The organism is Streptomyces sp. NPDC045956, from assembly GCF_056430705.1.
This window is the reverse complement of sequence record NZ_JBWKKZ010000004.1, coordinates 54852-108568: the sequence shown is the minus strand read 5'-3', so window position 1 is coordinate 108568 and position 53717 is coordinate 54852. Positions and strand designations below refer to the sequence as shown.

The window sequence follows — 53717 nt, the reverse complement described above, 5'->3', positions numbered from 1 at the left end:
GCCCTGTCGGCGGCGGTGGGCGACGGCTGCGACGTCCTGGTGGACACGGTGGCCTTCGGGGAGGCGCACGCGCGGCAGCTGGTCTCGCTCGCCGGGCGGGTCGGCTCCGCCGTGGTGATCTCCAGTGTGTCGGTCTACGAGGACGACGAGGGCCGCAACTTCGACACCCAGGGTGAGCCCGACGGCTTCCCCGCGTACCCGGTGCCCCTCACCGAGGAGCAGCGCACGATCCGGCCGGGCGACACCACGTACAGCACCCGCAAGGCGGCGCTGGAGCGTGAACTGCTCGCGGCCGGAGACCGGTTGCCGGTCACGCTGCTGCGCGCGGGCGCGGTCCACGGGCCGCACTGCCGTACCCCGCGCGAGCTGTACTTCGTCAAGCGCAACCTCGACGGCCGGCGCCGGCGCTTCCTCGCCCACCGCGGTGCGAGCCGCTTCCACCCGGCGAGCGTGCACAACATCGCCGAGCTGATCCGGCTGGCCGCTCCCCGTCCGGGCGCGGGCGTGCTGAACGCGGTCGATCCCGAGGCACCGACGGTCGCGAAGATCGCGGCGGCGATCGACGCGGTGATGGGGGCGGAGACCGAGGACGTGCTGATGGACGGCCCGCCCACCGCCGACGGCGTGGGCGGCACGCCCTGGTCGGTACCCCTGCCGGTGGTGTGCGACATGAGCGCGGCCGAGCGCCGGCTGGGCTACCGCCCGGTGGTCCGCTACGCCGAGACCCTGCCGGACACGGTGGCCTGGATCGAGGGGCGACTGGCCGCCCAGGACTGGCGGGAGGCGTACCCGAAGATGGTCCGGGCCTACGGCGACCTCTTCGACTACGCCGCGGAGGACGCCTGGCCGACGGCTCGGCGGGCGTGAGGACGGCGGAGGGGCGGCCGGTCGTTCCGGCCGCCCCTCCCCCGCGCCTTCGGGTCGTTACGGCTTGGGCGTGGCGTGGGGCGCGCAGGTCACGTCCGAGGCGTCCACCTTGCCGGTGAGCAGGTAGGTGTCGACCCGGTCGTTGACGCACGGGTTGACCAGGCCGGTGACCCCGTGCGATCCGGCGTCCCGCTCGGTGATCAGGCGCGATCCCTTGAACCGCTGGTGCAGTTCGACGGCGCCTCCGTACGGGGTCGCCGCGTCCCGCTCGGCCTGCACGATCAGCACGGGCGGCAGGCCCTTGCCGGTCTTCACGTCCACCGGGGTGTGCTGCTTGACGGGCCAGGTGGCACACGGCAGGTTCATCCAGGCGTTGGCCCAGGTCATGAACGGGTGGTCGCGGTGGAGACGGGTGTTGTCCCGGTCCCAGGTCTGCCAGTCGGTGGGCCACTGGGCGTCGGCGCACTCGACGGCGGTGTAGACGGCGTTGCCGTTCTCCGCGGAGGCGTTGCCCGCGGTGTCGCCGAGGTCGGGGGCGGCGGCATCCACGAGGGCCTGGGTGTCACCGGCGACGTACTTGCCGAAGACCGTGGCGACCGGCACCCACGCGGAGTCGTAGTACGGGGCGCTCTGGAAGAAGGAGATCAGCTCGGCCGGGCCGACGACCCCGCCGAGCGGCTCCTTCGCCGCGGTGGCGCGCAGTTCGAGCCACTGCTCCTGGACCTCGGCGCGGGTGTCCCCGAGGTGGAAGGTGGCGTCGTTCCGCGCGACCCAGTCCTGCCAGTCCTTCCAGCGCTGCTCGAAGGCGACGTCCTGGTCCAGGTTGGCCTGGTACCAGATCTTGTCGCGGGACGGGTTGACGACGCTGTCGACGACCATCCGGCGGACGTGGTCCGGGAAGAGGGTGCCGTAGACGGCGCCGAGGTAGGTGCCGTAGGAGACGCCGAGGAAGTTGAGCTTCCGCTCGCCCAGCGCGGCGCGGACGACGTCGAGGTCGCGTGCGGTGTTCGGCGTGGTCATGTGCGGGAGCATCTCGCCGCTGCGCTCGCCGCAGCCCTCGGCGTACGCGCGGGCCAGCTTGCGCTGCGCGAGCTTGTCGGCCTCGGAGCCGGGCACCGGGTCCATCTTGGGCGCCTTCACGAACTCCTGCGGGTCGACGCAGGAGATGGGCGCGGACTTGCCGACACCGCGCGGGTCGAAGCCCACGAAGTCGTAGGCCTCGGCCGCGTCGGCCCAGACCGCGCTCTTGCTCGTGACGCGGGCCGGGAAGCGCAGCCCGGAACCGCCGGGACCGCCGGGGTTGTAGAGGAGCGCGCCCTGCCGCTCGGCCTTGGTGCCGGTGTTGCCGATGCGGTCGACGGCGATCTCGATCTGCTTGCCGAAGGGCTTGGCGTAGTCGAGCGGCACCGTGACGTAGCCGCACTGGATCGGCTTGGGCAGGTTCCAGTCGGCGGGGCAGTCCTGCCAGTCGATGCCGGCCTTCGCCGCGCGGGCGGCGGCGATCGCGGCCCCGCGGGCCTCGCGGTCCCAGCCCTTCGCGTGGCCGCCGGCGGGTTCGGCGCTCGCGGTGGGAGCCGCGACCGCCCCGGCTATCAGCGTGGCGGTGACGAGCGCTCCGGCCGTGCCGAACGCCGCCGCCCTCCGCCCCAGTCCGCTCTTCCTCACGTGGCCCTCCCCGTACGTGTTCGCGACAAGTACGGGGATCTTCGCGGTTGTGCGTTCCCTGAGGACAGAGGCGGTGCTACTTCTTTGCCAATCCGATAAACGGAGAAAGGCGTTCGGTCAAAGGGCTCCGGTCGACGGACCCCGGTCCAGCGAGTCCAGCGCCTCGTCCAGCAGCCGTCTCAGCCGCAGCGCGTCCGAGGCCACCGCCGTCACCAGCGCGCACGGCCCGGCGAGCGGCATGACGGCCGCACCCGGGCCGAGGACACGGGCCGCCGGTGGTGCGCTCGCGAACTCCGGGCGGGCGACGATCAGCTGGCCGACCGCACGGTACCCCGCCAGGCCCGCGGGGCCGTCCCAGCCGCCCGGGGCGCCGGGCCCGCAGGCCAGCTCCTGGTCGAGGACGCTCCGGCCGGCGATCCGCACGGTGAGACGGCTGGTGAGCCGCCCCGGTTCCTCCCCGGACCGCCCGAGCACCTGCTCCTCGCGCAGCAGGAGCCGGGCCGTGGCGGCGAGGTCGACGCGTGTGGTGACGTGCAGGTCGCTGCCGCCCGCGGAGATCAACTGCTCGGGCAGCCAGCGCAGTTCCGCGTCGTCGCCGACGGTGAGCCGGACGTCGTAGCGGGCACCCGCCTCGGTCTGCCCCGGCAGGGCCAGGGTGGCGGCGGCCGACCCGACCCGCAGGCGGGCACCCCGGGCCGCCTCGGCGGTCACCGTGAAGTGGTCCCCGCCGAGCGGGCCGCTCATCGCACCGACCAGCAGGACCCGGGCCTCGGCGCCGCTCCCCCGGGTGCGCCGCACCGTCAGCGGCCCCTCGCCCTCCAGCACAGGCAGGGCGGTGCCGCCGCGCCCGTCGTCGCGGGCGAGGACGCGCGCCCTGGCCCGCACGCCGGCCGGGGCCGTCATGCCGTCCATGCGGTGATCCGGGCCCGCACCCAGTCGGCCACGTCCCGGACGCCGTCCTCACCGCGCAGCGACTGGAGGACGACCGGCAGTTCACCGCGCTGCGCCTTCGCGTCGGCGGCCATCCGCGCCAGGTCCGAGCCGACGTACGGCGCGAGGTCGGTCTTGTTGACGATCAGCAGGTCGGCGGTGGTGACGCCCGGCCCGCCCTTGCGCGGGATGTCGTCACCACCGGCGACGTCGATCACGAAGATCTGGGCGTCGACGAGCCCCCTGGAGAAGGTGGCGGTGAGGTTGTCGCCGCCGGACTCCACCAGGACGAGGTCCAGCGGACCCACCTCGTCCTCCAGGTCCTCCACCGCTTCGAGGTTGGCCGAGATGTCGTCCCGGATGGCGGTGTGCGGGCAGGCTCCGGTCTCCACGGCGCTGATCCGCTCCGGTGGGAGTACCGCCTCGCGGAGCAGGAACTCGGCGTCCTCGCGCGTGTAGATGTCGTTGGTGACGACGGCGAGGGACAACTCCTCGCGCAGGGCCCGGCAGAGCGCGGCGACGGTGGCGGTCTTCCCCGAGCCGACGGGTCCGCCGAGCCCGATCCGCAGGGCGCGGCGGCTTCCGTCGGGCCGCCTGGCGTCGGCGGAGACGGCGGGCGTCTCGTGGTGGTGGTCGAGGTGCATGCTGCGACTCCTGCACGGGGGCGGAACCCCCTGTAGAGCCCCCGGCACGGGGACGGAAAGGGAAGGAAGGGACGGCGGGCGCGAGGGCCGCCCGGTCGGAGCGCCACGACGCTACGAGGCGAACAACCGCACGGCCCAGGCGGCGTGCGCCTCCGCGCCGATCTCCAGCACCGGCGAGGACCGCGCGGGCAGCGCGTCGACCCCGTCGGTCACGGCGGCGTGGGCCGCCTCGACGGCGTCCTGTGCCACCCGGTCCAGCTCGGGCGCGAGCCGCGCCAGTACGCCCGTCGCGTCGAACGGGTCGAGGCCGAGCAGCCGCACCACGGCCGTGGCCGGTCCGCTCACCGACTCGTAGAGGGAGCAGTACGCCGCGTCCAGGGGCCCGAGTCCGGCCGCTCGGGCGGTCAGGCCGAGGACGACGGGCTGGTGCGCGCCCTTGGGGAACCGGCCCGCCAGCGCATCGAGTCCGGGGTGCGGCCAGGTCGCCCGCGCGGCCCGCATCAGCTGCCGCCCCAGGCGGCGCGCCACCCCGCGCAGGGCGGGTGAAGGGGTGCGGGCGTCCGCGGCCCGGTCGAGGGCGACGGGGTCCACACCGAGGGCCGCGGCCGCCGCGAGGCAGGCCGCGACGCTTCCGCCGGTGTGCAGCCGCCCCCGGCAGAACTCCTCCAGGCTCGCGGCGTCGGTGATGTGGCCCGCCCGGACGGCGGCCTCCGCCCCGCCGGAGTGGGCGTGCCCTCCGGCGGGGAAGCGGCCGTCCGCGAGGACGAGCAGCGCGGCGCGGCTCATGTCGGCGCTCAGAACAGGAAGTACCGCTGCGCGAGCGGCAGTTCGGCGGCGGGTGCGGGTTCGACGAGCTCACCGTCGATGGTCACCGCGAAGGAGTCCGCGGCCACCTCCACGCGCGGCAGCGCGTCGTTCTCCCGCATGTCGGCCTTGGTGAGGCCACGGGTGGACCTGATGGGCACCAGCTCCCGGCCGAGTCCGAGGCGTTCGGCCAGCCCGTCCGCGAGGGCGGCTTCGGCCACGAAGCCGACCGAGCCCGCGGCCGGAGCCGTCCCGTGGGCCCCGAACATCGGCCGCGCCAGGACCGGTTGCGGGGTGGGGATGGAGGCGTTGGCGTCACCCATCTGCGCGTACGCGATCTGTCCGCCCTTGAGGACGAGCTGCGGCTTCACACCGAAGAACCGGGGGTCCCACAGCACCAGGTCGGCGAGTTTGCCGGTCTCCACCGAGCCGACCTCGTGCTCGATGCCCTGGGCCACGGCGGGGTTGACGGTGTACTTGGCGACGTAGCGGCGGACGCGCCTGTTGTCGGCCCGGGTGTCACCGGGCAGGAGGCCGCGGCGCCGCTTCATCACGTGCGCGGTCTGCCAGGTCCGCAGGATCACCTCCCCGATGCGGCCCATGGCCTGGGCGTCCGACGCCATGATGGAGATGGCTCCCATGTCGTGCAGGATGTCCTCGGCCGCGATGGTGCTGGGCCGGATGCGGGACTCCGCGAAGGCCAGGTCCTCGGGGACGGCCGGGTTCAGGTGGTGGCAGACCATCAGCATGTCGAGGTGCTCCTCGACGGTGTTGACGGTGTGCGGCCGGGTCGGGTTGGTGGACGCCGGCAGGATGTGGGGCAGCGAGACCGCCGTGATCATGTCGGGGGCGTGGCCTCCGCCGGCTCCCTCGACGTGGAAGGCGTGCAGGGTGCGTCCCGCGATCGCGTCGAAGGTGTCGCCGATGAACCCGGCCTCGTTCAGGGTGTCGGTGTGGACGGCGAGCTGGACGCCGGACTCCTCGCAGACGTCCAGGCAGGCGGAGATGACGGCGGGGGTCGCGCCCCAGTCCTCGTGGATCTTGAAGCCCAGGATGCCCGCGCGCAGTTGGTCGCGCATGGACTCCTTGGACATCGTGCTGCCCTTGCCGAGGAAGCCGATGTTGACGGGGCTGGACTCCAGGGCCGCGAACATCCGCGCGAGGTGCCAGGAGCCGGGGGTGACCGTGGTGGCCTTGCTGCCCTCGGCGGGGCCGGTGCCGCCGCCGATGAGGGTGGTCACACCGGAGGCGAGGGCCTCGTCGACGGCGGCCGGGGCGATGAAGTGGACGTGCGTGTCGATGCCCCCGGCGGTGAGGATCTTGCCGTTGCCGGCGATGACCTCCGTCTCGGGGCCGATGACGAGGTCCGGGTGGACGCCGTCCATGGTGTCCGGGTTGCCGGACTTGCCGATGCCGGTGATGCGGCCGTCGCGGATGCCGATGTCGGCCTTGACCACGCCCCAGTGGTCGATGACCACGGCTCCGGTGATCACCGTGTCGGGGGCGCCCTCGGCGCGGGTGACGCGCGACTGGCCCATGGACTCGCGCAGGACCTTGCCGCCGCCGAAGACGGCCTCGTCACCCGAGCGGCCGGGCCCGCCGGAGCGGTCCTCCTCGATCTCGACGAGAAGGTCGGTGTCGGCGAGGCGGATGCGGTCACCGGTGGTGGGGCCGAACAGGTCCGCGTAGGCGGGGCGGGTCAGTTCAGGCATCGAGGGCACCTCCGGTCGTGCCGCGCAGCCCCGTGACGACGCGGGCCCCTGCCAGGGGGACGAGCTCCACGTCGACGGGGATGCCGGGCTCGAACCGGACGGCGGTGCCTGCGGCGATGTTGAGCCGCTTGCCGTGGGCCGCGGCGCGGTCGAGGTCGAGGCCGGGGTTCGCCTCGGCGAAGTGGTAATGGGACCCGACCTGGACGGGTCGGTCGGCGGTGTTGAGCACGGTCAGGCGGGTGATCTCGCACCCCTCGTTGCAGACGACCGGCTCGTCGGCGAAGAGGATCTCTCCGGGGATCATGGCTGCCGCCCCGTCAGATGATCGGATCGTGGACGGTGACCAGCTTGGTGCCGTCGGGGAAGGTGGCCTCGACCTGCACGTCGTGGATCATCTCCGGGACGCCCTCCATGACCTCGTCGCGCCGGAGCAGCGTGCGGCCTGAGGCCATGAGTTCACTGACCGTGCGACCGTCCCGGGCGCCTTCGAGGATGTGCGCGGTGATCAGCGCGACGACCTCGGGATGGTTGAGCTTCACGCCTCGCGCGCGGCGCTTGTCCGCCACATCCGCGGCCACATGGATGAGCAGTCTCTCCTGCTCGTGCGGGGTCAGCTGCACGTACCACCTCACAGGGCTTCACGCCGGGACGCACGGCCCGACTGCCGCGGCCACCGCGACGGTTCCAGATGTAACACACAAGGATGCGCGGGAAAGCGGACGCCGGTGCCCACGAAACCGCAGGTGGATCGGGGTGCAGAGTAGGCTCGCAGTGTTTCCGCCACGTCACCCGGATTTGACCGACTGATTACCGGTGCCGTCGGCGGCCTCCCGCATGCCCACCAGCGCCCGCACGCCCGCACGGAGCGCCTCGGGAGCGAAGCTGCCGAAGAGCACGTGCTGGACCCCGAAGCCCTGCACCGTGGCCATCAGCGTCCGGGCCACGGCCCGGGGATCGACGTCGGCGGACATCATGCCGCTCTCCTGGTAGCGGACCACCACCTTCACCCAGGCGGCCGTCACGGCGTCGAAGCCCTCCCCCAGCAGGGCCGACAGCTCGTCGTTGCGCTGCGTCTCCATCCAGGCGTGGATCATGAGCCGCGGGAACAGCCACTCCCCGTCGTCCGTGAGCGCCGGCCGCTCCCGCTGCATGTGCGCCACGGTCTGGGCGATCAGCTCGTCGGGCATCGGCGGCGGGCTCTCCAGCGCGGCCCGCTCGTACACGTCGCGGAGGACGCCCATCACGTCGGTGACGATGGCCTCGATCAGCTGGTCCTTGCCGCTGAAGTAGCGGTAGACGGCCCCCGCGGACAGGTCGACCTCCTTCAGCACGTCCTGCATCGACGTGGCATGGAACCCGTTGCGGGCGAAGCAGAGGGCGGCGCCGTCGAGGATCTGCCGGCGGCGGGCGTCGAGGTGTTCCTGGGATACGCGGGCCATGGTGTCCACGCTAAAACGAACGTTCCTTCTTGACAAGAGACCGCGCCGGGCGCACGGTGGGCACAGAAGTAAAACGAACGATCCTTCTTTTTCAGGAGTCCTCATGGACAGCCGCCGCCGCGTGATCGCCGTGATCGCCCTGGTGCCCGTACTGGTCGCCCTGACCCTGTGGGCCTTCGCCTGGCCCGCCGCCCGTACGGCCCCCCACGACCTGCCGCTCGGTGTGGCGGGGCCGCCCGGGGCGGTCACGCAGGTGGAGCAGCGGCTCGCCGGGCAGGAGGGGGCCTTCGAGATCCACCGCTACGACGACGAGGCGGCGGCCCGGGCCGCCATCGAGGACCGGACCGTGTACGGCGCGGTGGTCGCCGACGACCGCGGCGGCAAGCTGCTCACGGCATCGGCGGCGAGCCCTCTCGTCGCCCAGTTGCTCCAGCAGGCGGTGGCCGCGCGGGGGACGGCGGAGAAGGCCCCGGCCCAGGTGGTCGACGTCGTACCCGCACCCGAGGCGGACCCGCGCGGCGCCGCCCTGGGCGCGAGCGTGCTGCCGCTGGCACTGGCCGGGATCGCGGCGGGCGCCGTCACCACCCTGCTGGGCCTGCGCGGCATCCGTACGGTCGTCGCGCTGGTCGGCGCCTCCGCGGTGGCGGGTCTGGTCGCCGCGGCCCTCGCGCACAGCTGGCTCGGGGCGGTCGTCGGTGACTGGTGGGCCGTGGCCGGCGTCTTCGGGCTGTCGGTCCTCGCGGTGGGGGCGAGCGTGGCGGGGCTGGCGGCTCTGATGGGACAAGCGGGGATCGGTCTGGGCGCGGCCGTGATGATGCTCCTGGGCAATCCCTTCTCGGGTGCCTCCTCGGCACCGGAGATGCTGCCGCAGCCGGCCGGTGCGATCGGCCAGTGGCTCCCGCCGGGCGCGGGCGCCTCACTGCTGCGCTCGGTGTCCTTCTTCGACGGAGCCGCGGCCACCGGTCACGCGCTCACCCTCGCGTGGTGGGCCGCGCTCGGCCTCGGCGCGGTCGTGCTCGGCAACGCCCTGCGGCAGGGCAAGGGCGGCGACTCGCCGGCCCCCGACCGGGCCCCGGCTCCCGCACCGGTCGCCTGAGCACCGGTGCGGAGTGCGCCGCCGCGAAGGGCCGAGGCCCGCGGCGGCTGCTCGCCGCGACGGGTTCGGCTCCGCCCGGACACCCCTACGACGGGTTCGGCCCCCGGTGCTCCGCCGCGATGCCGAAGCGGTGGTGCTCGCGGGGCGTGGGGGCGGCGGCGTCCCGGACCCGGGCGAGCGCACCGACCACCTGCTCCCCCGCCGGTTCCCTCAGTCCCTCCAGGCGTTCGAGGTCGGCGGCGGAGACCAGGGCGACCAGCGGCTTGCCGTGCCGCGTCACGACGACCCGTTCACCGCCGTACACGACCCGGTTGATCAGATCGGCGAGCTCAGCCCTGGCTTGCGTCACCGGAATCTCATAGGCCATGGCCCCAGCTTACGGTTCGGCTCGCGGCCACCGGCTGCGGTGCCGCCCGCCGGGGAGGACGATGGAGCCGGGGGAGAGCACGGCCACCGGCCCACAGGAGGTCCCCCATGGCAGGCGAACCGTCGTTCTTCGAACTCGGCGTGGCCGACCCCGAACGCGGGCGCGCCTTCTACGGCACCCTCTTCGGCTGGACCCTCGAACCCGGACCCACGGGCGGCGGATTCACCGTCGGGACCGATGGCCTTCCGGGCGGCCTGCACGGAGGGGACGCACAGGCGTCCCCGTACCTCTTCTTCCGGGTCTCGGACCTGGACGAGGCCATCGTCCGGGTCCGCGAGCTGGGCGGGTCGGTCGGGGACCTCGGCGCGGAGGACGCGCAGTCGGCCGCGCGGTTCGGCCGGTTCGCCCTCTGCCGCGACGACCAGGGCTCCCCGTTCGGCCTGCACGAACCTCCGAAGGGGCGGTGAGGCACCCCTCCGCCACCGGACCGCGGTCCTCGTCGCGACTCCCTCCTCCCCCGGGTGTACGTCCTGTACATTTTTTTCGGAGACAGTGCCGCCCTCAACGGCGCTGCCACGAGGAGGGGTTCGTCATGGTCCGGTCGTCCGCCCGCCACGTACCACCCGGGTTCACCGAGCGCGCCGGCACCGGCGACCGGGCCGTGGACCCGTACGCGAAGCCGCTGGAGGAGCGCGTCGTCCTCCTCGGGGCACCGATCGACGAGACCGCCGCGCACGGCGCGAGGTGAGCCGACGATGCCGTCGCCGGAGCCGCCTCCCCTGCCCGCCCTCACCCGCGCCGAGGCCGAGCTGATCGACTGCTACCTGGACGTCGTCGATCTCCTGGGCCGCATCAACCCGGCGCAGGACGGCGACACCTACCGCGGTCTGCGGGCCGCCCAGGCACTGGTCGGCAAGGCGACCGCCCTGCGCGACGCGCTGGCCCTGATGCATCGACGGGGCGAGACGGAACTGCACGCGGCCACCCTGGCCCGGGCGCTGCGCGTCCTGGACGGGGAGCGGCGGACGGCACGCGTCAGTCTGCCGCCGCCTTCCGACAGTTGACGCCCACACACCCGAAACGCACCAAACGGCTTACCCCCTTTCGGCGTAGGAACACCGGCAATTTCCGGCTCCCCGCAGTTGCGGAACGCGGCTGCCCGAGCGGCGGAACGAGCCACTCCGCCGCTGGTCCCGGCCCCGCCGTCGCAACCCCGCGCGACTCGAACGCGCTGCGTCCACCCGAACGGGTGAGTGGTGAGTAACAACACAAAAGCCACGTTCCGTTGGGATTTTCCCACGGGGCGAGACAAGATCCGTGACTGACGACAAGCCCCCGCCGCAGCGGCGGGGCGGTCCGGGCGGACGCCGAATCCTGCCGCCGCCCGGACGACCGGTCGACAGGAGTGGATCGGCAGGAGTGGAGGACCCGAGCACGACGGGTCGCCGGAACGGTCGCCTGCGCGAATCAGGCACCGGACCGAGCAGCCCTTGGGGTGAAGCCGCACCCGTGCGGCCGGGCAACTTCGCCAGCCCGAATCCGACAGGTCATCCTTCACAGGCGGCTGACGAAGGGTTGCGCATGTCTGCGCTCAATCGTGTCCCGTCACTGATGGCCCGTGCCGGTACGGCCTCGGCTCTCACCCTCGCCGCCGTCGGCGGTTCCGTGGTGGTCCCCGGCGTCGCCTCCGAGGCCGCCGCGGCGAGCCACGCGACGAAGGCCCTCAAGATCGCGGCCTCGAAGAAAGGTGCGCCCTACAAATACGGCGCCGTGGGACCGGGCAGGTTCGACTGCTCCGGCCTGACGCTGTACTCGTTCAAGAAGGTCGGCAAGAAGCTTCCGCGCACCGCGGCCCAGCAGTACAACAAGACCCGGCACATCTCCTCGAAGAGCCGCAGGGCCGGGGATCTGGTGTTCTTCCACTCGGGCCGCAGCGTCTACCACGTCGGCATCTACGCCGGGAAGAACAAGATCTGGCACGCTCCGAAGACCGGTGACGTGGTGCGCCTGCAGAAGATCTGGACGAGCAGCGTCTGGTACGGCCGGGTCAAGTAGGCCGCCCGCGCGGGGTGACGGCGCCTGTTCCGCCGTCACCCCGCCGGGTTGCGCGGCACCGGCGTCGTGCGCACCGGAGGCGGCTCAGCGCGAGCGCTCCGGCTCTCCCGGCGTCCGCCCGACCACCGCGGCCGGTTCGGTGGCCACCGGGCGGCCCGGCGGCGTCCAGGGCAACTCGATGGAGACGGTCTTGCCGCCCTCGCGGGTGGGCCGCACCCTCAGCCTGCCCCCGCCCTCCGCCGTGAGCCAGCGGATGATCACCATGCCCCGGCCGTTGTCCTGCTGCACCGCGGCGGGCAGGCGCTTGGGGAAGCGCGGATGGCTGTCGGTGACGCCGATGCGCAGCCGCTCGTCGCGGTCGAGCGCGAGGTCCACCGTGAAGGTGGGCGACTGTCCGAACGTGTGCTGGACCGCGTTGGTCGCCAGTTCGGAGACGATGAGCCGGACGGTGTCGGAGAGATCCGCGTCCGTCGGCAGGCCCCACTCGGTCAGGGTCCCGACCACATAGGTACGCGCGGCGGCCACCGAGGCGGGATCGCTCGGCAGAGTGACGGAGGCTTCCAGATGGTCTGCCATGGCGACGTCGTCCCTTTCCCACGGGACCGCAACCGGACACGGAGCGGACGGTTCGAGTACGGTCCCGGACTGGTGCTTCGCCGCCAGACTGCCACCACCAGGCCCGTGAAGGGCGGCGATCCACCAAGATATGCATATATCTGTCGCTCGAAGCGGTGAACTCTGCGACGGCAGAGCGGATTTGGGCGGCCCGTAAGGAGTAAGGGGGAGTGGCCCATGCAACACGGTCCCGTGGTGCGCCGTCGGAAGCTGGGCGCCGAACTGCGCGCCCTGCGCACGTCGGCGGGGATCACCAGCGGTGAGGCGGCCCGGTTGGTGGGCTGGCACCAGTCGAAGGTCAGCCGCATCGAGACCGGGACCAGCGGGGCGAAACCGGCCGACGTGCGGTTACTCCTCGACGCCTACGGTGTCGACGACTCCCGGCTCCGGGAGCTGCTGGAGGTCCTGGCGGGCTCCGACGACGCGGGCGGCCGGCACCACTGGTGGCACGCCTACCGCGGGGTGCTGCCACCGGCCTACCGCGACTTCATCAGCCTGGAGTCCCAGGCCAGCGCGATGCGCACCCTGGAGACCACGGTGGTGCCGGGGCTGCTCCAGACACCCGAGTACGCCCGCGCGGTGACACGCGCCGCGGCGGACGGGCTGCCCCAGGAACGGCTGGACACGCTGGTGAAGGTCCGGCTGGCCCGACAGGACGTGCTGCGGAGCCAGCCGCCGCTGGAGCTGAGCGCGGTCCTGGACGAGGCGGTGCTCCGCCGGGAGGTGGGCGGCCCCGGGGTCATGGAACGGCAACTGGCACGCCTGGTCGAGGCCGCGCGCCTCCCCCATGTCCGGCTCCGGGTCCTGCCGTTCGCCGCCGGGGCGCACATCGGTGTCACCGGCCCTTTCGTAATCTTCTCTTTTTCGAGCACTTCTGATCTGGACGTGGTTGTTCTCGACCACTTGACGAGTAGCCTGCATCTCGAACGGAAAGAAGACCTGGAGGCCTACACCGAGGCCTTCAACGCCCTTCTGCTCCATGCCCTTTCGCCCCAGGAATCGTTGGACTTCATCGCCGCGACCGCGGCAGGCGCGTAAGGAGGCACCATGCCAGGCACCCCGTCCCCACTCCGCCGGAGCATCCCGGCCGGAACCCATCTGCCCGACCTGCCGTGGCTGCGCAGCAGCTACAGCACCGGAGCGAACAACTGCGTGGAGACGGCACGGCCGTCGGCCGGCCCATGGGCCGGACTGCTCGCCGTGCGCGACTCCAAGGACCCGGCCGGACCCGCGCTGCTCTTCTCCCCCGAGAGCTGGGCGTCGTTCACGGGCGCGGTCCACCACCGCTGAACCCGGGTCGCATCGTGCGGAGCACGGCCGTGCCACGCCGACTCATGGCCGCGTTGCGCCGATCACCCGTACCGCCCGCTCCACCTGTTCCGCGGAGAGGTCCGCCCGAGCGGTCAGCCTGAGCCGTGAGATGCCGTCGGGTACGGAAGGAGGCCGGAAGCACCCCACGGACAGGCCGGCCGAACGGCAGTCGGCCGCCCACCGGACGGCTCCCTCCGGGGAGGGCGCGCGCACCGACACGACCGCGGCGTCCGGACGCACCGCGGACAGGCCCATGGCGGTCAGGCGAGCGTGCAGTTCGCCCGCCACCGCCCGTGCGCGCGCCGCCCGTTCGGGTTCGCGCCGCAGCAGTTCGAGGGCCGCGAGGGCCCCGCCCGCCGCCGCGGGGGCGAGGCCGGTGTCGAAGATGAAGGTCCGGGCCGCGTTGACCAGGTGCTCGATCACCGGGGCGGGTCCGAGCACGGCGCCGCCCTGGCTGCCCAGCGACTTGGACAGCGTCACCGTCACGACGACGTCGTCCGCGCCCGCGAGGCCCGCCTCGTACGCGGCTCCCCGGCCGCCCTCGCCGAGGACGCCGAGGCCGTGGGCGTCGTCGACGACCAGCCCGGCGCCGTGCTCCCGGCACGCCTGCGCGAGCCCGGCCAGCGGCGCGGCGTCGCCGTCGACCGAGAAGACGGTGTCGGACACGGCGAGGGCGGGGCCCTCGTGGGTCGCCAGCGCCTTGCGCACGGCGTCCGGGTCGGCGTGCGCCGTCACCTGGGTCGCGCCGCGGGCCAGCCGGCAGCCGTCGATCAGCGAGGCGTGGTTGCCCGCGTCGGAGACGACGAGGGAGCCGTGCGGTGCCAGCGCGGTGACCGCGGCGAGGTTGGCCGCGTAGCCGGAGGAGAAGACGAGCGCCGCCTCGAAACCGCAGAAGGCGGCCAGTTCGTGTTCCAGCTCGGCGTGCAGCTCGGTCGTGCCGGTCACCAGGCGCGAGCCGGTGGCGCCGGCGCCCCACGTCCGCGCGGCCCGGGCCGCCCCCTCGGTGACCTCCGGGTGCCGGGCCAGTCCGAGGTAGTCGTTGCTCGCCAGGTCCAGCGCTGCCGGGTCGGCCGGGCGGGGGCGCAGAATGCGTACCAGACCCGCCTCGCGACGCGCCCGGGCCTGCTCGTCGATCCAGCCGAACGCCATGGATCGGTCCTCCAGAGGATTTGTAGGCAGTGGACAGACGATAGCGGCACCGCCACCCCCGCGAGGTGTGGCAATACCCACACGTCGAACTGGCAGTGTTGTGCGAAGTCTCCTTGGCCCCGGACGGCCCCTTAGGACAGGATCGGCTCTCATGGACCTGCTGAACACGCTGGTGGACAAGGGGCTTCGGCGCGAGACGCCGACCCGCGAGGAGGCGCTCGCCGTCCTCGCCACTTCCGACGACGACCTGCTCGATGTGGTGGCCGCGGCCGGCAAGGTGCGCCGTCACTGGTTCGGCCGACGGGTGAAGCTCAACTACCTCGTCAACCTCAAGTCGGGCCTGTGCCCCGAGGACTGCTCCTACTGCTCGCAGCGGCTCGGCTCCAAGGCCGAGATCCTCAAGTACACGTGGCTCAAGCCCGACCAGGCCTCCCGCGCCGCGGCGGCGGGCCTGGCCGGCGGCGCCAAGCGGGTGTGCCTGGTGGCCAGCGGACGCGGCCCGACCGACCGGGACGTGGACCGGGTCTCGGACACCATCAAGGCCATCAAGGAGCAGAACGAGGCCGTCGAGGTGTGCGCCTGTCTGGGTCTGCTCTCGGACGGCCAGGCGGAGCGGCTGCGCGAGGCGGGCGCCGACGCCTACAACCACAACCTCAACACCTCCGAGGCGACGTACGGGGACATCACGACCACGCACACGTACGCCGACCGGGTGGACACGGTGCGCAAGGCGCACGCGGCGGGACTCTCCGCCTGCTCGGGACTGATCGCGGGCATGGGCGAGAGCGACGAGGACCTGGTCGACGTGGTCTTCTCGCTGCGTGAGCTGGACCCGGACTCGGTGCCCGTCAACTTCCTCATCCCGATGGAGGGCACGCCGCTGGCGAAGGAGTGGCACCTCACCCCGCAGCGGTGCCTGCGCATCCTCGCGATGACGCGGTTCGTCTGCCCGGACGTCGAGGTGCGCATCGCGGGCGGCCGCGAGGTCCATCTGCGCACGATGCAGCCGCTCGCCCTGCACCTGGCCAACTCCATCTTCCTGGGCGACTACCTCACCAGTGAGGGGCAGGCGGGCCGGACCGACCTGGAGATGATCTCGGACGCCGGGTTCGAGGTGGAGGGCGCGGGCGAGGTGACCCTGCCCGAGCACCGGGCCACGGCGGGCGGCGGGTGCGGGTCGCACGAGGGTGGCGGCGGGTGCGGATCCCACGAAGGCGACGGCTGCGGCCCCCACGAGGGGGGCGGTGTCTGCGGCTCCGTACCGGCCGGGGCGGACCACGGCTCGGCCGTGCCCGCCGGAGGGGCGGGGGCCGGTGAGATCCGTACCGACCTGGTCGCCGTACGCCGCCGTGGTGCCGGAACGGACCTCGCGCCCAATGCCTGAGCCCGAGCTGACCGTGGACGAGTTGCTGACGCTCGACCGTCGGCACGTCTGGCACCCGTACGGCCCCATGCCCGGCCGGCAGGACCCGCTCGTCGTGGAGTCGGCGAGCGGGGTGCGGCTGCGGCCGGCCGACGGCTCGGCCGAACTGGTCGACGGGATGTCGTCCTGGTGGTCGGCGATCCACGGGTACAACCACCCGGTGCTGAACGAGGCCGCGCGCGAGCAACTGGGGCGGATGAGCCATGTGATGTTCGGCGGGCTCACCCACGAGCCCGCCGTGCGACTGGCGAAGCTCCTTGTCGACATGTCGCCGGAGGGGCTGGAGCACGTCTTCCTCGCCGACTCCGGGTCGGTCTCGGTCGAGGTCGCGGTCAAGATGTGCCTTCAGTACTGGCGCTCGCTGGGCCGCCCCGCCAAGCGCCGCCTGCTGACCTGGCGCGGCGGCTACCACGGCGACACCTGGCAGCCCATGTCGGTGTGCGACCCCGAGGGCGGGATGCACGACCTGTGGACGGGGGTGTTGCAGCGTCAGGTCTTCGCGGACGCGCCCCCGGTGGAGTACGAGGAGACGTACGCCGATCACCTGCGGTCCGTGATCGAGCGGCACGCCGACGAGCTGGCCGCGGTGATCGTGGAGCCGGTGGTGCAGGGCGCGGGCGGGATGCGGTTCCACTCCCCCGCCTATCTGCGCGTGCTGCGGGAGGCGTGCGACGCGTACGGCGTGCTGCTGGTGTTCGACGAGATCGCGACCGGGTTCGGGCGCACGGGCGCGTTGTTCGCGGCGGAGCACGCGGCGGTGGTGCCGGACGTGATGTGCGTCGGCAAGGCGCTGACCGGCGGCTACCTGACGATGGCGGCGACGCTGTGCACGGCGCGGGTGGCCGAGGGCATCTCCCGGGGCGAGGTGCCGGTGCTGGCCCACGGGCCGACGTTCATGGGCAATCCGCTGGCGGCGGCCGTGGCGTGCGCGTCGATCGGGCTGCTGCTCGGCCAGGACTGGCTCGGGGAGGTCAAGCGGATCGAGGCCGGCCTGCGGGAGGGTCTCGCGCCCGCCGCCGGTCTGCCGGGCGTGCGCGACGTGCGGGTGCTCGGCGCGATCGGCGTGGTGCAGCTGGACCACGACGTCGACATGGCGGCGGCGACGCGGGCCGCCGTGCGGGAGGGCGTGTGGCTGCGCCCGTTCCGCGACCTGGTCTACACGATGCCGCCGTACGTCACGGGCGACGCGGACGTGGCACGGATCGCCCGCGCGGTGTGTGCGGCGGCGCGGGAGGGATGACATGCCGGTACTGGTGATCACGGGCACGGGCACGGAGGTCGGCAAGACGGTCGTGACCGCCGCCGTGGCCGCGGCGTCGGTGGCGGCCGGCCGCTCGGTGGCCGTGCTGAAGGCCGCGCAGACCGGCGTCCGGCCGGACGAACCCGGGGACGCCCAGGAGGTGGCGCGGCTCGCGGGCGAGGTGACGACGGCCGAAGTCGCCCGCTTCCCCGACCCGCTGGCGCCGGGTACGGCCGCGCGCCGGGCGGGCCGGGCGCCGGTGCGTCCGGCGGAGGTGGCGGAGGCGGCGGCCAAGCTGGCCACCGAGCACGACCTGGTGCTGGTGGAGGGCGCGGGCGGACTGCTCGTACGCTTCGACGCCGCGGGCGGGACGCTGGCCGACGTCGCCGCGCTGCTGGGGGCGCCCGTGCTGCTGGTGGCGTCGGCGGGCCTGGGCACGCTCAACACCACGGAGCTGACGGCACGTGAGCTGCGGACCCGGGGGCTGGAGCTGCCCGGCGTGGTGATCGGCAGCTGGCCCGGTGCCCCGGACCTCGCCTCGCGCTGCAACCTCGCGGATCTGCCCGACGTGGCCGGCGCCCCCCTGCTCGGTGCCGTGCCCTCCGGGGCGGCGTCCCTCCCACCGGGCGACTTCCGGTCGTCGGCGCCCCGCTGGCTGGCGCCCCGGCTGGAAGGGACGTGGGACGCGGACGCGTTCCGGGCACGGCAGGCGCCCTGACCGCGGCGGCGGCGCGCGGCACGGTCCGACGGCCGGGGGGGGGCGGGGTGGCCCGGACGGGCCGGGACGGGCCGGACGGGGTGGCCCGGACGGCGTCCGCTCGCCCCGCCCGTGCCGTCGCACGCGGATGCGCCGGCGTACCCCTCCGGCGCCCCGCGGACGGTGCCCCGGGCGGAACGCGCCGCCGGCGCGGTGGGTACGCGGAGGCCGTGAGGGGGAGAATCGGGGTGAGGCACCACCTCGTGAAGGAGGTCCCATGCCGCTGCGATCCGCCCGTCCCCGCGGGGTGCCGCGGGACTCCGTGCACCACCCGCTGTTCGCCCGCTGCTACGCCAGGTGCAGTGTGGGTGCCGAGAGCCGGATGGGCATGGGGCGCGTGCGCGAGCGGCTGCTCGCCGGACTGTCCGGCCGGGTGATCGAGATCGGCGCGGGCAACGGACTGAACTTCTCCCACTACCCGGGCACCGTCTCGGAGGTCGTCGCCATCGAACCGGAGCGCCGGCTGCGACAGCTGGCCGTGGAGGCCGCGCTGCGCTCGCAGGTGCCGGTCGACGTGGCGCCGGGCGCGGCCGAGGCGCTGCCGGTGAAGAGCGAGGCCTTCGACGCGGCCGTCGTCTCGCTGGTGCTGTGCAGCGTCCGCGACGTGCCCCGGGCCCTCGCGGAACTGGGGCGGGTCCTGCGTCCGGGCGGTGAGCTGCGCTTCTTCGAACACGGCCGGGGTGGCGGCCGGGTGATGACGCTCACCCAGCGGGCACTGGACCGGACGCTGTGGCCACCGCTGAGCGGCGGCTGCCACCTGTCCCGTGAGCCGGTCGCCGCCCTGCGCGAGGCCGGCTTCGCGCTGGGCCCGTACCGGCGGGTGATGATGCCGGAGAACGGGCCGGCCCTGCCGACCTCGTACTGCGTGCTGGGCACGGCCTGGCGGCCGCCCGGGGCCGGGACGTAGTCACCCGCCCCACCCGCGCAGCTCTCCCGCGATCTCGTCGACGGACGCCTCACCGCTCTTGACCAGCAGGGCGAGGTCCCGCACCCGTTCGGGGGTGGTGACGACCTCGATCCCGCTGGCGACCAGGTAGGCGTAGGCCACCGCGGAGGCGAACAGGGCGTTGGAACGCTCCAGTGCGGGGACGTGGATCAGCAACTGGAGCAGCGCGGCGGCACGGGCGTGCGGGCCGTCGTAGACGGGGGTGTCGAATATCTCGGCCCGGTGGCGGGCGACGGCCGCGACCAGTGCTCCCCAGTCGGTGACCCGGGGGTCTCCCGGGGTGCGCTGTTCGGCGAGCATCAGCAGCCAGGCGAGGTCGATCCTGAGGTCGTCCATCGAAGTCGCGCGACGGCTCAGCCGCGCGCCTGCCCCTCGCCGACCTCTTCGGCGAACACCGTCTCGTACCGCCGCATGAAGTCGGCGGCCGCGTCCACGAAGGCGCGGCCCGCCTCGCCGGTGTCCTGCCGGACCAGGTCCTCGATGTAGCGGTTGACGCTCACTCCCCGGGCCAGCGCGCGTTCGCGGGCCGCACGGGCGGTGCCCTCGTCCACCCGCACGTTCAGCTGGGCCTTCCGGGTCTTCGCCATACCTCGAAGCTGGCGCCGAAGCGCTAGCAGGGGCAAGAGCGGACTCCGCTCGACGTCCGGGTGGCCGTCCCACCCGGACGTCCGACTCTCCATGGCATCGAGACCACTGTCCCTGAGCCGAGTTGATGTCCGACGGTCCGCATGCCGGAATTCCCGCGACACCGCCCGACACGCGTGGTGGGATCTGATCATGAGCGATCTGCGGATGCGGGCCGCCGGGCCCGGGGACCTGGACGTCGTGCTGGCCTTCTGGAAGATCGCCGCCGAGGGGACGAGCATCAGCGACGACCGGGAGGGCGTGGAACGGCTGGTCGCCCGCGACCCCGAGGCCCTGATCCTGGCCGAGCGCGGCGGTGAGCTGGTGGGCACGGTGATCGCGGGCTTCGACGGCTGGCGCTGCCATCTGTACCGGTTGGCGGTCCACCCGGACCACCGGCGCCGGGGCATCGGCTCCGCGCTGCTGACGGCCGCGGAGGAGCGCTTCGTACGGCTCGGCGGGCGACGCGGCGACGCGATGGTGCTGCGGCGCAACGAGCGGGCCCAGCATGCCTGGCGGGCGGCCGGGTACGCGCCCGAGGAGCAGTGGCGACGCTGGGTGAAGCCCCTGACCGACTGAAAGGCTGTGACCACCGGCGCATGAGCGAGTCCTCTTCGGCGAGTTCCCCGGCGCCTGCCCAGGCGTCCCACCCGGCACCTCCGCCGGCGGCCCACGCGGCTCCCCCGCCGGCGCCTGCCCAGGTGTCCCGCCCGGCTTCTCCCCCGGCGCCTCCTCCGGTCCGTCCTTCGGTGCCTCCACCGGCGCACGACATCGCGCACACCGGCACGTCCTGGCCGATCATGGGTGCGAGGTGACCCGATGACCGAAGTGCTCCTGCTGCTGGTGGCGATCCTGCTCTCGCTGGCCTGCGGCGCCTTCGTCGCGGCGGAGTTCTCGCTGACCACGGTCGAGCGCGGCGAACTGGAGCGGGCCGCGGAGCGCGGGGAGCGGGGTGCCGCGAGCGCGCTGAAGGCCGTGCGGAACCTGACCTTCCAGCTCTCCGGGGCCCAGCTCGGCATCACCGTCACCAACCTCGTGGTGGGCATGCTCGCCGAGCCCTCCGTGGCCGCGCTGATCTCCGGCCCGCTGGAGAGCGCGGGCATGTCGGGCTCCGCGGCCTCGTCACTGGCGCTGGTACTGGGCACCGCGCTGTCGACGCTCGTCCTGATGATCGTCGGCGAGCTGGTGCCGAAGAACTGGGCGATCTCCTCACCGCTGGCCGTCGCCAGGCGGGTGGGAGGCCCGCAGCGCTGGTTCAGCGCGGCCTTCCGGCCCTTCATCACGCATCTGAACAACACCGCCAACCGGATCGTCCGCCGCTTCGGCGTGGAGCCCGCCGAGGAGCTGGCGTCCGCGCGCGGCCCCCAGGAGCTGGCGGCGCTCGCCCGGCACTCGGCCAAGGCGGGGGCACTGGAGGCGGACACCGCCGAACTGTTCGTGCGCACGCTGAACCTGGCCGACCTGACGGCGGGGAACGTGATGACCCCGCGTGTGCAGGTCATCGCCCTCGACTCCCGCGCGACCTGCGAGGACGTGGCGAACGCGACGCGGGCGACGGGGCTGTCCCGGTTCCCCGTCTACCGGGAGACCCTCGACGCCGTGGTGGGGACCGCCCACGTCAAGGACGTCCTCGCCGTGCCCGCCGAGCAGCGGCCCGCCATCCCGGTCGCCGACCTCATGCGCGAGCCGCTGCTCGTCCCCGAGTCGCTGACGGTCGACCGGCTGCTGGACCGGCTCTCGGGCCGGCGCACGATGGCCGTGGTGATCGACGAGTACGGCGGGACCGCGGGCGTGGCCACGCTGGAGGACATCGTCGAGGAGGTCGTCGGCGAGGTGCGCGACGAGCACGATCCGCACGAGACGCCCGAACTGGACCCGGCCGGTACCGACGAGCGTGGTCACGCCCTGTACTGGGCCGACGGCGCGGCGCGCGTCGACCGGCTGGCGCGTCTGGGGCTCCGGGTGCCCGACGGGCCGTACGAGACGGTCGCCGGGCTGGTCGCGGCCGAGCTGGGACGCATCCCCGCCGTGGGGGACGCGGTGGAGGTCGCCGGCTGGGGACTGGAGGTCGTGGACGCCACGGGACGCCGGGCCGCCCGGGTGCTGCTGCACGCGCCGCTCGACACGGCATCCGCGACCGGCGAGGACGGGGAGGCCGCACGATGACCGCCGTACAACTGCTGATCGGTCTGGCGACGCTCGTCGTCAACGCGTTCTTCGTGGGCGCCGAGTTCGCGTTGATCTCGGTGCGGCGCAGCCAGGTGGAGCCCTACGCCGAGGAGGGGGACCGGCGGGCGAAGAGCGTGCTGTGGGGGCTGGAGCACGTGTCGGCGCTGATGGCGGCGGCCCAGCTCGGCATCACCCTGTGCACGCTGGTCCTCGGCGTCGTCGCGGAACCGGCGATCGCGCACCTGCTGGAGCCGCTGTTCCACGCCGTGGGCCTGCCGTCGGGCGTGGGGCACGCGGTCTCCTTCGCGATCGCCCTGTCGCTGGCGACGTACCTGCACATGCTGCTCGGCGAGATGGTGCCCAAGAACATCGCCCTGGCCGAACCGGTGCGCAGCGCGCTGCTGCTCGGACCGCCCCTGGTGGCGCTGTCCCGGGCGCTGCGTCCGGTGATCTTCACCGTCAACGCCTTCGCGAACGCCCTGCTCAAACTGCTCAGGGTCGAGGCCAAGGACGAGGTGTCGGCGACCTTCACGGACGCGGAACTGGCCGAGATCGTGAAGGACGCCAGTGAGGCCGGGCTGATCGACGACCGGGCCCAGGAGCGGCTGCACGACGCTCTGGAGCTGGGCCGGCGGCCGGTGCGGGACGTGGTGCTGCCCCTGGAGAAGGTCGTCCACGCGCGCGTGGGCATCACCCCGGAGCAGTTGGAGCGGCTGTCGGCCCGGTCCGGCTTCTCCCGGTTCCCGGTGGTGGACGACGGGCGGCGGATCGTCGGCTACCTGCACGTGAAGGACGCCCTGGACGCCTCGCCGCGGGACCTGCCCTTCCGGCTGCCGGAGATGCGGCCCATCGCACGGGTGCGGGAGAGCACGCCGCTGGACGACGTGCTCACCGCCATGCGGCGCAGCCGGACGCACCTGGCCGCGGTGCTCGGGTCCGACGGACGGCTGGCCGGGTTGGTGACCATGGAGGACGTGCTGCGGGAACTGTTCGGGCAGCGGACCTGAACGGAAGGGCGACAGCACGGAGGCCGACCGACCGGCGGGTATGTGCAGGGGCTACCATTTCTGTCGCCATGCAGACGAACCCCACCCACACCAGCCTCGTCGCCGTCGGCGACTCCTTCACCGAGGGCATGTCGGACCTGCTGCCGGACGGCTCCTACCGGGGCTGGGCCGACATCCTCGCGGCGCGGATGGCCGCCCGCTCCCCCGGTTTCCGGTACGCGAACCTCGCGGTGCGCGGGAAGCTGATCGGACAGATCGTCGACGAGCAGGTCGACGTCGCGGCGGCCATGGGCGCCGACGTGATCACGCTGGTCGGCGGGCTCAACGACACCCTGCGGCCCAAGTGCGACATGGCCCGGGTGCGGGACCTGCTGACGCAGGCCGTGGAAGGGCTGGCCCCGCACTGCAAGCAGCTGGTGCTGATGCGCAGCCCGGGTCGGCAGGGGCCGGTGCTGGACCGGTTCCGGCCGCGCATGGAGGCGCTGTTCGCGATCATCGACGACCTGGCCGCGGAGCACGACGCCGTCGTCGTCGACCTGTACGGGGCCCGGTCGCTGGCCGACCCGCGGCTGTGGGACGTGGACCGGCTGCACCTGACCGCCGACGGGCACCGCCGGGTGGCGGAGGCGGTGTGGCAGTCCCTCGGCTACGAGCCGGAGGACCCCGACTGGCACGCGCCGGTGCCCGAGACGCCGCCGCCGGGCTGGATCATGCGGCGGACGGCGGACGTGCGGTTCGCCCGGCAGCACCTGCTGCCCTGGATAGGCCGCAGGCTGACCGGCCGGTCCTCCGGCGACGGCCTGCCGGCCAAGCGCCCGGAGCTGCTGCCCTACGAGGACCTGGCATGACCCCGCGCGGGCCCGCTCCGCACCCGCCCGGACGGCCTTCGTAGCTTCCGACGAACAACCCCGCGGCGCTGGCCTGCACGAATCGCCAGTAGAATCCGTACACGTGACTTCCGCTCCCGCCAAGCCCCGCATCCCGAACGTCCTCGCCGGACGCTACGCCTCCGCCGAGCTCGCCACGCTCTGGTCGCCCGAGCAGAAGGTGAAGCTCGAGCGGCAGCTCTGGCTCGCCGTGCTGCGGGCCCAGAAGGACCTCGGCATCGAGGTGCCGGACGCCGCGCTCGCCGACTACGAACGCGTCCTCGACCAGGTGGACCTCGCCTCGATCGCCGAGCGCGAGAAGGTCACGCGGCACGACGTGAAGGCGCGGATCGAGGAGTTCAACGACCTCGCCGGGCACGAGCACGTGCACAAGGGCATGACCTCCCGCGACCTGACGGAGAACGTCGAGCAGCTCCAGATCCGGCTCTCGCTGGAGCTGATCCGCGACCGCTCGGTGGCCGTCCTGGCCCGGCTGGGCAAGCTGTCCGGCGAGTACGCCGAGCTGGTCATGGCCGGCCGCTCCCACAACGTCGCCGCGCAGGCCACGACGCTGGGCAAGCGTTTCGCCACCGCCGCCGACGAGCTGCTCGTGGCGTACGGCCGGGTGGAGGAGCTGCTCGGCCGGTACCCGCTGCGCGGCATCAAGGGCCCGGTGGGCACCGCCCAGGACATGCTGGACCTGCTCGGCGGCGACGCGGGCAAGCTCGCCGATCTGGAGCAGCGGATCGCGACGCACCTCGGTTTCTCCCAGGCCTTCACCTCGGTCGGTCAGGTCTACCCGCGTTCGCTGGACTACGAGGTCGTCACCACGCTGGTCCAGCTGGCCGCGGCGCCCTCCTCGCTGGCGAAGACCGTGCGGCTGATGGCCGGGCACGAGCTGGTCACCGAGGGTTTCAAGCCCGGCCAGGTCGGCTCCTCGGCGATGCCGCACAAGATGAACACCCGCTCCTGCGAGCGCGTCAACGGCCTGATGGTGATCCTGCGCGGCTACGCCTCGATGACCGGCGAGCTGGCCGGCGACCAGTGGAACGAGGGCGACGTGTCCTGCTCGGTGGTGCGCCGGGTGGCGCTCCCCGACGCGTTCTTCGCGCTGGACGGACTGCTGGAGACCTTCCTGACCGTGCTCGACGAGTTCGGTGCCTTCCCGGCCGTCGTCGCCCGGGAGCTGGACCGCTACCTGCCCTTCCTGGCCACCACCAAGGTCCTGATGGGCGCGGTGCGGGCCGGTGTCGGCCGCGAGGTCGCGCACGAGGCGATCAAGGAGAACGCCGTCGCCTCCGCCCTGGCCATGCGCGAGCAGGGCGCGGAGCGCAACGAGCTGCTCGACAAGCTGGCCGCCGACGAGCGCATCCCGCTGGACCGCGCCGCGCTGGACGCGCTGATGGCCGACAAGCTCTCCTTCACCGGCGCCGCGGCCGACCAGGTCGGCGTCGTCGTCGGCCGCATCGAGGAGATCGTCAAGCAGCACCCGGCCGCCGCGGGCTACACCCCCGGAGCGATCCTCTGACGCGCTTCACCCGCGCCGAACTGGAGGCCGCCCGCGACCGTCTCGTACCGGACGTCGTCGCGGACGGCCTCCGCGTGCTGTTCTGCGGGATCAACCCCGGTCTGATGACGGCCGTCACGGGCCACCACTTCGCCCGCCCCGGCAACCGCTTCTGGCCGGTGCTGCATCTGTCCGGGTTCACACCCCGGCTGCTGAAGCCGTCGGAGCAGGGCCTGCTGCCGTCGTACGGGCTCGGCATCACGAACGTCGTCGCGCGGGCCAGCGCGCGGGCGGACGAGCTGACGGCCGAGGAGTACCGGGAGGGCGGTCGGCTGCTGGCGCTGAAGGTGGCGCGGTTGCGGCCGCGCTGGCTGGCCGTCGTCGGAGTGACCGCCTACCGCGCGGCCTTCGACGACCGCAAGGCGCAGGTGGGCCCGCAGACCAGGACCTTCGGGGACACCCGGGTATGGGTGCTGCCCAATCCCAGCGGGCTCAACGCGCACTGGACGGCCCAGACGATGGCAGAGGAGTTCGCGCGGCTGCGGGTCGTGGCGGAGGCGGAGGAGTAGTCCGGGATCACGGGGGTGCCTCCCGCGTGACGACGGCCAGCAGCCGCACCTCGTCCGCCTCGTCCCGGTCGGCGACGGCGACCGCGACCCAGCGCCCGGTGCCCGCCACCTCCCAGAGGTGGGCGACGCGGGCGAGGGCGCTCAGCTCCGCCCACGGCTCGGGTATCTCCTCGCGCTCGCTCCGCAGCAGGACCGTCAGCAGGTTCCAGGGGTCCGTCTCCCCCCAACGGAGGCTGAGGCGCTCGTACAGCGCGTCCCGGTCCTTCTCGAACTGCTCCACCGTCACCGCCCGCTCCGCCGGGTCGCCGTCGGGCAGGCCGTGGCTGCTCTCCAGCACCGCCGTGAAGTGGCCGGGCCCCGCCGTGCCCCCGTCCGACCGGCCGTGCTCCGCCGGGAAGGGCCGGAAGCACAGCTCGTCGACGAGGGCGATGTGCCGGGCGATGTCCATGCCGTCCAGTAAACCGGCCGCCACTGACAATTGGCGGGGCGTCAGTCACGGGCGGCGTCAGGCGTCCCGGCCGCGCAGCCGCCAGGCTCCCGCGAGGAGGGCCGCCGCGGTCCACAGCGCCGTCACCGCGAGTCCCGCCCAGGGGCCCGGAGTTCCGTCGTGCGTCTCGTACAGGACGACCTGGCCGGCCTTGTCCGGCAGGAAGTCGGTGACACCGCCCGCGGCGTCCCCGATCACGAAGGAGACGATCAGGATGAACGGGATCAGGGTGGACAGGGTGGCCACGCCGCTGCGGAACAGGGCGGTGAGGCCGGCCGCGAGCAGGGCCATCAGCATGAGGTAGACACCGCAGCCCACCACTCCGCGCGCCTGTTCGCCCGCGGTGAGCCCGTCCGCCGCCGGACCGAGCCCCACCCGGGCCGCGACGAGGGCGGCGAACGCGGTGAGCAGCCCCACCGCGAGGACCGGTACGGCGACGACGACGAGCTTCGCCGCGAACCACCGCCCGCGCCGCGGCACCGCCGCCAGGGAGAGCCGGATCCCGTTGCGCTGGTACTCGGAGGAGACGGCCATGGCGCCGAAGGCGACGGCGGCGATCTGGCCGGGCATGACCCCGGACAGGGCCGTGAACAGCGGGTCGAACTCCGGGTCCGAGGTCTCGGAGACCCCCGCCAGCGCGGAGAAGGCGGTGGTGCAGGCGAACACGGCCAGCAGCGTGCCGCACAACGAGCGCAGGGTGCGCACCTTGAGCGCCTCGGAGCGGAGTACGGGTACGAAGTGCACGGTCAGGCCTCCTGGGGCTGTGCGGTGAACTCGGTCTCGGTGGCCGTCAGGTCGAGGTAGGCCTGTTCCAAGGTGCCTTCCGCCGGGCTCAGTTCGAGGATCGGGATGCCGGCGGCGGACATGACGCGGCCGATGTCGTCCACGCGTGCGTGCGGCACGGTCCAGTACCCGTCGGGGCCTGCCGACGCCTCGTGCCCGTGCCGGGCGAGGGCGGCGTGGAGCGCGGTGGCGTCCGAGGTCCGGACCCGGACGCCGGGCTGCACACGCGCGTCGATGAACTCCCGCATCGGGGTGTCGGCGAGCAGTCGGCCCCGCCCGAGGACGACCAGGTGGTCGGCGAAGGACGCGGTCTCGTTCATCAGGTGACTGGAGACCAGGACCGTACGCCCCTCGCCCGCGAGGCGGCGCAGCAGCTCGCGGATCCAGATGATGCCCTCCGGGTCCAGACCGTTCGAGGGTTCGTCCAGCATCACCACCCCGGGATCGCCCAGCAGCGCGGCGGCGATGCCGAGCCGCTGGCGCATCCCCAGGGAGTACGTCTTCACCCGGCGGCGGGCCACCGAGGCGATGCCGGTCTCCTCCAGCACCTCGTCGACCCGGCGCACGGGAAGGCGGTTGCTCGCCGCGAGGACCCGCAGGTGGTCCCGGCCGGTGCGGGAGCCGTGGGCGGCGTCCGCGTCGAGGAGGGCGCCCACGTGCCGCAGCGGCTCGTCGAGAGCGGCGTAGGGGCGTCCGCCGACGGTCGCGGTGCCGGAGGCCGGGCGGTCGAGGCCGAGGACCAGGCGCATGGTGGTGGACTTCCCGGCGCCGTTGGGGCCGAGGAAGCCGGTGACGCGGCCGGGGCGGACGGTGAAGGTGAGGTCGTCGACGGCTCGTCGGGTGCCGTACTCCTTGGTGAGGTTCTGGACGTGGATGCTGGTCATGGCATCAGCGTGCCGGTCAGCGCGGGGGCGGGTCCTCCCCCGGTGGTGGAGTCCGTCTCCCCCGTGCGGGGGAGCCGGGTGTCAGTGGCGGCTGGCACGATGAGGGAATGGTCCGCTTTCTGCACCCGCTGGTCCGGGGGGCTACTTACACACGGCTCGTGTACCTGTGGGTGCCGATGCTGGTCGTGAGCGTGTGGGCGCTCATCGACGACACCGCCATGTGGGTGCCGGCGGCCCTGTTGCTTCCGGTGGGTCTCGTTCCGGCGGTGCGCACCGGCGAAGGCGTGCAGGCCCGGTGGCTCCTCACCCCCGGACAGGACGACGAGGGCTTCTCGGTGGCCCCTTCGGCGACCTGGCGTGACCGGCTGCGGACGGTGGTGTGGCTGGAAGGGCGCCTGCTCCTGGGTCTGTTGACCGCGGGCGCCTGCGTCTGGCTGCCGATCCTCACCGTGGAACTGGTCCGGCTCGCCGCGGGGCACCGCGTCGACGACATCCCGGTGCTGCGGGACGCCGCGTCGCACTGGGCCTACGCCCTCCTCGCGCCGCTCCCCCTCCTCGCCCTGTACGGCGCCGTGGTCGGCCTCGGCCTCCTGGCGACGGCGGGGGCCCGCGCGCTGCTCGGTCCCTCCGCCACCGAGCGCCTGGCCGCCCTGGAGGAACGCACCGACCAGCTCCTGGAGCGCACCCGCATCGCCCGCGAGCTGCACGACTCCATAGGCCACGCCCTGACCGTCGCCGTCGTGCAGGCGGGGGCCGCCCGCACGGCGAACCGTCCCGAGTTCACCGACCGGGCCCTGACCGCGATCGAGGAGACCGGCCGGGCCGCGCTGGAGGATCTGGAGCGGGTGCTCGGCGTGCTGCGGGAGACGGAGCGGCCGCTGAGCGCCAGACCGACGCTCGCCGACGCCGACCGTCTGCTGGAGTCCGCCCGCGCCTCCGGGGCGACGATCGACTCCCAGGTCACGGGGCCGGTGGAGACCCTGCCGGGTCCCGTCTCCCGGGAGGGCTACCGCATCCTCCAGGAGGCGCTGACCAATGTGCTGCGGCACGCGGGCGCGGTGCCGGCGCGGGTCAGTGTGGCGGTGACGGGCGGGGCCCTGACGCTGGAGGTGCGCAATCCCCTGCCGGACGACAGGGCCGCGTCCCCGCGCGGCAGCGGGCTGCGCGGTATCGGCGAGCGGGCCGCGCTGCTGGGCGGGCACGCGCACACGGGACCGGACGGCGACGGCGACTGGCGGGTGCGGGTCGAGCTGCCGACCGGCTGATCTACGCTGGGCGAATGCCGGTCAGAGTGCTCCTCGTCGACGACGAACCCCTCGTACGCGCGGGTCTGCGGGCCGTGCTGGAGGCGCAGCCGGACATCGAGGTGGTCGGGGAGGCGGCCGACGGGGCGGCGGTCATCCCGCTGGTGCGGCAGGTGCGGCCGGACGTGGTGGCCATGGACGTCCGGATGCCGCTGCTGGACGGTATCGGGGCCACCCGCGCGCTGCTGCGGACGGTGGCCGACCCGCCGAAGATCCTCGTGGTGACGACCTTCGAGAACGACGAGTACGTCTACGAGGCGCTGCGCGCCGGCGCCGACGGGTTCCTGCTGAAGCGGGCCCGGCCCGCCGAGATCGTGCACGCGGTACGACTGATCGCCGAGGGCGAGTCGCTGCTGTTCCCGGCCTCGGTGCGGCAGCTCGCCGCCGAGTACGGCGACGCCGGCGGCGACCGCGCTGCCCGCGCGGAGCTGACGCGCGCTCAGCTCACCGAGCGGGAGGGCGAGGTGCTGCGGCTGATGGCGCGCGGGTTGTCGAACGCGGAGATCGCCGCCCGGCTGGTCGTCGGCACGGAGACGGTGAAGTCGCACGTGAGCGCGGTACTGGCCAAGCTGGGTGCGCGGGACCGCACCCAGGCGGTGATCACGGCGTACGAGTCGGGGTTCGTCGCGCCCGGCTGAGGCAACCCGCCCGTGATGACCTCACGGACCGGCACTCGCCGGGGTGGACCGGGCCGAGTACGATCCGGCCAACACGCGCACGAGCTGGGAGGACGGACGTTGGGAGGGCTGACCGGCGGGGATCCGTCGCTGCTGCGGAGGATCAACTCCGCTGTGGTGCTGCACGCGTTGCGTGCCACGGACTGCGCGACGCTGACCGAGATCACCCGGGTGACGGGCCTGTCCCGGCCGACCGTCGAGGGTGTCGTCGAAGGGCTGATCGAGGCCGGTCTCGTCGTCGAGGCGGCCGCCGACGAGGGCACGGCCCGGCGGCAGGGCCGTCCGGCCCGGCGCTTCCGGTTCCGGGCGGAGGCCGGGCACCTGCTCGGTCTGGAGATCGGGCCGCACCGCGTCGCCGCGCTCCTGTCCGGTCTGGACGGCCGGGTGATCGGCGCGCAGGCCAAGGAAGTCGACGAGACGGCTTCGGCGGACGAGCGGCTGGAGCGGCTGCGCACGGCGGTCGCCGAGCTGTTGCGCCGGGCCGGGGTCGCCCGCGGTTCGCTGCGGGCCGTGGGCGCCGCCACGCCGGGGATCGTCGAGGCGGACGGCACGGTGCGGCTGAGCACCGCGCTCCCCGAGTGGACGGGGCTGCGCCTGGGCGAGCGGCTGAGCCGTTCCTTCAAGTGTCCGGTGCTGGTCGAGAACGACGCGAACGCGGCGGCCGTCGCCGAGCACTGGAAGGGCGTGGCCACCGAGTCCGACGACGTCGTGTTCGTGCTGGCCGGGCTGAGTCCGGGGGCCGGGGCGCTGATCGGCGGGCGGCTGCACCGGGGGTACGGCGGGGCGGCCGGTGAGATCGGCGCGCTGCACCTGCTGGGTCGCGGGGTGACGCCGGAGACGCTGCTGTCCACGACGGACCAGCCGCTGCATCCGCTGGACGAGCAGGCGGTCGCGAGGGTGTTCGCCGAGGCGCGTGAGGGCGACGCGCGGGCCCGCGCGGCCGTCGAGCGTTTCCTCCAGCGGCTGGTGCACGACGTGGCGGCGCTGGTGCTGGCGCTCGACCCCGAGCTGGTCGTCATCGGCGGCTGGGCGGCCGGCCTCGACGGCGTGCTGGAGCCGCTGCGGCAGGAGCTGGCACGTTATTGCCTGCGCCCGCCGAAGGTGGCCCTCTCGCTGCTCGGAGAGGCAGCCGTGGCCACGGGTTCGCTGCGGCTGGCGCTCGACCACGTGGAGGAGCAGCTGTTCGCCGTCGAGGGCGCGACGGCCCGCCGCTGACCCGGGCCGGTGCGCCGGCGAGGGCACCGGCCGGGCCGGACCCGATCGGCGGCGGATCGACCCGGACCGGCGTCAGCAGGCCTGGGTCTGCGGGCCGTGGTGTATCTCGACGTCGCCGGAGTCCCCGAAGGTCAGCCGGCAGGTGTCCGCGCGGTAGGTGGCGACGGAGAGCGCGGCGGTGCGGCCCTCGGTGAGATAGCGGGTGGTGACCACGAGGACGGGCGCTCCCGGCAGCCGGTCCAGCTCCTTGGCGTCGTCGGCGCCGGCCGATCCCAGTTCCACGGCGCTCTCCTGCCCGTCCAGTTCGCCGCGCTGCAACTCGCGCAGCACGGCACGGGCGCGTGCGGCGCCGGAGGGCGCGTCGATGGCGGTGAGGTCGGGCACCGAGGACGGCGCGATGTAGAGCAGCTCGGCCGCGACGGGCAGGCCGTGCGTCCCGCGGGAACGGCGCACGGTGTGCACCGGCTCGTCCCGTCCGGTGCCCAGGGCGTCGGCGACGGCCGCGGGCGGTGCGGCGAGGACGCAGTCGGCGGGCTGCCAGACGTCGTCGGCCGCTCCGGGCCAGTCGTGCCGCCGGGTGCCGACGGCCACGCCGACGCGCGGCGGGGCGACGGTCGTGCCGACGCCGCGTCGACGCTGGAGCCTGCCCTCCAGTTCGAGTTGCTCCAGGGCCTGGCGGAGCGTGGCGCGGGCCACGCCGAAGCGGGCGGCGAGGTCGCGCTCGTTGGGCAGCACCTCGCCCACCGAGAACTCCGTGTCCAGGGCCTGGCCGAGCAGGTTCCTGAGATGCCAGTACTTCGGCTCCGGTACCGGTTCCAACTGCGTGGTCCCCACCCTGTCCTCCGCAATCGCCGTGGTCCGGCGGCGTTTTGACGCCCTTGTTTATTAAAGGTTGTTGCAGTTCTCTGCGACCATAAAACGGCCCACACCCTTGGTCAAGACCAATCCGGTGAACAGCACGACGGAGCCCCCGCCGCGGGACGGGGGCTCGGGCGGGGCAGGAGGCGGCTAACCCAGGGCGGCCAGGGAGCGCAGCTTGTCGGGGTTTCGGATGATGTAGACCGACTGGATGCGGCCGTCCGCCACGTCCAACTGGAAGACGCAGTCGGGTTCGCTCCCGGACAGCACCAGCAGCGCCGGGCCTCCGTTGAGTTCCAGGAAGTGGAACGAGACGTCCGGGACTCCCTTCCGCGCGGCCCCGAGCAGGAAGCGGGCCACCTTGCCGGAGGTCTCCACGACGCGCAGCGGTGCCCTGGCCCTGCCGCCGCTGTCGCCCACCAGCCGCACGTCCGGCGCGAGCAGCGTCATCAGCCCGTCGAGATCACCCTCGGTCGCCGCCGCGAGGAAGCGCTCGGTGAGGTCCCGACGCTGCGCGGGGTCGACCTCGTAGCGGGGCCGCCGTTCGTCCACGTGCCTGCGGGCCCGCCCGGCCAGCTGGCGCACGGCCGCCTCGCCGCGCTCCAGCATGGCGGCGATCTCGGCGTACGGGTAGCCGAACGCCTCCCTCAGGACGAACACCGCCCGCTCCAGCGGCGACAGCGACTCCAGGACCACGAGGACGGCGAGGGACACGGAGTCGGCGAGCACGGCCCGCTCCTCGGTGTCCGCGACGACGTCCCCGAAGTCGGTGACACAGGGCTCGGGCAGCCAGGGCCCGACGTACGTCTCGCCCCGCGACTTGATCTGCCGCAGCCGGTCGATGGCGACCCGGGTGGTGATCCGCACCAGGTAGCCGCGCGGCTCGCGGACACCGGACCGGTCGGCACCGGACCAGCGCAGCCAGGCCTCCTGGACCACGTCCTCGGCGTCCGCCAGCCGACCCAGCATGCGGTAGGCGACCCCCAGGAGGACCGGGCGGTGCGCTTCGAAGACATCGGTGGCGGTGTCGGCGGTCACCGCTCCATCCCAGCGGACGCGCCTCGCCGTGTCCAGGCGGAACCGCCCGCCGCAGGAGAGGTTCCGGGCGGTTCCGGGCGAAGGGGCGACACTGAGGGCTACCCGTCGGTAGCCACTACTGACAGTCTGTCTACGCAACCGGTCCGTCCATGCAACGCCGCCATCGCCCACGCGGTCCCGCAGACGCGTGATCCCGACAAGGAGCCCCATGTCCGCAACGCTCTCCTTCACGGCCCCCACCGAGCACGGCCCCCAGGACGTCACCCTGTCCTACACGCGCGCGGGCGCCGGCGAGCCGCTGCTCCTCCTGCACGGCATCGGCCACCACCGGCAGGCCTGGGACCCGGTGGTCGACATCCTCGCGACCGAGCGCGACGTGATCGCCGTGGACCTGCCGGGATTCGGCCAGTCCTCCGCGCTGCCGCAGGGGCTCCCGCACGACCTGCCGACGACGACCGCGGTGCTCGGCGCGTTCTGCACGGCGCTGGGCGTGGACCGGCCGCACGTGGCGGGCAACTCCCTGGGCGGTCTGCTGGCCTTGGAACTGGGCCGGGAGAACCTGGTGCGGTCGGTGACGACCCTCTCCCCGGCCGGCTTCTGGACGCAGACCGAACGGCGCTACGCCTTCGGCGTGCTGACGGGCATGCGCCGGGCCGCTCGCGCCCTGCCGCTCCCCCTCGTCGAGCGGTTGTCCCGGACGGCGGCCGGCCGCACCGCCCTGACCAGCACGATCTATGCCCGTCCGGCGCGCCGCTCGCCCGAGGCCGTGGTCGCCGAGACGCTCGCCCTCGCCCGGGCCGAAGGCTTCGCCGAGACGCTCCGGGCGGGGCGCACCGTGCTCTTCGCCGACGACGTCCCCGGCGTCCCCGTCACCGTGGCATGGGGTGCCCGGGACCGGTTGCTGCTGCCCCGGCAGGGTCTCCGCGCCAAGCGGGTCATCCCGCGGGCTCGGCTGGTGCGCCTGCCCGGCTGCGGTCACGTACCGATGAACGACGACCCGGCACTGGTCGCCCGCGTCCTGCTGGACGGCAGCCGCAGCCGGCCGGCCGGGACCGTGGGCACCTCGCTGCGCGCGGTCTCCTCGTAGCGCGTCCGCAGGCGGGCGGCCGCGGCCGCCCGCGGCGATGCCCCTCCGGCGGGGACAGGCATTCCGGTTTGCCACTCCAGACGCTCGGGTAGGAAAGGGCCCTGGCCGACCACGGGAAAGTCGGCCTGGGTTTCCCTTGCTTCACCGAGAGACGACGGGCCGCAATCCGACATGACGCACCATTCCCTCTTCCCCTCGCCCGCTGAATCACCCTGGGAAGAAATCCTCCAGCATCGAGAACGCCTCATGCGCCTGGTCCGGCGAAGACTGCCGAGCCTTCAGGACGCCGAGGACTGCGTTCAGGAGACCATCGTCCGCACGGCCGCCCACGCCGCGCTGGACCGGAATCGACTCGGCGCCTTCCTGACCTCCGTGGCGCTCCGCCTCTGCATCGACTTCCATCGTGACCTGGAACGTCGCCGCAGACTCCTCCGCCGTGCGGCGCTCGCCGACACCCCCGGCCCGGGCGAGGAGGACGTCTGCGACGAGGACTTCGGCAGATGGCTGCTCGGCCAGGTCCGGCATCTTCGGGGGCGGGAGCAGGAAATCATACTCGCCCGCGCCACAGGCATATCCACCGCGGAATTCGCCCGTCTGCACAATATTTCGCTGAAGGCGGCAGAGGCCGCGTTCACCAGGGGGCGTGCACGACTGAGAAAAGCGTGCTCGAAGACTTTGGGAGAAAGCCCCCGATAGCATTCGTCAGCACATTCGGGATATCTGCGCCCCGCTCGGCCCGGTCGGCCCGGTGATTGCCGCCTCGGCGATATCCGGTGCCGACGGGCCCCACTCCTCGTAGGGTGAGGGTGATCGGGCGCGGATGATTCTCGGGGGACTGCTTTCATGACGCCAGCGCCGACCGGCCCGGGCGGCCGACCGGATTTCACCCACGGCAGCACGACCAAGGCCGGTGGCACGACCGGGGCCGGTGACACGACCGGGACCGGTGGCGAGACCGGGACCGCCGCCTGGGAGTTGCTGCTGCCCGCCGCCTCGGCGCCGGCCCGGGCGCGCGGCCGCGCGCTCCAGGCCGCGTTGCGGGACGCGGTCCGCTCGGGGCGGCTCACGCCCGGCACCCGCCTGCCGTCGAGCCGGGACCTCGCGGCCGACCTCGGGGTGTCGCGAGGACTGGTGACCGAGGCGTACGAACAACTCACCGCCGAGGGCTACCTGCGCAGCGGGCGCGGCGCGGGGACCTGGGTGGGCGACGCCGTACGGGCCGCCCGGCCCCGGGCGCGGGACCTCGCCCCGCGCGCGCCGGGCGACCACACCGACTTCGTGCCGGGGACGCCGGATCTGTCGCTCTTCCCCCGTGCGGCCTGGGCCGCCGCACAGCGGGGCGTGCTGGCGGAGCTGCCGCACGAGAACCTCGGCTACCCCGACCCGCGCGGACTGCCGCGGCTGCGGACCGCGCTGGCCGAACTGCTCTCGCGGCGCCGGGGCGTGGTGGCCGACCCGGAGCGGATCATGGTCGTCTCCGGGGTGGCGCAGGCGACGGCCCTGCTCGCGAGCGTGTTGCGGGCGCGCGGGACGCGTACCGCCGGCGTCGAGGACCCCGGCAGTCCTCAGCACGACGCCCTGTACGCGTCGGCGGGTGTGCGCACCGTGCCGCTGCCCCTGGACGGCGAGGGGCTCGCCGTCGGCCCGCTGCGCGCTTCGGGCGTGCGCTGCGTCGTGACGACTCCGGCCCACCAGTTCCCGACCGGGATCGCCTACTCCGCGAGGCGGCGCGCCGAACTGCTGGACTGGGCGCGGTCCGTGGACGGCCTCGTCGTGGAGGACGACTACGACGGTGACTTCCGCTACGACCGCGCTCCCGTGGGTGCCCTCCAGGGGCTCGACCCGGAACGCGTCGCCTACACGGGCTCGGTCAGCAAGTCCCTGGCGCCGGGGCTGCGGCTGGGCTGGCTGCTGGTTCCCGAGTGGCTCGCGGAGGACGCCGTCCAGCGCAAACGCACCACCGACCTCGGACATCCGGCCCTCGACCAGGCCGTCTTCGCCCGCTTCGTGGAACGCGGCGACTACGACCGTCAACTGCGGTCGTGCCAGCGCGCCTACCGCGAGCGGCGCGACGCCCTGGTCGCCGCGCTGGGCGAGCACTTCCCCGGCTCGCGGGTCTCCGGCATCGCCGCCGGCCTGCACGCCATCGCCGCGCTCCCCGAGCGCTACGGCCCCGAGGAGCGCTTCCTCGCGCGGGCGAGGGAGGCCGGGATCGCGGTGCGTGCGCTGACGGAGTACGGACACGGGGCGGGCGGCGACGAGGCGGCGGAGAAGGAGGTGCGGCTGGTGCTGGGGTACGCGCACCTGACGCCGGGGCGCGTCCGGGCGGGGGTGGAACGGATGGCGCGGGCCGTGTGAGACGGGCCGCGTCCCGACGAGTACCGCGCGGGGCGCGGCCGGGCGATCCCGCGTGGGCGGGCGGCTGTTCACCCGGAATTTCCGTGGTCGCCGCGCCGCACCAGTAGGTCTGGCTCTGCACACCGGCCGCAGCGCCGGCCGGTTCCCGTCCCTGGAGGCGTATCCATGTCACACCGTCCGTCGCCCGGTCGCCGCAGCGTGCTGCGCGGCTCCCTCGCCGCGTCCGCGGCCCTCACCCTGCCCACGGCCCTCGGGTCCGCGCCGGCGTTCGCCCGTTCCGGCCGGCCGGCGGCGGGGTGGGGCGTGCAGACCGGGGACGTGACCTCCCACTCCGGTCTCGTGTGGGTGCGGTCCGACCGGCCGGCCCGGATGATCGTGGAGACGTCCGCGACCGAGTCGTTCCGCAACCCGCGCAGATGGCGCGGCCCGCTGCTCGGGGCCGGCACCGACTTCACCGGCACGACCAGCCTGACCGGTCTGCCGCCCGGCGAGCAGATCCACTACCGCGTGCTCCTCGCCGACCCGGACGACCCGCGCCGCACCGGCGAGCCGGTCCCCGGCACCTTCCGCACGGTGCCGGTGCGCCGGCGCAGGGGAACGCGGTTCGTGTGGTCGGGCGACCTGGCCGGCCAGGGCTGGGGCATCAACCCCGACCTCGGCGGCTACCGCATCTTCGACGCGATGGGCGCCCTGGACCCGGACTTCTTCCTGTGCAGCGGCGACACCATCTACGCCGACGGCCCCATCGCCCAGGCGGCCGCGCTGCCCGACGGCGGTACCTGGCGGAACATCACCACCGAGGAGAAGTCGAAGGTCGCCGAGACCCTCGCGGAGTTCCGCGGCAACTTCCGCTACAACCTGCTCGACGAGAACCTGCGGCGCTTCAACGCCCGGGTCCCCTCCGTCATCCAGTGGGACGACCACGAGGTGCGCAACAACTGGTACCCGGGACAGGTGATCGCGGACACGGACGCCCGCTACACCGAGAAGAGCGTCGACGTCCTGGCCGCCCGGGCCCGGCGCGCGTTCGGTGAGTACTTCCCGATCTCCACCCTCCGCCCCGGCGCCCGGGAGGGACGCGTGCACCGGGTGCTGCGCCAGGGGCCGCTGCTGGACGTGTTCGTGCTGGACATGCGGACCTACCGCAACGCCAACTCCCCCGGCGATCAGAGCGTCGACCCGCAGGGCATCCTGGGCCGCGAGCAGTTGGAGTGGCTCAAGCGTGAGCTGTCCCGCTCGCGGGCGGTGTGGAAGGTGATCGCCGCCGACATGCCGATCGGCCTGATCGTGCCCGACACCTCCGAGGGCGGCGCGAACGTCGAGGCGGTGGCGCAGGGCGACCCGGGCGCGCCGCTGGGCCGCGAGTTGCAGATCGCCGAACTGCTCCGGTTCGTCAAGCACCGGCGGATCACCGGCACGGTGTGGCTGACGGCGGACGTGCACCACACGTCGGCGCAGCACTACCAGCCCTCACGGGCCGCCTTCACCGACTTCGAGCCGTTCTGGGAGTTCGTGTCCGGACCGCTCAACGCGGGTGCCTTCCCGGCCAGCGCCCTCGACGGCACCTTCGGCCCCGAGAGGGTCTTCGTGAAGGCGCCGACCGCGTCGAACGTCTCACCCGCGGGCGGCTACCAGTTCTTCGGAGAGGTCGACATCGACGGCGACACCGCCGAGATGACGGTCCGGCTGCGCGAGCAGGACGGCACGGTGCTGTTCACGAAGGTGCTCCGGCCGGGCCGGGTCGGCCAGTAGCCCCGCAGGTCGCGCAGGTCCCGTAACCTGTCAGGTGTGCCGCGCATCGGCGTCATCCCCCGGTGCGCGGCCGGGAGTTGCCGTCCGGCACGGGGAGAGCCGCGGCTCCGCCCTCCTCGTAAAAGTGCAACAAATGCCCCAGAGGCACTCTTTACCCGTCTGTCACGGGGCGTTCGCGATCACGCAACACCCCTCCTCCACAGTGGCTGCATGAGTCGATACCTGTCCGACCTGACGACGACCGCCGCACCCCTGATGGAGCACGGCCCCGCGGTGCCCGCCCTGCTCGTGGCCTCGGTGGCGGCCCTGGCCGCCACGGCGGGCGTCCGCACCTGGCGGTCAAGGCGCCCCGGACACGCCCCGCCGCCGGACGATACCGGCGCCCGGCCGCCGTCCGCGGCACGGCCGGCCGGGTCGCCGGAGGCCGGGACGACGTCCCTCCCCGGCCCCGACTCCGGTGGCCGGGCCACGGACAGCGCGCTGTGGCGGATGCGGACGACGGTGCGGGACGCCCCCGGGTCGCTGGCCCGGTTGTGCGCGGCCCTCGCCGGCCGGCGGATCGACATCCTCAGCCTCCAGACGCACCCGCTGGCCGACGGCACGGTGGACGAGTTCCTGCTCCGCGCCCCGGGCGAGCTGACCGGCTCGGAGCTGTCCGACCTGGTGTCGGCGGCCGGCGGAACCGAGACCTGGACCGAACGGGCGGACGCGCACGACCTGGTGGACGCGCCCGCCCGGATACTGGGGCTGGCCACCCGCACCGCCCTGGACACCGCGGAACTCCCCCTCGCGCTGCGGCAGTTGCTGGGCCGCTGCACCATCCGGTCGCTGCCCGCGCCGCTCGGGGGGCGCCCGTCGGAGGCGGTGCCTCCGGAGGGCGTACTGGAGGACACCGTGCTGCGGCTGCGCGCGCCGGAGGGCGGGACGATCAGCGTGGAGCGGCCGTACCTGCCGTTCACGCCCGCCGAGTTCGCCCGGGCCCGGGCACTGGTGGAGCTGGACGCCCGGCTCGGTCCGCGGGTCCCGCGCGGCCGGGACGTACTGACGCTGCCCGAGGGGAGCGACATCACGGTCCGCCGCGCCCACCCGCGTGACCTGGCGGCGGCGAAGGCGATGCACGAGCGGTGCTCGTCCACGACCGTCGGGATGCGGTACCACGGCCCGGTCGCTGACGCCGACCGCTATCTGGCCCACCTGCTCAGCCCGCGCTTCGGCCGGACGCTCGCCGTGCAGACCGCCTCGGGGCGGATCGTCGCGCTGGGGCACCTGCTGTGGGACGGGGACGAGACGGAGGTCGCGCTGCTCGTGGAGGACGCGTGGCAGCGCAGGGGCATCGGCGGTGAGCTGCTCCGCAGGCTCGTGGGGATGGCCGCGGAGACCGGCTGCGAGAGTGTGTACGCCGTGACGCAGGCGTCCAACACCGGCATGGTCGCCGCCATGCGGGGCCTGGGCCTCCCCCTCGACTACCAGATCGAGGAGGGGACCCTCGTCGTCACGGCCCGCCTGGACGCCGCGGCCCGGGCGGCGGCGCGGCTGCCGCACGGCGAGCGCATCGGCCGGGAGTGAGCGGGCGGGAGTGAGTGGGCGGGCGGGCGGCGGCCCGCCCCCGTGGTCACTCGGCAGGTGCCAGCGCCTCCCGCAGGGGGATCGCCCCCGCCACCCGCTCCCCCAGCGCGTGGTCCAGGTCGGCCCACAGGTCGTCCACGTCCTCCAGGCCGACCGACAGCCGCAGCAGCCGGTCCCCCACCCCGGCGTCCCGGCGGTCGTCGGCGTCGACGATGCGGTGGCTGATGGACGCCGGGTGCTGGATCAGCGTGTCGACGCTGCCGAGGCTCACCGCCGGGGTGATCAGGCGGACCCGGGCGATGACCTCGTGCGGGTCGCCGTGGATCTCGAAGGAGACCATCGCGCCGCCGATCCGCGGGTAGTGGACGCGGGCCACGCGCGGGTCGGCGGCGAGCCGCTCGACCAGTACCGCCGCGTTGGCGGAGGCGGCCCGCACCCGCACGGGCAGGGTGGACAGCCCGCGCAGCAGGAGGTATCCGGCCAGCGGGTGCAGAACGCCCCCCGTGGCGAACCGCACCTGCCGCAGCCGGCCGGCGAACTCCTCGTCGCAGGCCACGACACCGGCCAGCACGTCCCCGTGCCCGCCGAGGTACTTGGTGGCGCTGTGCAGCACCAGCCGGGCGCCCTGCTCGGCGGGGCGCTGGAGCACGGGCGTGGCGAAGGTGTTGTCCACCAGCAGCGGAACTGTCCCGCAGGCGTGGGCGACGGCCCGCAGGTCCACCTCGGCCAGGGTGGGATTGGCGGGCGACTCCACGAGCACCAGACCGGTGTCCGGACGCAGCGCGTCGGCGATGCCCGCCGGGTCGGTCCAGGTGACCTCCGAGCCCAGCAGGCCGGCGGTCAGCAGGTGGTCGCTGCACCCGTACAGGGGCCGTACGGCCACTACGTGCCGCAGTCCCATCGAGGCGCGGACCAGCAGGACCGCGGTCAGCGCGGCCATCCCGCTGGCGAAGGCGACGGCGGCCTCGGTGCCCTCCAGCCGGGCCAGCGCCGTCTCGAAACGGGCGACGGTGGGGTTGCCGAGACGGCCGTAGACCGGCGGGCCCTCAGGATCGGCGCCGGTGGTGGCGAAGGCGTCGATGCGGGCCGCCTCACCGCGGCTGTCGTACGACGGGTAGGTCGTGGACAGGTCGATGGGCGGGGCGTGCAGTCCCCGGCCCGCGAGGTCGTCGCGGCCGGCGTGCACCGCCTCGGTGGCCAGTGCCCTGCCCGGGTGCGGGGCGGTGCGTACGTCGTGGGGTGATGACGTGGGCGTGCGAGCGGAGTCCATGGGCGCAAGGGTGAACACCGAACGGGTCGGCAGGGGCAGTGACCGTGCTACGTTCGGCCCATGACCGAGTCCGTCGAACTGGATCCGGTGGATCTCCAGCTGCTGCGGCTGTTGCAGAACGACGCCCGGACCACCTACCGCGACCTCGCCGCCCAGGTCGGCGTCGCCCCGTCGACCTGTCTGGACCGGGTGGCCAGGCTGCGGCGGGCCGGAGTGATCCTCGGCCACCGGCTCGAACTGGACCCGGCGAAGCTGGGGCGCGGGCTCCAGGCGCTGCTGTCGGTGCAGGTGCGCCCGCACCGCCGGGAGCTGGTGGGCCCGTTCGTGGACCGGATCAGGGCCCTTCCCGAGTCGCGCACCGTCTTCCACCTCACCGGTCCCGACGACTACCTGGTCCATGTCGCGGTCGCCGACATGGCGGATCTCCAGCGGCTGGTCCTGGACGAGTTCACGTCCCGGCGGGAGGTGGCCCGGGTCGAGACGCGGCTGATCTTCCAGCAGTGGGAGTGCGGCCCTCTGCTGCCGCCCTCCGCGCCCTCCGCGCCCCCCGCCACGCCGTGAGCGAAATCCGGCCGCCCGCGCCACCGGGCCTGCCGGAGCGGGCTGACGCGGCACCGGTATCCGTACGAGGATGTCCGCATGTCAGAGACCAAGAGCCCGCTGCCCCGCGAGGTCGCCGACGCCTACGTCGACGACCTCATCGCCCTCGACCCGGTCACCGGTACGTACCTCGGCGCGCAGGAGAGTTCCAGCCGTCTGCCCGATCTCTCGCCCGCGGGGCAGGAGGCTCTCGCGGAGCTGGCGCGGACCACGCTCGCCCGGCTGGACGAGGCGGAGCGCCGGCCCGGCGGGGACAGTGACGTGGAGCGTCGCTGCGCCCGGCTGCTGCGCGAGCGCCTCACCGCCGAACTCGCCGTGCACGAGGCGGAGGAGGGCCTGCGCTCGGTCGGCAACCTGGGCACCGCCGTGCACGGGGTGCGCGAGGTCTTCACGGTGACGCCGACGGGGACGGACGAGGACTGGGCCCGGATCGCCGAGCGGCTGCGCGCGGTGCCCGCGACGCTCGCGGGCTACCGCGAGTCCCTGTCGCTGGGTCTGGAGCGCAAGCTGTACGCCTCGCCGCGGCCGACCGCCACCTTCGTCGACCAGCTCGGCGAGTGGGCCGACACGGGGGAGGGCCGCGGCTGGTTCGAGGACTTCGCGTCCACCGGCCCCGAGGCGCTGCGCGCGGAACTGGACGAGGCGGCCGGGGCGGCGACGGCGGCCGTGGTCCGGCTGCGGGACTGGATGCGCGAGGTGTACGCGCCGACGATCGCGGGGGCCCCGGACACCGTCGGCCGCGAGCGCTACGCCCGCTGGTCGCGCTACTACAACGGCACCGACCTGGACCTGGACGAGGCGTACGCGTACGGCTGGGCCGAGTACCACCGGCTGCTCGCCGAGATGAAGCGGGAGGCGGAGAAGATCCTGCCGGGCGCCGAGACGCCCTGGGTGGCGCTGGCGCACCTGGACCAGCACGGCAGGCACATCGAGGGCGTCGACGAGGTCCGCGCGTGGCTCCAGGGCCTGATGGACCGGGCCATCGAGTCGCTGGACGGCACCCACTTCGAACTCGCCGAGCGGGTGCGGAAGGTGGAGTCGCACATCGCACCGCCGGGCAGCGCCGCGGCCCCCTACTACACGCCTCCGTCGGAGGACTTCTCGCGCCCCGGCCGCACCTGGCTGCCGACGATGGGCCTGACCCGCTTCCCGGTCTACGACCTGGTCTCCACCTGGTACCACGAGGGCGTGCCCGGCCATCACCTCCAGCTCGCCCAGTGGGCGCACGTCGCCGAGGACCTCTCGCGCTACCAGGCCTCGGTCGGCATGGTCAGCGCCAACGCCGAGGGCTGGGCGCTGTACGCGGAGCGGCTCATGGACGAGCTGGGCTTCCTCACGGACGCCGAGCAGCGCCTCGGTTACCTGGACGCGCAGATGATGCGGGCCGCCCGGGTCATCGTGGACATCGGCATGCACCTGGAGCTGGAGATCCCGGCCGACTCGCCGTTCCACCCGGGCGAGCGCTGGACGCCGGAGCTGGCCCAGGAGTTCTTCGGCGCGCACAGCAGCCGCCCGGCGGACTTCGTGGAGAGCGAGCTGACCCGGTACCTGACGATCCCGGGCCAGGCGATCGGCTACAAGCTCGGTGAACGGGCGTGGCTGCTGGGCCGGGAGAACGCGCGCGAGCGCCGCGGTGCCTCCTTCGACCTCAAGGCCTGGCACATGGCCGCCCTCTCGCAGGGCTCGCTGGGGCTGGACGACCTGGTGGACGAGCTGTCCCGGCTCTGAGCGCGCCTACGGCACCGGCTCACCGCCGGAAGCCGCCCTCCGAGTCGACGACCTGACCGGTGACCCACTCCGCCTCGTCCGTGGCGAGCCACGCGACGAGGCGGGCCGGGTCGTCGGGCATGCCCCACCGTCCGGAGGGGAAGAGCGCGGCGATGGCCTCGTAGTCCTCGCCGGTCATGTAGCCGGTGTCCACGGGGCCCGGGTTGACGGCGTTCACGGTGACGGCGTTGTCGGCGAGCGCCGTCGACAGGGAGCGTGTGACGGAGGCGAGGGCGCCCTTCTGCAGGGCGTAGGCGATCTCGCCGGGCATGCCGCCCGCGATGTCCTGACCGGAGGTCATCAGCACGACGCGTCCGCCGGGCGTGCGGGGCGGCAGCTCGGCGCGCAGCCGGGCGAAGCCCTGCACCAGCAGCAGCACCGAGCGGGTGTCGACCCGCCAGTGCGCGTCGAGCACGGCCGCGTCGATGGTGTCGAGGGTGCCGTCGGAGCCGCTGAGCGCGTGGTTGGCGACCAGGATGTCCAGCCGTCCGCCGAGCGCCCCGGCGGCGGTGGCGAGGAGTTCGGCCGGCGCCTCGGGGTCGGAGAGGTCGCCGGGACCGGCGACGACGGTGGCGTCCGGGTCGCCGAGGGCGGCGCGTACGGAGGCGACCACCTCCTCGGGCCGGTCGGCACCCCAGGGCATGGCGGCGTCGTGCGGGACGTGGTGGTGCAGGTAGACGCTTGCTCCGTACGCGGCGAGCCGCCGGGCCACGGCGTGGCCGATGCCGCCGCGTCGGCTGGCTCCGGTGACGAGGGCGGTCCGGCCGCGCAGGGGCAGGGGGTCGCGGCGCAGTCCTTCGGGGGTCGGCTGGGGAATTCGTGGCATGGGCAACCATGATGGGCGGTCCGCCTACGGCGCGCACGCCGATTTCGCCCCGTCGGCACGGGCGGCCCCGGGGTGGTCACCGGTCGGCTCCTCCGTCGGCCTCCCGCGTCGACTACCCGTCGAGCCGCCGCAGTTGCACGACGTTCAGCCAGGTCTCGGGGCCGGGTCGCAGCTCGGCCGCGCGTACCGCGTACCGGCCCGGGGCCAGGGCGACCCGCACGTGGTCGGCGCGCTCGCAGTCGGCGCCGGGCCATGCCGCGTCGAACAGCAGCACGGGGCCGGACACCCGCCAGGACACCTCGGTGCCCCACTCGGCGGCGTCCAGGGCCGCGGGCACCCCGGCCAGGACCTCGGACTCGGAGTCCGCGGCGCACCAGCGGACGAAGGCGCCGTGGTCGGGCAGGTACGCGGTGGAGGCGGGCTCGTCGCCCAGCACCAGGGCCGTGGCGTCGCCGACCGGGAGGAGCCCGACGTGTCCGTCGACCTCGCAGGCCCGGTCGTAGTCGGAGGCCGTCTCCTCGCCGTCGGCACCCGTCCAGAACGGCAGGACCGTCTCCGGGACCGCTATCAGCGGACCGCCGCCCGACTCGACCCACTCCACCGCGCCCGGCTCCGCGTATCGCACCATGCGGCAGAACCTACACGCCCGTCAGCAGCCGCAGTCGGCCGCGTCCACCGGGGAGGTCAGGGGGTCCACGGGGCGGCGCGCCGTGCCCTGCCACGTCTCGTGGGCGAAGCCCTCCCGCACCCAGTACTCGAAGCCGCCGAGCATCTCCTTGACGCGGTAGCCGAGTTCGGCGAGGGCCAGGGCGGCGCGCTTCGCACCGTCGCAACCGGGCCCCCAGCAGTACGTCACGACCGGCACCGCGGGGTCGAGGAGCCCGGGGGCCTGCTCGGGGACGAGCGCGGTGGGCAGGTGGACGGCGCCGGGTACGTGGCCCTGGTCCCAGGACTCGGTGGAGCGGCAGTCCACGAGGACGAATCCCGGGTCACCGTCGGCCGCGAGGGCGGCGGCGACGTCGGAGACGTCGGTGTGGAAGGCGAGGCTCGCCCGGAAGTACGCGGCGGCCTCCGCGGAGGGCGCGGGGGCGACGCGCAGGACGGGGCCGGCGGTGGTGGCGCTCATGGTCGGACCTCTCCTCGTGGGATCTCCTGGCCAGAAATCTAAGGTCCGTGCACCCCCCACAGAAGGACACTTCCCCGGCATACACGTTGCTCCGCCGGGGATTCCCTGCTATCCATCCGGGATGACCACGTATTCGCCGGACGCCACCGACTGGCTCATTCTCGACGCCCTCCAGCGCAACGGGCGGGCCAGCTTCGCCGAACTCGCCCGTGCCGTCTCGATGTCCGCGAGCGCGGTGACCGAGCGGGTGCGCCGGCTGGAGGAGACCGGGGTGATCCAGGGGTACGCGGCGGTGGTGGACCCCGAACGGCTGGGGCTGCCGATCCTGGCCTTCGTGCGGCTGCGCTACCCGGTCGCCAACTACAAGCCGTTCCACGACCTGGTCGCCGTGACGCCCGAGATCTTGGAGGCCCACCACGTCACGGGGGACGACTGCTTCGTGATCAAGGTCGCGGCCCGCTCGATGCGGCACCTGGAGCAGGTCTCGGGCCGGATCAGTGCCCTCGGTTCGGTGACCACGAGCGTCGTCTACTCATCACCCCTCCCCCGTCGGCCCCTGGGCCGCTGACGGCCCGGCGGCCGCTCAGCCGGCGCCCCGCTGCCGCAACGCCGAACCCGACCGGCCCTTCACCACCTCCAGTTGGGCGTGGATCCGCCGCCGCAGGTCGGCGACGTGGCTGACGATGCCGACGCTGCGGTCCCGCTCGCGCAGGGAGTCGAGGACGTCGAGGACCTCGTCGAGGGTCTGGTCGTCGAGGCTGCCGAAGCCCTCGTCGATGAAGAGGGTGTCGAGGCGTACACCGCCGGCCTCGTCGGTGACCACGTCGGCGAGGCCGAGGGCGAGGGCGAGCGAGGCGAAGAACGTCTCACCGCCGGACAGGGTGGCCGTGTCGCGCGCGCGTCCGGTCCAGGCGTCGACGACGTGCAGGCCGAGGCCGCTGCGGCCGCGCCCGGTGCGGTCGTCGGAGTGGACGAGGGTGTAGCGGCCCGAGGACATGCGTCCGAGCCGCGCGGTCGCCGCCGCGGCGACCTGCTCCAGCCGGGCGGCCAGCACGTAGGACTCCAGGCGCATCCGGCGTTCGTTGTCCGCCGAGGTGCCGGCGGCGAGGGCGGCCAGCCGGGCCACGCGGCCGTGCTCCTCGCGCAGCGGGAGCAGTCGGCGCACGGAGGCGGTGGCCTGCGTGGACAGGCGGTCCAGCTCGGCGCAGCGCCGGGCGGCGGCGTCCCGTGCCGAGGAGGCCTCGCGCAGCCGCCGGCCGGCGTCGGCGGCGGCGCGTTCCACCGCCGGGAGGTCGGCGGGCGGGCGCCGGGCCGCGTCGGCGGTGTCGGCCTCGGCGAGGAGGGCGCGGACGGCGGAGTCCTCGGACTGCCAGGCGTCGAGCCGCCGTTGCAGTTCCCGGTGGGCGGCGTCGTCGAGGAGCGCGGCGGCGGCGTCCCGGGGGGTGTCGAAACCGGCGCGGAAGGCGGCGTCGGCGAGCCGGGCGTCGGCGTCCTTGAGCCGCTGGGCCGTGTCCTCGGCGACGCGGGCGGCCTCGGCGGCCTCGGTGAGCCGCTCGGCCCGGCGCTCCAGCTCCGTGACCCGCGCCGCCACGCTGTCCGCGGTCCCGCGGGCCCGGGTCAACTCCTCCTCCAGGGCGAGCCGCTCACTCTCCAGTCGCTCCCGGTTGCCGACGCGCGAGGCGGCACGGACGGCGGCCTGCTGCCGGGCGGCGACCCGCTGCTCCCGCTCCTCCCCGGCCCGGCGCAGCTCCTCCTGCGCGGCGTGCAGCCCCGAGGCGGTGGCCCGCGCCCGCGCGTACTGCCGCTCCAGCTCCTCGGCCTCCTCCGCCAGCCGGGCGGTGGGCGCGTCCCCGGCCTCCGCGGTGGCGGCGGCCAGCGCCTCCCGTACGGTGCCCAGGCGTCGTTCGTCCTCGGCGCGCCGGTCGTCGGCCGCCTGGTAGGCGGCGAGGGCCTCCTCCTCCGCCTCGCGGTCGACGTGCCCGACGACCTTGCGAGCGGGGGCGGGGTGTTCTGTGGCGCCGCACACCGCGCACGGTGCGCCGTCGGTGAGGCCCGCGGCGAGTTCGGCCGCTATGCCGTCGAGCCGCTGCTCCTTGAGGTCGAGCCAGTGGGCGCGGGCCGCGACGGCCCGTTCGGCCGACTCCAGCGCCCGGCGCCCGGCCTCGTCGGTGTCGCCGGCGAACTGGTCCCGCTGCCGGGCCGCGTTCAGCCGGCGCCGGGCCGGGTCTCGCTGGACGGCGAGCTGTTCGGCGCGGGCCGCCGCCTCCTGCGCCAGGTCGAGGCGGCTCTGCAGTCCGGTGCGCGTGGCCTCCCAGCCGGCGAGCCAGGTCTCCGCCTCGTGCAGGACGTCCTCGTCGGCGCGTTCCTGGCGCTCCAGCCGGGCCCGCTCCTCGGTCAGTTCGGTGAGGCGCTGCTCGGCCCGGCGCGCCGATTCCAGCCCGCCCAGTTCCTCGGCCGTCCGGCGTGCGGCGGCGGCCAGGCCGGCGGCGCCCGCGTCGGCGAGGGCCTCCGGCAGCAGGGCGCGCGCCCGTGCCTCGGCGGCCGTCGCCCGGCGGTGTTCGCCGTCCGTGCCGTCCCTCAGCTCCAGCGCGGGGGCCACGGCTTCGGCCTTGCGGCCCCGCTCCATGCGCTCCTGGGCGGCGCGGTGGGCGTCGGCCCGCTCCGCGAGCCGTGCGGCCCGCTCCCGCGCCTCGGCGGACCTCCGCTGAAGCCGGTGCAGGTCCCGGGCGTCGGCCAGGTCGCGCTCGGCGCCGGCCTGGGCGGACTCGGTGGCCGCGAGCCGGCCCTCGGCGATGCCGAGCAGCTCCCGGGCCGTGCTCCGGGCGACCGCTGCGGCGCTCAGCACGGCCTCGGCCAGGCCGGGCTCGCCCGGCGCCAGCTCCGGCAGCTCCATGGCGTCGCCGGCGGCCTGCTGCATCCGGTGCGCGTCGGCCAGCAGGGCCGCGTCCCCTTCACGCACCTGGGCCTCGGCGGCACGGCGCCGCTCGGCCAGGTGCTTCTCGACCTCGGCGAAGCGCCGGGTGTCGAAGAGCCGGCCGAGCAGCTTGCCGCGCGCTTCCGCGTCGGCGCGCAGGAACCGCGCGAAGTCGCCCTGGGGCAGCAGCACGACCTGGCAGAACTGCTCGCGGCTCATGCCGAGCAGCTGGGTGATCTCCTCCCCGATCTCCTGGTGCGAGCGGCTGAGGTCCTTCCAGGCCCCGGCGCCCGCGTCGTACTCGCGCAGCCAGGTCTGGGCCTTGTCGACGGTGGTGCCCTTGCCGCGCAGCTTCGGGCGCTCCCAGGGCGGCTGCCGGGTGACCTCCAGCCGCCGGCCGGCGACGGTGAGTTCGAGGCGCACCTCGGTGCGTGTGCCGACGGCGGCGTGGTCGCTGCGCAGGTTCGCGCCCTGGCCGCTCTGCCGGGCGCCGGGCACCGACCCGTACAGCGCGTAGCACACGGCGTCGAGGACGGAGGTCTTGCCGGCGCCGGTCGGGCCGTGCAGCAGGAAGATCCCGGCCGCCGACAGCTCGTCGAAGTCGACGCTCTGCGAGGCGCCGAAGGGCCCGAACGCGGTGACGTCCAGTCGGTGCAGCCTCACCGGGCCACCTCCCGCACGGTCTCGTCCGCGCGCACCGCGTCGAAGGCGTCCCGCAGCACGGTCCGTTCGTGGCGGTCGGGTCCGGCGCCCCGTACGTGTGTCACGAAGTCCTCCGCGATCTGCCGGTCGTCGCGGCCGGCGAGGCGCCGCGCGTAGGAGACGGCCGGGTCCTCCGGGCCCCGCTCGGGGTCGAAGACGAGGCTCAGGGTGTGCGGGAAGCGGCCGGTGAGTCTGGCCATGGGGTCGGCCGGGCGGACCGGGTCGGTGAGGGTCGCCTCGACCCACGCCTCCTCGTGCGGGGTCAGCCCGGGGTCGGCGAGCAGCTCCTCCAGGGTGCCGCGCAGGCGGGCCAGCGCGCGCGGCACGGGGCAGTCGAGGCGCTCGGCGGTGACCGAGCCGCCGGCGTCGAGGTCGACGAGCCACATGCTCTTGCGGTGTGTGGCCTCGGAGAAGGAGTACGGCAGCGGGGAGCCGGAGTAGCGCACGCGCTCGGTGAGGGTCTGGCAGCCGTGCAGGTGCCCGAGCGCCACGTAGTCGACGCCGTCGAAGACCCCGCTGGGGACGGCGGCCACTCCGCCGACGGTGATGTCCCGCTCGCTGTCGCTCGGTTCGCCGCCGGTGACGAAGGCGTGGGCGAGGACGACGGACCGCGTCCCCGGCGCGCGCGTGGCGAGGTCGGCGCGGACCCGGTCCATGGCCGCGGCGAGCACCGCCTCGTGCCCCGCCTTCTCCACCCCGAACGCGGCCTTCACGAGGGCGGGCTCCAGGTACGGCAGTCCGTAGAAGGCCACCTCGCCGTGCGCGTCCGCCAGCAGCACCGGGGTCCCGCAGCCCGCGGGGTCGGTGCGCAGGTGGATGCCGGCCCGGTCGATGAGTCCGGCGCCGACGCCGAGCCGGCGGGCCGAGTCGTGGTTGCCCGAGATCATCACCGTCGGCACCCCGAGGTCGGCGAGGCGGTGCAGGGCGTCGTCGAAGAGCTCGACCGCGGCGAGCGGCGGCACCGCCCGGTCGTACACGTCTCCCGACACGACCACGGCGTCGACGGCGTGCTCGCGCACGGTCGCGACGAGGTGGCCGATGAATCCGGCCTGGGCGTCGAGCATGTTCACGCGGTGGAACGCCCGGCCCAGATGCCAGTCGGAAGTGTGCAGCAGTCGCATGATCCCCGAGGTTAACGGCAGGGTCCGACAGCCCGGGGGGTTACTCCCGTTTCGCCCCTCACACCGTCCCGTAAAAGGGCGTTACGACCGCCTTGTCCGTTTGTCGTCGCTCCGGCCCTCACGCGTCGCCGTACGCCTCGCCGCCCAGGGCGAAGCCGGCCGTGCCCGCGGTGGCGTCCGCGAGCCAGGACCGGAAGGCGTCCACCTCGGCCTCCGGCAGGCCGACCTCGATGGTGACGGCCTCGGCGTACCGCACCTCGCGTACCGCGCGTCCCGCCGCGTGGAGGTCGTTCTGGAGCTTCCCGGCGCGTTGGTGGTCGACCGTCACCGTGGCCAGCCGGAACCGGCGGCGGGTGAGGGTGCCGAGGTCGTCCAGCGCCTCGCCGACCGCACCCCCGTAGGCGCGGATGAGACCGCCCGCGCCGAGCTTGACCCCGCCGTAGTACCGGGTGACGACGGCCACGACGTACCGCATGTCGCGGCGCAGCAGCATCTGGAGCATCGGTACGCCGGCCGTCCCGCCGGGCTCGCCGTCGTCGCTGGCCTTCTGGACGGCCGCGTCGGCTCCGATGACGTAGGCCCAGCAGTTGTGGGAGGCGTCCGCGTGCTCCTTGCGTACGCCCGCGACGAACGCCTGGGCCTCCTGCTCGGTGGCGGCCGGGGCGAGGGCGCACAGGAAGCGGGAGCGGTTGATCTCTGTCTCGTGCACACCCGCGCGGGCGACCGTGCGGTACTCGTCCTGCATTCCGCCAGCCTATGCGCTCACCGGCGTCCGTCCCTCGGCACGGTCGTCCCGGGACGGGGGCGGGGCCGTCACGGCGGGGCCCCGACGTCGCGGGCGAGGTGGAGTCCCAGGAAGCGGTCGGCGTAGGCGTAGGTCTCGAACCGGGCCCCGTCCGGAAGGTCCGCGTCCTCCTCCACGCGGCGCAGGATCCGCAGGACCCCCGGTGCGTCCAGGTCGTCCTCCCAGGCACCGCGGAGCCGGTCGCGCACCTCGCCCGGCACGGGCCGGGAGGGCTGCCGTGCCCAGCGAGCGACCGCGTGGCGCCAGTGTGCGAGCGTGTCCCGGGCCTCGTCCAGCGCGGTCGGGCCGAGTTCCACGCGCGCGTGGTGGTGCCGCGACAGCAGGGCGAGGCGCAGGGCGTCGGGGTCGGCGAGGCCGGGTGCCGCCGGGTCCACCGGGGCGACGGCGAGTGTCGTGCCGTCCGGAGCGGCGTGACCTTCGCGCAGCACGTGCACGACCTGGCCGGCACCCGGACCGGAACCGGCGGCAGCCGCTTCGAAGGGACGGATGCCGAGGGCGGCCGCGTCCGCCCGCAGCCGTGCCCCGTCCTCGTCGTCCGCCGGACCGGACAGCACGGCCCACGCGGGCGTGCCGTCGAGTTCCAGGGCGCGGATCAGCAGATCGGCGACGAGCAGGACGCGCAGCCCGGCCGTGTCACGGGCGGGCACGTGCGCCTGGACCCGGGTCGGGCCCCGGCGCACGGGGGCGGCGGGGGCGGGCTCCGCGGTCCGGGCGTCGATGATGTGCAGCACGGGGTGAGCGTAGGCGGGGCGGGCGCGGGACGCACCAGGGGCGCGCTCGCGGTCGTTCCCCCACCACGGGCGAGGACGTGCCGCCGTGGGCACGCCGCGCACGGGGGTCCGCGGCCGCACGGGGAATCCCGTCGGGCCGCCGTCCGTTGTCCCCACCGGAAGGCGCGACAAGCGGGTCGTCCAGAGTCCGAGGAGGCCGCCGGTGCACGGCGACGAGGCAACCGTCCGCAAGATCCTCACCGAGTCGGGTGACACCTGGGCCGTGGTGGGCCTGTCGTCCAACCGGCAGCGCGCGGCGTACGGCGTCGCCGAGGTGCTCCAGCGCTTCGGCAAGCGGGTCGTGCCTGTGCACCCCAAGGCGGAGACGGTGCACGGCGAGCGGGGTTACGCCTCCCTCGCGGACATCCCCTTCGACGTGGACGTCGTCGACGTCTTCGTCAACAGCGACCTGGCCGGGGCGGTGGCCGACGAGGCGGTGGCGAAGGGCGCCCGCGCGGTCTGGTTCCAGCTCGGGGTGGTCGACGAGGCCGCGTACGAGCGGACCCGGGCGGCGGGGCTGGACATGGTGATGGACCGCTGCCCGGCCATCGAGATCCCGCGGCTCGGCTGATCCGCGGGCCGCTCCCGCCGGGCGGCCCGGGACGACCGGCCCCGGCGCCCCCGGCGCGGCACCCACCGGGAGGAGCGCGAAGCCCGGTGCGTCCTCGGCGCCGGGCGCTGCCCGTGCGGTTCCCGTGGGCCGCACTCCGCCGACATACTGTCCGCGTGACCGCAGCCTCTCCCCCGGCCGGCTCCGGGGCTCCGCAGCGCTGGCCGGTGGTCGTCGTGGGCGCGGGACCGGCCGGTCTCACCGTCGGCAGCATCCTGCGCGCCGCGGGCGTCGACTGCCTGGTCCTGGAGACCGAGACCCGCGAGTCCATCGAGCGCCGGCCCAGGGCCGGGGTCATCGAGGAGTGGGCCGTACGCGGGCTGGAACGGCGCGGACTGGCGCGGAACCTGCTGGAGCGGGCCCAGGCGCACACCGCGTGCGAGTTCCGCTTCGGCGGGGAGCGCCACCGGTTCGGGTACACCGGGCTGACCGGCCGGCACCACTTCATCTATCCGCAGCAGTTCCTCGTCACGGACCTGGTCCGGGAGTACGCGGACGTGCGGGGCGGGGAGATCCGCTTCGGCGTCCGGGACGTCCGTCTGCACGGTCCGGAATCCGACCGGCCGTCGGTGTCGTACCGGTGCCCCGAAACCGGTGAACGGCGCACCGTGGAAGCCTCTTTCGTCGCCGGATGCGACGGCGCGCGCGGGGTGAGCCGGGCGGCGCTGCCCTCCGGGCGGGTCCGGGTCGCACGCCACGACTACGGCGTCGGCTGGCTGGCGCTCCTGGCCGAGGCGCCGCCGTCCGCCGACTGTGTCGTCTTCGGCGTGCACCCGCACGGATTCGCCGGCCACATGGCGCGCAGCCCCGAGGTGACCCGCTACTACCTCCAGTGCCCACCCGGCGACGACCCGGCGAACTGGCCGCACGAGCGCGTCTGGGCGGAGCTCCGGGAACGGCTCGGCGCGGCCGGCGCGCCGCCGCTCGAGGAGGGGCGCCTGATCGAGAAGCGGGTCCTGGACATGCACGGCTACGTCGTCGAGCCCATGGCCCTCGGTCGCCTCTTCCTGGCGGGCGACGCGGCCCACCTCACCGCGCCGATCGCCGCCAAGGGGCTGAACCTCGCCCTGCACGACGCCTTCCTGCTCGGCGACGGACTGGTCCGGCACCTCACACGGGGCGACGACACCGGACTGTCCGGCTACTCGGCCGCCTGCCTCACCCGGGTGTGGGACTACCAGGAGTTCTCCCAGTGGCTCGCGGAGCTGTACCACGGCACGGCGTCGGGCGACCCGCACCGGGCGGGCGCCTCACTGGCCCGGCTCCGGCGCCTGTTCGACTCGCCCGTCGCGGCGGCGGCCTTCGCCGAGCTGTACGTCGGCGCCCGGACCACCGGCTGAGCCCGACCGCCACGCGCGACGCGGCCCCGCGCCCGCTCAGGCGACGCCGAGCCCTTCCAGGACCGCGGCGCCCGGCAGTTCGGCGAAGGCCTTGC

At 74.1% G+C, this 53717-nt stretch carries 58 protein-coding genes (2 of these 58 cut by a window edge); 31 read left to right on the top strand and 27 right to left on the bottom strand.

The features are described from left to right. Positions 1 to 867, top strand: partial view of an NAD-dependent epimerase/dehydratase family protein gene (locus tag AC07FV_RS12665; RefSeq protein ID WP_479086822.1) — the 3' portion only. 168 nt of this gene lie to the left of the window's left edge; 867 of the gene's 1035 nt are visible here — the last part of the coding sequence; its start codon lies off the left edge, out of view; its stop codon occupies positions 865 to 867. A gap of 57 nt (positions 868 to 924) precedes the next feature. Here AC07FV_RS12665 and AC07FV_RS12660 read toward each other — a convergent pair whose 3' ends face one another. From AC07FV_RS12660 to AC07FV_RS12625, 8 genes are all read right to left on the bottom strand, one after another. Beyond that, on the bottom strand, positions 925 to 2532 hold the full coding sequence (locus AC07FV_RS12660; RefSeq protein WP_479086821.1) for an alpha/beta hydrolase: 1608 nt from the start codon (positions 2530 to 2532) through the stop codon (positions 925 to 927). 117 nt (positions 2533 to 2649) lie between these two features. After that, entirely contained in the window at positions 2650 to 3444 is a 795-nt protein-coding gene (locus AC07FV_RS12655; RefSeq protein ID WP_479086820.1) for an urease accessory protein UreD, read from the bottom strand. Then, positions 3432 to 4106, bottom strand: coding sequence for an urease accessory protein UreG (ureG, locus tag AC07FV_RS12650; protein ID WP_356606451.1), 675 nt, complete (start codon positions 4104 to 4106; stop codon positions 3432 to 3434). Before ureG ends, AC07FV_RS12655 begins: the two co-directional genes overlap by 13 nt. A gap of 111 nt (positions 4107 to 4217) precedes the next feature. Continuing rightward, positions 4218 to 4892 (bottom strand): urease accessory protein UreF, encoded by a 675-nt coding sequence (locus AC07FV_RS12645; RefSeq protein ID WP_479086818.1) that lies wholly within the window; start codon positions 4890 to 4892, stop codon positions 4218 to 4220. Positions 4893 to 4900: 8 nt separating this feature from the next. After that, positions 4901 to 6622, bottom strand: a complete 1722-nt coding sequence (locus tag AC07FV_RS12640) for an urease subunit alpha (protein ID WP_479086817.1) — start codon at positions 6620 to 6622, stop codon at positions 4901 to 4903. Then, a complete protein-coding gene (locus AC07FV_RS12635; protein ID WP_479080842.1) occupies positions 6615 to 6926 on the bottom strand; it encodes an urease subunit beta in 312 nt (103 codons plus the stop codon). Before AC07FV_RS12635 ends, AC07FV_RS12640 begins: the two co-directional genes overlap by 8 nt. Before the next feature lie 13 nt (positions 6927 to 6939). Next, positions 6940 to 7242, bottom strand: coding sequence for an urease subunit gamma (locus tag AC07FV_RS12630; RefSeq protein WP_479086816.1), 303 nt, complete (start codon positions 7240 to 7242; stop codon positions 6940 to 6942). 165 nt (positions 7243 to 7407) lie between these two features. Further along, a complete protein-coding gene (locus tag AC07FV_RS12625) occupies positions 7408 to 8061 on the bottom strand; it encodes a TetR/AcrR family transcriptional regulator (protein ID WP_479086814.1) in 654 nt (217 codons plus the stop codon). Between the two features lie 103 nt (positions 8062 to 8164). Between AC07FV_RS12625 and AC07FV_RS12620 the strand changes: the two genes are divergently transcribed. Then, positions 8165 to 9157, top strand: coding sequence for an ABC transporter permease (locus AC07FV_RS12620; protein ID WP_479086813.1), 993 nt, complete (start codon positions 8165 to 8167; stop codon positions 9155 to 9157). Between the two features lie 85 nt (positions 9158 to 9242). Here AC07FV_RS12620 and AC07FV_RS12615 read toward each other — a convergent pair whose 3' ends face one another. Then, entirely contained in the window at positions 9243 to 9524 is a 282-nt protein-coding gene (locus AC07FV_RS12615; RefSeq protein WP_479086811.1) for a type II toxin-antitoxin system Phd/YefM family antitoxin, read from the bottom strand. Between the two features lie 107 nt (positions 9525 to 9631). On the opposite strand from AC07FV_RS12615, the gene AC07FV_RS12610 reads away from it, so the two are divergent. The 4 genes from AC07FV_RS12610 (at position 9632) to AC07FV_RS12595 (ending at position 11579) form a co-directional block, all read left to right on the top strand. Then, complete coding sequence (locus AC07FV_RS12610) at positions 9632 to 9991, top strand: VOC family protein (protein ID WP_479086810.1); 360 nt, start codon at positions 9632 to 9634, stop codon at positions 9989 to 9991. A 125-nt stretch (positions 9992 to 10116) separates the two neighbouring features. Beyond that, positions 10117 to 10272, top strand: a complete 156-nt coding sequence (locus AC07FV_RS12605; protein WP_479086808.1) for a hypothetical protein — start codon at positions 10117 to 10119, stop codon at positions 10270 to 10272. A gap of 7 nt (positions 10273 to 10279) precedes the next feature. Then, complete coding sequence (locus AC07FV_RS12600) at positions 10280 to 10588, top strand: hypothetical protein (protein WP_356606433.1); 309 nt, start codon at positions 10280 to 10282, stop codon at positions 10586 to 10588. Positions 10589 to 11105: 517 nt separating this feature from the next. Beyond that, positions 11106 to 11579, top strand: coding sequence for a C40 family peptidase (locus AC07FV_RS12595; RefSeq protein ID WP_479086807.1), 474 nt, complete (start codon positions 11106 to 11108; stop codon positions 11577 to 11579). Positions 11580 to 11663: 84 nt separating this feature from the next. On the opposite strand, the gene AC07FV_RS12590 is transcribed toward AC07FV_RS12595, so the two are convergent. Further along, positions 11664 to 12155 carry an ATP-binding protein gene (locus AC07FV_RS12590; RefSeq protein ID WP_479086805.1) on the bottom strand — a complete coding sequence of 164 codons (492 nt, stop codon included), beginning with the start codon at positions 12153 to 12155 and terminating at the stop codon, positions 11664 to 11666. 216 nt (positions 12156 to 12371) lie between these two features. On the opposite strand from AC07FV_RS12590, the gene AC07FV_RS12585 reads away from it, so the two are divergent. Both AC07FV_RS12585 and AC07FV_RS12580 read left to right on the top strand, forming a co-directional pair. Then, entirely contained in the window at positions 12372 to 13232 is an 861-nt protein-coding gene (locus AC07FV_RS12585) for a helix-turn-helix domain-containing protein (RefSeq protein ID WP_479086803.1), read from the top strand. A 9-nt stretch (positions 13233 to 13241) separates the two neighbouring features. After that, a complete protein-coding gene (locus AC07FV_RS12580) occupies positions 13242 to 13484 on the top strand; it encodes a DUF397 domain-containing protein (RefSeq protein ID WP_479086801.1) in 243 nt (80 codons plus the stop codon). A gap of 42 nt (positions 13485 to 13526) precedes the next feature. Here AC07FV_RS12580 and AC07FV_RS12575 read toward each other — a convergent pair whose 3' ends face one another. Next, positions 13527 to 14654: an 8-amino-7-oxononanoate synthase gene (locus tag AC07FV_RS12575; RefSeq protein ID WP_479086799.1), complete on the bottom strand. Its 1128-nt coding sequence runs from the start codon at positions 14652 to 14654 to the stop codon at positions 13527 to 13529. 151 nt (positions 14655 to 14805) lie between these two features. On the opposite strand from AC07FV_RS12575, the gene bioB reads away from it, so the two are divergent. The 4 genes from bioB (at position 14806) to AC07FV_RS12555 (ending at position 18981) form a co-directional block, all read left to right on the top strand. Continuing rightward, complete coding sequence (bioB, locus tag AC07FV_RS12570) at positions 14806 to 16038, top strand: biotin synthase BioB (protein ID WP_479086797.1); 1233 nt, start codon at positions 14806 to 14808, stop codon at positions 16036 to 16038. Then, positions 16031 to 17317: an adenosylmethionine--8-amino-7-oxononanoate transaminase gene (locus tag AC07FV_RS12565; RefSeq protein WP_479086795.1), complete on the top strand. Its 1287-nt coding sequence runs from the start codon at positions 16031 to 16033 to the stop codon at positions 17315 to 17317. Before bioB ends, AC07FV_RS12565 begins: the two co-directional genes overlap by 8 nt. 1 nt (position 17318) lies before the next feature. After that, positions 17319 to 18035 carry a dethiobiotin synthase gene (gene bioD, locus AC07FV_RS12560; protein ID WP_479086793.1) on the top strand — a complete coding sequence of 239 codons (717 nt, stop codon included), beginning with the start codon at positions 17319 to 17321 and terminating at the stop codon, positions 18033 to 18035. A gap of 256 nt (positions 18036 to 18291) precedes the next feature. Next, positions 18292 to 18981 carry a class I SAM-dependent methyltransferase gene (locus AC07FV_RS12555; protein ID WP_479086792.1) on the top strand — a complete coding sequence of 230 codons (690 nt, stop codon included), beginning with the start codon at positions 18292 to 18294 and terminating at the stop codon, positions 18979 to 18981. Here the strand turns inward: AC07FV_RS12555 and AC07FV_RS12550 are convergent, their stop codons facing one another. Together AC07FV_RS12550 and AC07FV_RS12545 are read right to left on the bottom strand one after the other, a co-directional pair. Further along, entirely contained in the window at positions 18982 to 19356 is a 375-nt protein-coding gene (locus tag AC07FV_RS12550) for a fic family toxin-antitoxin system, toxin component (protein ID WP_479086790.1), read from the bottom strand. A 17-nt stretch (positions 19357 to 19373) separates the two neighbouring features. Next, the gene (locus AC07FV_RS12545) at positions 19374 to 19607 is read right to left on the bottom strand and encodes a toxin-antitoxin system HicB family antitoxin (protein WP_479086788.1); all 234 of its coding nucleotides are present in this window, start codon (positions 19605 to 19607) and stop codon (positions 19374 to 19376) included. 190 nt (positions 19608 to 19797) lie between these two features. Between AC07FV_RS12545 and AC07FV_RS12540 the strand changes: the two genes are divergently transcribed. From AC07FV_RS12540 to mug, 6 genes are all read left to right on the top strand, one after another. Beyond that, positions 19798 to 20223, top strand: a complete 426-nt coding sequence (locus AC07FV_RS12540) for a GNAT family N-acetyltransferase (protein ID WP_479086786.1) — start codon at positions 19798 to 19800, stop codon at positions 20221 to 20223. Positions 20224 to 20463: 240 nt separating this feature from the next. After that, the gene (locus tag AC07FV_RS12535; protein WP_479086784.1) at positions 20464 to 21810 is read left to right on the top strand and encodes a hemolysin family protein; all 1347 of its coding nucleotides are present in this window, start codon (positions 20464 to 20466) and stop codon (positions 21808 to 21810) included. After that, entirely contained in the window at positions 21807 to 22820 is a 1014-nt protein-coding gene (locus AC07FV_RS12530) for a hemolysin family protein (protein ID WP_479086782.1), read from the top strand. Before AC07FV_RS12535 ends, AC07FV_RS12530 begins: the two co-directional genes overlap by 4 nt. 68 nt (positions 22821 to 22888) lie before the next feature. After that, positions 22889 to 23668, top strand: a complete 780-nt coding sequence (locus tag AC07FV_RS12525) for an SGNH/GDSL hydrolase family protein (RefSeq protein ID WP_383637255.1) — start codon at positions 22889 to 22891, stop codon at positions 23666 to 23668. A 103-nt stretch (positions 23669 to 23771) separates the two neighbouring features. Continuing rightward, entirely contained in the window at positions 23772 to 25214 is a 1443-nt protein-coding gene (purB, locus tag AC07FV_RS12520) for an adenylosuccinate lyase (RefSeq protein WP_384690877.1), read from the top strand. Next, positions 25211 to 25762 carry a G/U mismatch-specific DNA glycosylase gene (mug, locus tag AC07FV_RS12515; protein ID WP_479087355.1) on the top strand — a complete coding sequence of 184 codons (552 nt, stop codon included), beginning with the start codon at positions 25211 to 25213 and terminating at the stop codon, positions 25760 to 25762. Before purB ends, mug begins: the two co-directional genes overlap by 4 nt. 7 nt (positions 25763 to 25769) lie before the next feature. Here mug and AC07FV_RS12510 read toward each other — a convergent pair whose 3' ends face one another. From AC07FV_RS12510 to AC07FV_RS12500, 3 genes are read right to left on the bottom strand one after another with little or no spacing between them, the layout of a single operon-like run. After that, entirely contained in the window at positions 25770 to 26210 is a 441-nt protein-coding gene (locus tag AC07FV_RS12510; RefSeq protein WP_479086780.1) for a hypothetical protein, read from the bottom strand. Positions 26211 to 26267: 57 nt separating this feature from the next. Continuing rightward, positions 26268 to 26993 (bottom strand): ABC transporter permease, encoded by a 726-nt coding sequence (locus AC07FV_RS12505; protein ID WP_479086779.1) that lies wholly within the window; start codon positions 26991 to 26993, stop codon positions 26268 to 26270. Between the two features lie 2 nt (positions 26994 to 26995). Next, positions 26996 to 27916, bottom strand: a complete 921-nt coding sequence (locus tag AC07FV_RS12500; protein WP_479086777.1) for an ABC transporter ATP-binding protein — start codon at positions 27914 to 27916, stop codon at positions 26996 to 26998. Between the two features lie 107 nt (positions 27917 to 28023). Here AC07FV_RS12500 and AC07FV_RS12495 point away from each other — a divergent pair, with 107 nt between their 5' ends. The 3 genes from AC07FV_RS12495 (at position 28024) to AC07FV_RS12485 (ending at position 31112) form a co-directional block, all read left to right on the top strand. Then, complete coding sequence (locus AC07FV_RS12495; RefSeq protein WP_479086775.1) at positions 28024 to 29181, top strand: sensor histidine kinase; 1158 nt, start codon at positions 28024 to 28026, stop codon at positions 29179 to 29181. Positions 29182 to 29195: 14 nt separating this feature from the next. After that, on the top strand, positions 29196 to 29858 hold the full coding sequence (locus tag AC07FV_RS12490; RefSeq protein ID WP_479086774.1) for a response regulator transcription factor: 663 nt from the start codon (positions 29196 to 29198) through the stop codon (positions 29856 to 29858). A 99-nt stretch (positions 29859 to 29957) separates the two neighbouring features. Then, positions 29958 to 31112 carry an ROK family transcriptional regulator gene (locus tag AC07FV_RS12485; RefSeq protein ID WP_479086772.1) on the top strand — a complete coding sequence of 385 codons (1155 nt, stop codon included), beginning with the start codon at positions 29958 to 29960 and terminating at the stop codon, positions 31110 to 31112. A 72-nt stretch (positions 31113 to 31184) separates the two neighbouring features. On the opposite strand, the gene AC07FV_RS12480 is transcribed toward AC07FV_RS12485, so the two are convergent. Beyond that, a complete protein-coding gene (locus AC07FV_RS12480) occupies positions 31185 to 31946 on the bottom strand; it encodes a GntR family transcriptional regulator (protein ID WP_479086770.1) in 762 nt (253 codons plus the stop codon). Positions 31947 to 32120: 174 nt separating this feature from the next. Further along, positions 32121 to 33008, bottom strand: coding sequence for an RNA polymerase sigma-70 factor (locus AC07FV_RS12475; RefSeq protein WP_479086768.1), 888 nt, complete (start codon positions 33006 to 33008; stop codon positions 32121 to 32123). A 208-nt stretch (positions 33009 to 33216) separates the two neighbouring features. Here AC07FV_RS12475 and AC07FV_RS12470 point away from each other — a divergent pair, with 208 nt between their 5' ends. The 5 genes from AC07FV_RS12470 (at position 33217) to AC07FV_RS12450 (ending at position 39771) form a co-directional block, all read left to right on the top strand. Beyond that, positions 33217 to 34095 (top strand): alpha/beta fold hydrolase, encoded by an 879-nt coding sequence (locus AC07FV_RS12470; RefSeq protein ID WP_479086766.1) that lies wholly within the window; start codon positions 33217 to 33219, stop codon positions 34093 to 34095. Positions 34096 to 34266: 171 nt separating this feature from the next. Continuing rightward, positions 34267 to 34791 carry an RNA polymerase sigma factor gene (locus tag AC07FV_RS12465; RefSeq protein ID WP_479086764.1) on the top strand — a complete coding sequence of 175 codons (525 nt, stop codon included), beginning with the start codon at positions 34267 to 34269 and terminating at the stop codon, positions 34789 to 34791. Between the two features lie 147 nt (positions 34792 to 34938). Then, on the top strand, positions 34939 to 36453 hold the full coding sequence (gene pdxR, locus AC07FV_RS12460; RefSeq protein ID WP_479086763.1) for a MocR-like pyridoxine biosynthesis transcription factor PdxR: 1515 nt from the start codon (positions 34939 to 34941) through the stop codon (positions 36451 to 36453). A 165-nt stretch (positions 36454 to 36618) separates the two neighbouring features. Next, positions 36619 to 38205: an alkaline phosphatase D family protein gene (locus AC07FV_RS12455; protein ID WP_479086761.1), complete on the top strand. Its 1587-nt coding sequence runs from the start codon at positions 36619 to 36621 to the stop codon at positions 38203 to 38205. A gap of 210 nt (positions 38206 to 38415) precedes the next feature. Further along, a complete protein-coding gene (locus AC07FV_RS12450; protein WP_479086759.1) occupies positions 38416 to 39771 on the top strand; it encodes a GNAT family N-acetyltransferase in 1356 nt (451 codons plus the stop codon). 46 nt (positions 39772 to 39817) lie between these two features. On the opposite strand, the gene AC07FV_RS12445 is transcribed toward AC07FV_RS12450, so the two are convergent. Continuing rightward, a complete protein-coding gene (locus tag AC07FV_RS12445; protein ID WP_479086757.1) occupies positions 39818 to 41041 on the bottom strand; it encodes a trans-sulfuration enzyme family protein in 1224 nt (407 codons plus the stop codon). A gap of 60 nt (positions 41042 to 41101) precedes the next feature. Here AC07FV_RS12445 and AC07FV_RS12440 point away from each other — a divergent pair, with 60 nt between their 5' ends. Together AC07FV_RS12440 and AC07FV_RS12435 are read left to right on the top strand one after the other, a co-directional pair. Continuing rightward, positions 41102 to 41602 (top strand): Lrp/AsnC family transcriptional regulator, encoded by a 501-nt coding sequence (locus AC07FV_RS12440; RefSeq protein WP_479086755.1) that lies wholly within the window; start codon positions 41102 to 41104, stop codon positions 41600 to 41602. Positions 41603 to 41680: 78 nt separating this feature from the next. Continuing rightward, complete coding sequence (locus AC07FV_RS12435) at positions 41681 to 43369, top strand: DUF885 domain-containing protein (RefSeq protein WP_479086753.1); 1689 nt, start codon at positions 41681 to 41683, stop codon at positions 43367 to 43369. A 19-nt stretch (positions 43370 to 43388) separates the two neighbouring features. On the opposite strand, the gene AC07FV_RS12430 is transcribed toward AC07FV_RS12435, so the two are convergent. The 3 genes from AC07FV_RS12430 to AC07FV_RS12420 all read right to left on the bottom strand — a co-directional run bounded on the left by AC07FV_RS12430 (position 43389) and on the right by AC07FV_RS12420 (position 45360). Further along, the gene (locus AC07FV_RS12430; RefSeq protein WP_479086751.1) at positions 43389 to 44234 is read right to left on the bottom strand and encodes an SDR family oxidoreductase; all 846 of its coding nucleotides are present in this window, start codon (positions 44232 to 44234) and stop codon (positions 43389 to 43391) included. A gap of 112 nt (positions 44235 to 44346) precedes the next feature. Then, on the bottom strand, positions 44347 to 44862 hold the full coding sequence (locus tag AC07FV_RS12425; RefSeq protein WP_479086749.1) for an immunity 21 family protein: 516 nt from the start codon (positions 44860 to 44862) through the stop codon (positions 44347 to 44349). Positions 44863 to 44883: 21 nt separating this feature from the next. After that, a complete protein-coding gene (locus tag AC07FV_RS12420; protein WP_479086747.1) occupies positions 44884 to 45360 on the bottom strand; it encodes a rhodanese-like domain-containing protein in 477 nt (158 codons plus the stop codon). A gap of 121 nt (positions 45361 to 45481) precedes the next feature. Here AC07FV_RS12420 and AC07FV_RS12415 point away from each other — a divergent pair, with 121 nt between their 5' ends. Next, positions 45482 to 45928: an Lrp/AsnC family transcriptional regulator gene (locus AC07FV_RS12415; protein WP_063481504.1), complete on the top strand. Its 447-nt coding sequence runs from the start codon at positions 45482 to 45484 to the stop codon at positions 45926 to 45928. Positions 45929 to 45943: 15 nt separating this feature from the next. On the opposite strand, the gene AC07FV_RS12410 is transcribed toward AC07FV_RS12415, so the two are convergent. The 4 genes from AC07FV_RS12410 to AC07FV_RS12395 form a co-directional block, all read right to left on the bottom strand. Further along, positions 45944 to 48937, bottom strand: a complete 2994-nt coding sequence (locus tag AC07FV_RS12410) for an AAA family ATPase (RefSeq protein ID WP_479086745.1) — start codon at positions 48935 to 48937, stop codon at positions 45944 to 45946. Further along, positions 48934 to 50097, bottom strand: coding sequence for an exonuclease SbcCD subunit D (locus AC07FV_RS12405; RefSeq protein ID WP_479086744.1), 1164 nt, complete (start codon positions 50095 to 50097; stop codon positions 48934 to 48936). The genes AC07FV_RS12410 and AC07FV_RS12405 overlap by 4 nt, the downstream gene beginning before the upstream one ends. Before the next feature lie 118 nt (positions 50098 to 50215). Then, positions 50216 to 50842, bottom strand: a complete 627-nt coding sequence (locus AC07FV_RS12400) for a YigZ family protein (RefSeq protein ID WP_479086742.1) — start codon at positions 50840 to 50842, stop codon at positions 50216 to 50218. A 68-nt stretch (positions 50843 to 50910) separates the two neighbouring features. After that, entirely contained in the window at positions 50911 to 51633 is a 723-nt protein-coding gene (locus AC07FV_RS12395; protein ID WP_479086741.1) for a hypothetical protein, read from the bottom strand. 202 nt (positions 51634 to 51835) lie between these two features. Between AC07FV_RS12395 and AC07FV_RS12390 the strand changes: the two genes are divergently transcribed. Next, positions 51836 to 52243, top strand: coding sequence for a CoA-binding protein (locus AC07FV_RS12390; protein ID WP_479086739.1), 408 nt, complete (start codon positions 51836 to 51838; stop codon positions 52241 to 52243). Positions 52244 to 52398: 155 nt separating this feature from the next. Further along, positions 52399 to 53622, top strand: coding sequence for a 4-hydroxybenzoate 3-monooxygenase (locus AC07FV_RS12385; protein WP_479086737.1), 1224 nt, complete (start codon positions 52399 to 52401; stop codon positions 53620 to 53622). A gap of 36 nt (positions 53623 to 53658) precedes the next feature. On the opposite strand, the gene AC07FV_RS12380 is transcribed toward AC07FV_RS12385, so the two are convergent. Beyond that, positions 53659 to 53717, bottom strand: the 3' portion of a protein-coding gene (locus AC07FV_RS12380) for a YbaK/EbsC family protein (protein WP_479086735.1). Its footprint extends 499 nt past the window's final position; only the last 59 of its 558 coding nucleotides appear in the window; the start codon falls outside the window, past its right edge — the gene reads right to left on this strand; it ends in the stop codon at positions 53659 to 53661.

Coding starts and splice junctions, on each gene's coding strand:
- AC07FV_RS12655 (WP_479086820.1), bottom strand. CDS start 3,444: ATGGACGGCATGACGGCCCCGGCCGGCGTGCGGGCCAGGGCGCGCGTC.
- ureG (WP_356606451.1), bottom strand. CDS start 4,106: ATGCACCTCGACCACCACCACGAGACGCCCGCCGTCTCCGCCGACGCC.
- AC07FV_RS12645 (WP_479086818.1), bottom strand. CDS start 4,892: ATGAGCCGCGCCGCGCTGCTCGTCCTCGCGGACGGCCGCTTCCCCGCC.
- AC07FV_RS12640 (WP_479086817.1), bottom strand. CDS start 6,622: ATGCCTGAACTGACCCGCCCCGCCTACGCGGACCTGTTCGGCCCCACC.
- AC07FV_RS12635 (WP_479080842.1), bottom strand. CDS start 6,926: ATGATCCCCGGAGAGATCCTCTTCGCCGACGAGCCGGTCGTCTGCAAC.
- AC07FV_RS12625 (WP_479086814.1), bottom strand. CDS start 8,061: ATGGCCCGCGTATCCCAGGAACACCTCGACGCCCGCCGCCGGCAGATC.
- AC07FV_RS12620 (WP_479086813.1), top strand. CDS start 8,165: ATGGACAGCCGCCGCCGCGTGATCGCCGTGATCGCCCTGGTGCCCGTA.
- AC07FV_RS12615 (WP_479086811.1), bottom strand. CDS start 9,524: ATGGCCTATGAGATTCCGGTGACGCAAGCCAGGGCTGAGCTCGCCGAT.
- AC07FV_RS12610 (WP_479086810.1), top strand. CDS start 9,632: ATGGCAGGCGAACCGTCGTTCTTCGAACTCGGCGTGGCCGACCCCGAA.
- AC07FV_RS12605 (WP_479086808.1), top strand. CDS start 10,117: ATGGTCCGGTCGTCCGCCCGCCACGTACCACCCGGGTTCACCGAGCGC.
- AC07FV_RS12600 (WP_356606433.1), top strand. CDS start 10,280: ATGCCGTCGCCGGAGCCGCCTCCCCTGCCCGCCCTCACCCGCGCCGAG.
- AC07FV_RS12595 (WP_479086807.1), top strand. CDS start 11,106: ATGTCTGCGCTCAATCGTGTCCCGTCACTGATGGCCCGTGCCGGTACG.
- AC07FV_RS12590 (WP_479086805.1), bottom strand. CDS start 12,155: ATGGCAGACCATCTGGAAGCCTCCGTCACTCTGCCGAGCGATCCCGCC.
- AC07FV_RS12585 (WP_479086803.1), top strand. CDS start 12,372: ATGCAACACGGTCCCGTGGTGCGCCGTCGGAAGCTGGGCGCCGAACTG.
- AC07FV_RS12580 (WP_479086801.1), top strand. CDS start 13,242: ATGCCAGGCACCCCGTCCCCACTCCGCCGGAGCATCCCGGCCGGAACC.
- AC07FV_RS12575 (WP_479086799.1), bottom strand. CDS start 14,654: ATGGCGTTCGGCTGGATCGACGAGCAGGCCCGGGCGCGTCGCGAGGCG.
- bioB (WP_479086797.1), top strand. CDS start 14,806: ATGGACCTGCTGAACACGCTGGTGGACAAGGGGCTTCGGCGCGAGACG.
- AC07FV_RS12565 (WP_479086795.1), top strand. CDS start 16,031: ATGCCTGAGCCCGAGCTGACCGTGGACGAGTTGCTGACGCTCGACCGT.
- bioD (WP_479086793.1), top strand. CDS start 17,319: ATGCCGGTACTGGTGATCACGGGCACGGGCACGGAGGTCGGCAAGACG.
- AC07FV_RS12555 (WP_479086792.1), top strand. CDS start 18,292: ATGCCGCTGCGATCCGCCCGTCCCCGCGGGGTGCCGCGGGACTCCGTG.
- AC07FV_RS12550 (WP_479086790.1), bottom strand. CDS start 19,356: ATGGACGACCTCAGGATCGACCTCGCCTGGCTGCTGATGCTCGCCGAA.
- AC07FV_RS12545 (WP_479086788.1), bottom strand. CDS start 19,607: ATGGCGAAGACCCGGAAGGCCCAGCTGAACGTGCGGGTGGACGAGGGC.
- AC07FV_RS12540 (WP_479086786.1), top strand. CDS start 19,798: ATGAGCGATCTGCGGATGCGGGCCGCCGGGCCCGGGGACCTGGACGTC.
- AC07FV_RS12535 (WP_479086784.1), top strand. CDS start 20,464: ATGACCGAAGTGCTCCTGCTGCTGGTGGCGATCCTGCTCTCGCTGGCC.
- AC07FV_RS12530 (WP_479086782.1), top strand. CDS start 21,807: ATGACCGCCGTACAACTGCTGATCGGTCTGGCGACGCTCGTCGTCAAC.
- AC07FV_RS12525 (WP_383637255.1), top strand. CDS start 22,889: ATGCAGACGAACCCCACCCACACCAGCCTCGTCGCCGTCGGCGACTCC.
- AC07FV_RS12510 (WP_479086780.1), bottom strand. CDS start 26,210: ATGGACATCGCCCGGCACATCGCCCTCGTCGACGAGCTGTGCTTCCGG.
- AC07FV_RS12500 (WP_479086777.1), bottom strand. CDS start 27,916: ATGACCAGCATCCACGTCCAGAACCTCACCAAGGAGTACGGCACCCGA.
- AC07FV_RS12495 (WP_479086775.1), top strand. CDS start 28,024: ATGGTCCGCTTTCTGCACCCGCTGGTCCGGGGGGCTACTTACACACGG.
- AC07FV_RS12490 (WP_479086774.1), top strand. CDS start 29,196: ATGCCGGTCAGAGTGCTCCTCGTCGACGACGAACCCCTCGTACGCGCG.
- AC07FV_RS12470 (WP_479086766.1), top strand. CDS start 33,217: ATGTCCGCAACGCTCTCCTTCACGGCCCCCACCGAGCACGGCCCCCAG.
- AC07FV_RS12465 (WP_479086764.1), top strand. CDS start 34,267: ATGACGCACCATTCCCTCTTCCCCTCGCCCGCTGAATCACCCTGGGAA.
- pdxR (WP_479086763.1), top strand. CDS start 34,939: ATGACGCCAGCGCCGACCGGCCCGGGCGGCCGACCGGATTTCACCCAC.
- AC07FV_RS12455 (WP_479086761.1), top strand. CDS start 36,619: ATGTCACACCGTCCGTCGCCCGGTCGCCGCAGCGTGCTGCGCGGCTCC.
- AC07FV_RS12450 (WP_479086759.1), top strand. CDS start 38,416: ATGAGTCGATACCTGTCCGACCTGACGACGACCGCCGCACCCCTGATG.
- AC07FV_RS12445 (WP_479086757.1), bottom strand. CDS start 41,041: ATGGACTCCGCTCGCACGCCCACGTCATCACCCCACGACGTACGCACC.
- AC07FV_RS12440 (WP_479086755.1), top strand. CDS start 41,102: ATGACCGAGTCCGTCGAACTGGATCCGGTGGATCTCCAGCTGCTGCGG.
- AC07FV_RS12435 (WP_479086753.1), top strand. CDS start 41,681: ATGTCAGAGACCAAGAGCCCGCTGCCCCGCGAGGTCGCCGACGCCTAC.
- AC07FV_RS12430 (WP_479086751.1), bottom strand. CDS start 44,234: ATGCCACGAATTCCCCAGCCGACCCCCGAAGGACTGCGCCGCGACCCC.
- AC07FV_RS12425 (WP_479086749.1), bottom strand. CDS start 44,862: ATGGTGCGATACGCGGAGCCGGGCGCGGTGGAGTGGGTCGAGTCGGGC.
- AC07FV_RS12420 (WP_479086747.1), bottom strand. CDS start 45,360: ATGAGCGCCACCACCGCCGGCCCCGTCCTGCGCGTCGCCCCCGCGCCC.
- AC07FV_RS12415 (WP_063481504.1), top strand. CDS start 45,482: ATGACCACGTATTCGCCGGACGCCACCGACTGGCTCATTCTCGACGCC.
- AC07FV_RS12405 (WP_479086744.1), bottom strand. CDS start 50,097: ATGCGACTGCTGCACACTTCCGACTGGCATCTGGGCCGGGCGTTCCAC.
- AC07FV_RS12400 (WP_479086742.1), bottom strand. CDS start 50,842: ATGCAGGACGAGTACCGCACGGTCGCCCGCGCGGGTGTGCACGAGACA.